The 49,754-nt window shown below is 71.1% G+C and carries 49 protein-coding genes, 3 tRNA genes and 2 pseudogenes; 27 read left to right on the forward strand and 27 right to left on the reverse strand.

Annotated features, from left to right (window positions below; genetic code table 11):
* Window positions 1–106: 106 nt before the first annotated feature.
* Window positions 107–1,939, reverse strand: coding sequence for a stealth family protein (locus AB0I73_RS28705; RefSeq protein WP_363042101.1), 1,833 nt, complete (start codon window positions 1,937–1,939; stop codon window positions 107–109).
* Between the two features lie 14 nt (window positions 1,940–1,953).
* Window positions 1,954–3,555: a stealth family protein gene (locus tag AB0I73_RS28710; protein ID WP_363042103.1), complete on the reverse strand. Its 1,602-nt coding sequence runs from the start codon at window positions 3,553–3,555 to the stop codon at window positions 1,954–1,956.
* Between the two features lie 384 nt (window positions 3,556–3,939).
* Here AB0I73_RS28710 and AB0I73_RS28715 point away from each other — a divergent pair, with 384 nt between their 5' ends.
* Entirely contained in the window at window positions 3,940–4,161 is a 222-nt protein-coding gene (locus AB0I73_RS28715; RefSeq protein WP_363042105.1) for a hypothetical protein, read from the forward strand.
* Between the two features lie 94 nt (window positions 4,162–4,255).
* Here AB0I73_RS28715 and AB0I73_RS28720 read toward each other — a convergent pair whose 3' ends face one another.
* The 3 genes from AB0I73_RS28720 to AB0I73_RS28730 form a co-directional block, all read right to left on the reverse strand.
* Window positions 4,256–6,184 (reverse strand): copper resistance protein CopC, encoded by a 1,929-nt coding sequence (locus AB0I73_RS28720; protein WP_363042107.1) that lies wholly within the window; start codon window positions 6,182–6,184, stop codon window positions 4,256–4,258.
* A 214-nt stretch (window positions 6,185–6,398) separates the two neighbouring features.
* Window positions 6,399–7,007, reverse strand: coding sequence for a GNAT family N-acetyltransferase (locus AB0I73_RS28725; protein WP_363042109.1), 609 nt, complete (start codon window positions 7,005–7,007; stop codon window positions 6,399–6,401).
* Window positions 7,000–9,141, reverse strand: coding sequence for a penicillin acylase family protein (locus AB0I73_RS28730; RefSeq protein ID WP_363042111.1), 2,142 nt, complete (start codon window positions 9,139–9,141; stop codon window positions 7,000–7,002). The genes AB0I73_RS28725 and AB0I73_RS28730 overlap by 8 nt, the downstream gene beginning before the upstream one ends.
* A 316-nt stretch (window positions 9,142–9,457) precedes the next feature.
* Between AB0I73_RS28730 and AB0I73_RS28735 the strand changes: the two genes are divergently transcribed.
* Both AB0I73_RS28735 and AB0I73_RS28740 read left to right on the forward strand, forming a co-directional pair.
* The gene (locus AB0I73_RS28735) at window positions 9,458–9,754 is read left to right on the forward strand and encodes a type II toxin-antitoxin system VapB family antitoxin (protein WP_202275276.1); all 297 of its coding nucleotides are present in this window, start codon (window positions 9,458–9,460) and stop codon (window positions 9,752–9,754) included.
* Between the two features lie 256 nt (window positions 9,755–10,010).
* A complete protein-coding gene (locus AB0I73_RS28740) occupies window positions 10,011–10,637 on the forward strand; it encodes a LytR C-terminal domain-containing protein (protein ID WP_363042178.1) in 627 nt (208 codons plus the stop codon).
* Window positions 10,638–10,752: 115 nt separating this feature from the next.
* On the opposite strand, the gene upp is transcribed toward AB0I73_RS28740, so the two are convergent.
* Window positions 10,753–11,388 (reverse strand): uracil phosphoribosyltransferase, encoded by a 636-nt coding sequence (gene upp, locus AB0I73_RS28745; protein WP_109376467.1) that lies wholly within the window; start codon window positions 11,386–11,388, stop codon window positions 10,753–10,755.
* A gap of 341 nt (window positions 11,389–11,729) precedes the next feature.
* Here upp and AB0I73_RS28750 point away from each other — a divergent pair, with 341 nt between their 5' ends.
* From AB0I73_RS28750 to AB0I73_RS28785, 8 genes are all read left to right on the forward strand, one after another.
* Window positions 11,730–11,918, forward strand: a complete 189-nt coding sequence (locus tag AB0I73_RS28750; RefSeq protein ID WP_109376468.1) for a hypothetical protein — start codon at window positions 11,730–11,732, stop codon at window positions 11,916–11,918.
* A 359-nt stretch (window positions 11,919–12,277) separates the two neighbouring features.
* Complete coding sequence (locus AB0I73_RS28755; RefSeq protein ID WP_363042113.1) at window positions 12,278–12,817, forward strand: hypothetical protein; 540 nt, start codon at window positions 12,278–12,280, stop codon at window positions 12,815–12,817.
* 50 nt (window positions 12,818–12,867) lie between these two features.
* On the forward strand, window positions 12,868–13,299 hold the full coding sequence (gene tadA, locus AB0I73_RS28760; RefSeq protein WP_109376666.1) for a tRNA adenosine(34) deaminase TadA: 432 nt from the start codon (window positions 12,868–12,870) through the stop codon (window positions 13,297–13,299).
* A 45-nt stretch (window positions 13,300–13,344) separates the two neighbouring features.
* Window positions 13,345–13,429: transfer RNA gene (locus AB0I73_RS28765), tRNA-Ser, on the forward strand.
* Between the two features lie 104 nt (window positions 13,430–13,533).
* Window positions 13,534–13,710 carry a hypothetical protein gene (locus tag AB0I73_RS28770; protein WP_363042115.1) on the forward strand — a complete coding sequence of 59 codons (177 nt, stop codon included), beginning with the start codon at window positions 13,534–13,536 and terminating at the stop codon, window positions 13,708–13,710.
* On the forward strand, window positions 13,710–14,003 hold the full coding sequence (locus AB0I73_RS28775) for a Dabb family protein (RefSeq protein WP_109376471.1): 294 nt from the start codon (window positions 13,710–13,712) through the stop codon (window positions 14,001–14,003). The genes AB0I73_RS28770 and AB0I73_RS28775 overlap by 1 nt, the downstream gene beginning before the upstream one ends.
* A 164-nt stretch (window positions 14,004–14,167) precedes the next feature.
* Window positions 14,168–15,160, forward strand: a complete 993-nt coding sequence (locus AB0I73_RS28780; protein WP_363042180.1) for an RNA polymerase sigma factor SigF — start codon at window positions 14,168–14,170, stop codon at window positions 15,158–15,160.
* A 245-nt stretch (window positions 15,161–15,405) separates the two neighbouring features.
* Window positions 15,406–16,308 (forward strand): RNA polymerase sigma factor SigF, encoded by a 903-nt coding sequence (locus AB0I73_RS28785; RefSeq protein ID WP_363042117.1) that lies wholly within the window; start codon window positions 15,406–15,408, stop codon window positions 16,306–16,308.
* A 151-nt stretch (window positions 16,309–16,459) separates the two neighbouring features.
* On the opposite strand, the gene AB0I73_RS28790 is transcribed toward AB0I73_RS28785, so the two are convergent.
* A complete protein-coding gene (locus AB0I73_RS28790; protein WP_109376474.1) occupies window positions 16,460–16,657 on the reverse strand; it encodes a hypothetical protein in 198 nt (65 codons plus the stop codon).
* A gap of 260 nt (window positions 16,658–16,917) precedes the next feature.
* Between AB0I73_RS28790 and AB0I73_RS28795 the strand changes: the two genes are divergently transcribed.
* Genes AB0I73_RS28795 through AB0I73_RS28805 form a run of 3 tightly spaced genes read left to right on the forward strand, consistent with a single transcriptional unit; the run spans window position 16,918 to window position 19,680 of the window.
* A complete protein-coding gene (locus AB0I73_RS28795) occupies window positions 16,918–17,412 on the forward strand; it encodes a MarR family transcriptional regulator (protein WP_363042119.1) in 495 nt (164 codons plus the stop codon).
* 33 nt (window positions 17,413–17,445) lie between these two features.
* On the forward strand, window positions 17,446–19,173 hold the full coding sequence (locus AB0I73_RS28800; protein WP_363042121.1) for an MDR family MFS transporter: 1,728 nt from the start codon (window positions 17,446–17,448) through the stop codon (window positions 19,171–19,173).
* A gap of 9 nt (window positions 19,174–19,182) precedes the next feature.
* Window positions 19,183–19,680: a PPOX class F420-dependent oxidoreductase gene (locus AB0I73_RS28805; RefSeq protein WP_363042123.1), complete on the forward strand. Its 498-nt coding sequence runs from the start codon at window positions 19,183–19,185 to the stop codon at window positions 19,678–19,680.
* Window positions 19,681–19,711: 31 nt separating this feature from the next.
* Here AB0I73_RS28805 and AB0I73_RS28810 read toward each other — a convergent pair.
* The 4 genes and pseudogenes from AB0I73_RS28810 to AB0I73_RS28825 all read right to left on the reverse strand — a co-directional run.
* A pseudogene (locus tag AB0I73_RS28810) lies at window positions 19,712–20,119 on the reverse strand (TetR/AcrR family transcriptional regulator C-terminal domain-containing protein); the annotation flags it as partial.
* A 130-nt stretch (window positions 20,120–20,249) separates the two neighbouring features.
* The gene (locus AB0I73_RS28815) at window positions 20,250–20,990 is read right to left on the reverse strand and encodes a response regulator transcription factor (RefSeq protein ID WP_363042125.1); all 741 of its coding nucleotides are present in this window, start codon (window positions 20,988–20,990) and stop codon (window positions 20,250–20,252) included.
* Between the two features lie 97 nt (window positions 20,991–21,087).
* Window positions 21,088–22,050 (reverse strand): amidohydrolase family protein, encoded by a 963-nt coding sequence (locus AB0I73_RS28820; RefSeq protein WP_363042127.1) that lies wholly within the window; start codon window positions 22,048–22,050, stop codon window positions 21,088–21,090.
* 122 nt (window positions 22,051–22,172) lie between these two features.
* Entirely contained in the window at window positions 22,173–23,078 is a 906-nt protein-coding gene (locus tag AB0I73_RS28825) for a DUF2797 domain-containing protein (protein ID WP_363042129.1), read from the reverse strand.
* A 147-nt stretch (window positions 23,079–23,225) separates the two neighbouring features.
* Here AB0I73_RS28825 and AB0I73_RS28830 point away from each other — a divergent pair, with 147 nt between their 5' ends.
* From AB0I73_RS28830 to AB0I73_RS28850, 5 genes are all read left to right on the forward strand, one after another.
* Entirely contained in the window at window positions 23,226–23,657 is a 432-nt protein-coding gene (locus AB0I73_RS28830) for a hypothetical protein (RefSeq protein WP_363042131.1), read from the forward strand.
* A gap of 47 nt (window positions 23,658–23,704) precedes the next feature.
* A complete protein-coding gene (locus tag AB0I73_RS28835; protein ID WP_363042133.1) occupies window positions 23,705–24,256 on the forward strand; it encodes a potassium channel family protein in 552 nt (183 codons plus the stop codon).
* Window positions 24,257–24,755: 499 nt separating this feature from the next.
* On the forward strand, window positions 24,756–24,902 hold the full coding sequence (locus tag AB0I73_RS28840; protein WP_363042135.1) for a hypothetical protein: 147 nt from the start codon (window positions 24,756–24,758) through the stop codon (window positions 24,900–24,902).
* A gap of 107 nt (window positions 24,903–25,009) precedes the next feature.
* Entirely contained in the window at window positions 25,010–25,816 is an 807-nt protein-coding gene (locus tag AB0I73_RS28845; RefSeq protein WP_363042137.1) for a ribonuclease BN, read from the forward strand.
* A 586-nt stretch (window positions 25,817–26,402) separates the two neighbouring features.
* Window positions 26,403–28,154, forward strand: coding sequence for an alpha/beta-hydrolase family protein (locus AB0I73_RS28850; protein ID WP_363042138.1), 1,752 nt, complete (start codon window positions 26,403–26,405; stop codon window positions 28,152–28,154).
* 43 nt (window positions 28,155–28,197) lie between these two features.
* Here the strand turns inward: AB0I73_RS28850 and AB0I73_RS28855 are convergent, their stop codons facing one another.
* A complete protein-coding gene (locus tag AB0I73_RS28855) occupies window positions 28,198–28,932 on the reverse strand; it encodes a CPBP family intramembrane glutamic endopeptidase (protein WP_363042140.1) in 735 nt (244 codons plus the stop codon).
* A gap of 591 nt (window positions 28,933–29,523) precedes the next feature.
* Between AB0I73_RS28855 and AB0I73_RS28860 the strand changes: the two genes are divergently transcribed.
* Window positions 29,524–29,877: a carboxymuconolactone decarboxylase family protein gene (locus AB0I73_RS28860; RefSeq protein ID WP_363042142.1), complete on the forward strand. Its 354-nt coding sequence runs from the start codon at window positions 29,524–29,526 to the stop codon at window positions 29,875–29,877.
* Between the two features lie 162 nt (window positions 29,878–30,039).
* On the opposite strand, the gene AB0I73_RS28865 is transcribed toward AB0I73_RS28860, so the two are convergent.
* Window positions 30,040–30,115: transfer RNA gene (locus AB0I73_RS28865), tRNA-Arg, on the reverse strand.
* A 189-nt stretch (window positions 30,116–30,304) separates the two neighbouring features.
* Window positions 30,305–30,395 (reverse strand) — tRNA-Ser (locus AB0I73_RS28870).
* 408 nt (window positions 30,396–30,803) lie between these two features.
* Here AB0I73_RS28870 and AB0I73_RS28875 point away from each other — a divergent pair.
* Window positions 30,804–35,384 (forward strand): PAS domain-containing protein, encoded by a 4,581-nt coding sequence (locus AB0I73_RS28875; protein WP_363042144.1) that lies wholly within the window; start codon window positions 30,804–30,806, stop codon window positions 35,382–35,384.
* Between the two features lie 102 nt (window positions 35,385–35,486).
* On the opposite strand, the gene AB0I73_RS28880 is transcribed toward AB0I73_RS28875, so the two are convergent.
* The 3 genes from AB0I73_RS28880 to AB0I73_RS28890 form a co-directional block, all read right to left on the reverse strand.
* Window positions 35,487–37,127, reverse strand: coding sequence for a long-chain fatty acid--CoA ligase (locus AB0I73_RS28880; protein WP_363042182.1), 1,641 nt, complete (start codon window positions 37,125–37,127; stop codon window positions 35,487–35,489).
* A 136-nt stretch (window positions 37,128–37,263) separates the two neighbouring features.
* Window positions 37,264–37,824 carry a SigE family RNA polymerase sigma factor gene (locus AB0I73_RS28885; protein ID WP_363042146.1) on the reverse strand — a complete coding sequence of 187 codons (561 nt, stop codon included), beginning with the start codon at window positions 37,822–37,824 and terminating at the stop codon, window positions 37,264–37,266.
* 265 nt (window positions 37,825–38,089) lie between these two features.
* Entirely contained in the window at window positions 38,090–38,413 is a 324-nt protein-coding gene (locus tag AB0I73_RS28890; protein WP_363042148.1) for a hypothetical protein, read from the reverse strand.
* Between the two features lie 358 nt (window positions 38,414–38,771).
* Between AB0I73_RS28890 and AB0I73_RS28895 the strand changes: the two genes are divergently transcribed.
* Both AB0I73_RS28895 and AB0I73_RS28900 read left to right on the forward strand, forming a co-directional pair.
* On the forward strand, window positions 38,772–39,653 hold the full coding sequence (locus AB0I73_RS28895; RefSeq protein WP_363042150.1) for a bifunctional DNA primase/polymerase: 882 nt from the start codon (window positions 38,772–38,774) through the stop codon (window positions 39,651–39,653).
* A gap of 168 nt (window positions 39,654–39,821) precedes the next feature.
* The gene (locus AB0I73_RS28900) at window positions 39,822–40,400 is read left to right on the forward strand and encodes a DinB family protein (protein WP_363042152.1); all 579 of its coding nucleotides are present in this window, start codon (window positions 39,822–39,824) and stop codon (window positions 40,398–40,400) included.
* Window positions 40,401–40,436: 36 nt separating this feature from the next.
* Here AB0I73_RS28900 and AB0I73_RS28905 read toward each other — a convergent pair whose 3' ends face one another.
* The 3 genes from AB0I73_RS28905 to AB0I73_RS28915 form a co-directional block, all read right to left on the reverse strand.
* Window positions 40,437–40,811 carry a transcriptional regulator gene (locus AB0I73_RS28905; RefSeq protein ID WP_363042154.1) on the reverse strand — a complete coding sequence of 125 codons (375 nt, stop codon included), beginning with the start codon at window positions 40,809–40,811 and terminating at the stop codon, window positions 40,437–40,439.
* On the reverse strand, window positions 40,808–41,599 hold the full coding sequence (locus AB0I73_RS28910; RefSeq protein ID WP_363042156.1) for a hypothetical protein: 792 nt from the start codon (window positions 41,597–41,599) through the stop codon (window positions 40,808–40,810). Before AB0I73_RS28910 ends, AB0I73_RS28905 begins: the two co-directional genes overlap by 4 nt.
* Window positions 41,600–42,162: 563 nt before the next feature.
* Complete coding sequence (locus AB0I73_RS28915; RefSeq protein ID WP_363042158.1) at window positions 42,163–42,450, reverse strand: hypothetical protein; 288 nt, start codon at window positions 42,448–42,450, stop codon at window positions 42,163–42,165.
* Between the two features lie 241 nt (window positions 42,451–42,691).
* On the opposite strand from AB0I73_RS28915, the gene AB0I73_RS28920 reads away from it, so the two are divergent.
* Entirely contained in the window at window positions 42,692–43,114 is a 423-nt protein-coding gene (locus AB0I73_RS28920; RefSeq protein WP_363042160.1) for a DUF6083 domain-containing protein, read from the forward strand.
* Between the two features lie 233 nt (window positions 43,115–43,347).
* On the opposite strand, the gene AB0I73_RS28925 is transcribed toward AB0I73_RS28920, so the two are convergent.
* The gene (locus AB0I73_RS28925) at window positions 43,348–44,331 is read right to left on the reverse strand and encodes an EamA family transporter (RefSeq protein WP_363042162.1); all 984 of its coding nucleotides are present in this window, start codon (window positions 44,329–44,331) and stop codon (window positions 43,348–43,350) included.
* A gap of 40 nt (window positions 44,332–44,371) precedes the next feature.
* On the opposite strand from AB0I73_RS28925, the gene AB0I73_RS28930 reads away from it, so the two are divergent.
* Entirely contained in the window at window positions 44,372–44,896 is a 525-nt protein-coding gene (locus AB0I73_RS28930) for a MarR family transcriptional regulator (RefSeq protein WP_363042164.1), read from the forward strand.
* 39 nt (window positions 44,897–44,935) lie between these two features.
* On the opposite strand, the pseudogene AB0I73_RS28935 reads toward AB0I73_RS28930, so the two are convergent.
* Window positions 44,936–45,073, reverse strand: a pseudogene (locus AB0I73_RS28935) (site-specific integrase); the annotation flags it as partial.
* Window positions 45,074–45,221: 148 nt separating this feature from the next.
* Between AB0I73_RS28935 and AB0I73_RS28940 the strand changes: the two are divergent.
* The gene (locus AB0I73_RS28940) at window positions 45,222–45,425 is read left to right on the forward strand and encodes a hypothetical protein (RefSeq protein WP_363042166.1); all 204 of its coding nucleotides are present in this window, start codon (window positions 45,222–45,224) and stop codon (window positions 45,423–45,425) included.
* 96 nt (window positions 45,426–45,521) lie between these two features.
* Here AB0I73_RS28940 and AB0I73_RS28945 read toward each other — a convergent pair whose 3' ends face one another.
* The 3 genes from AB0I73_RS28945 to AB0I73_RS28955 all read right to left on the reverse strand — a co-directional run bounded on the left by AB0I73_RS28945 (window position 45,522) and on the right by AB0I73_RS28955 (window position 48,035).
* Window positions 45,522–45,761, reverse strand: coding sequence for a hypothetical protein (locus AB0I73_RS28945; RefSeq protein ID WP_363042184.1), 240 nt, complete (start codon window positions 45,759–45,761; stop codon window positions 45,522–45,524).
* A gap of 145 nt (window positions 45,762–45,906) precedes the next feature.
* Entirely contained in the window at window positions 45,907–47,394 is a 1,488-nt protein-coding gene (locus tag AB0I73_RS28950) for a penicillin-binding protein 2 (protein ID WP_363042168.1), read from the reverse strand.
* Between the two features lie 122 nt (window positions 47,395–47,516).
* Complete coding sequence (locus AB0I73_RS28955) at window positions 47,517–48,035, reverse strand: GNAT family N-acetyltransferase (RefSeq protein ID WP_363042170.1); 519 nt, start codon at window positions 48,033–48,035, stop codon at window positions 47,517–47,519.
* A 40-nt stretch (window positions 48,036–48,075) separates the two neighbouring features.
* Here AB0I73_RS28955 and AB0I73_RS28960 point away from each other — a divergent pair, with 40 nt between their 5' ends.
* The gene (locus AB0I73_RS28960; RefSeq protein WP_363042172.1) at window positions 48,076–48,642 is read left to right on the forward strand and encodes an alpha/beta hydrolase; all 567 of its coding nucleotides are present in this window, start codon (window positions 48,076–48,078) and stop codon (window positions 48,640–48,642) included.
* A 78-nt stretch (window positions 48,643–48,720) separates the two neighbouring features.
* Here AB0I73_RS28960 and AB0I73_RS28965 read toward each other — a convergent pair whose 3' ends face one another.
* A complete protein-coding gene (locus tag AB0I73_RS28965) occupies window positions 48,721–48,984 on the reverse strand; it encodes a hypothetical protein (protein ID WP_363042174.1) in 264 nt (87 codons plus the stop codon).
* A gap of 322 nt (window positions 48,985–49,306) precedes the next feature.
* Window positions 49,307–49,754 (reverse strand): hypothetical protein (locus tag AB0I73_RS28970; RefSeq protein ID WP_363042176.1); only part of this gene is annotated, 448 nt, incomplete at its 5' end.

The following is a 49,754-nucleotide window of genomic DNA, read 5'->3' on the forward strand; positions in this document are numbered from 1 at the left end:
CGCCAGTGCCTCACCGGGCACGATGTCGAAGGGCCCCACCGTTCGCGGTGGGGCCCTTCGACGTGTTCCGGCCCTCCCTGCGGGTGCCTCGCCCCGCCCGTGCCCGTCAGTCGCGCAGCCGGGCCCCTTCCCGCGCCGGCTGCGGCAGGAGACTCGCCGTGAGCGGCGCGACCGGGCGCGGGGTGGTCCGGGCCGCTCTTTCGAAGCGGCTCGGGAACGGGTACTTCCGCTCCAGGAAGTCGCGGAGGGCGGTCCGGGCCGCCGCCCTGTCCGCCGGGGCGGTGTCCACGTCGTTGAGGCAGAAGAAGTCGATGTCCTCACCGGCCGCGAGGCGGGCCAGGCGCCGCCTCATGTCCGGTGCGCCCAGTTGCACGTAGCGGAAGCGGTAGTCGGCCGGGACGGCCCGGCCGGTGGCGATCGCCCAGTGGTGGTGGAGCGTGGACGCCGGGGCGACGTCGGAGGTGGAGCGGAAGCGCGAGTAGGAGGTCCGCTCGAGCTCCTCGATTCCGAGGCTCTCCATCTCCCGCAGGACCGACAGCAGCTGGGGATGCGGGGTGTGCAGCGACTTGTGGGTGATGTGCCTGCCGTGGAAGCGCCTGATCACCTCGCGGGTGTTCTTGCCCGCGGAGTTCGGGGCCGGCTCCAGTGCGTGCGGGGCACCGACGCCGAGCTTCAGCGGGGACAGCGGGATCCGGGCGATGCCGTTGCCGTGGAAGAAGTGCTCGGCCCGTACCGGGCGGTTGATGAAGACGTCGTCGTTGAAGTAGAGGTAGTGCTCCGACAGACCCGGGATGTGATGCAGCCGGCTCTCTATCGCGTGCGAGTTGAAGACGGGAAGCGCGTCGGCCGGGAGGATGTCCCGGTGGTCGACCACGGTCAGCCCCTCCGCGTCCGGGTCCAGCCAGGCGGGGATCTGGGAGTCGGTCACGAGGTAGACGTGCCGGACGAACCCGGCGTACATCCGCAGCGAGCGCAGCGAGTACTTCAGCTCGTCGTGGCTGGTGTAGCGGGAGGCGCCGGTCTCGCGCGGAGCGATGGCGCCGTCGGAGAGCGCCTGGTGGGCGTGGCGCTTCGCGGCCATCGCCGGGTCGTCCCCGTCGACCCAGGTGTACACGGCGTCGACGGGGAAGCGCACCTCGTCGATGCCCGGCTCGGCGAACGGGGCGAACGTCGGCACGCTGCGGTGGCGGCACGCCACCTCGGCGGGCCGCTGCGCCGCCACCGGGAGCACCTCCGACACGGGGTTGCGGCGCGGGGCGACGAGTGCCGGGCCGAAGACGTCCGGCAACCGGCTGCCGGGCACGGTGAGCCAGGAGGGGTCCGTGCCCGGGGCGGCGAGGTCCCGGCCGTGGCACCAGAACTCGATGTCGCACCCCGTTTCGAGGCCGGTGAGCACCTGCCCTCCCGGGCCGAGGCGCACCGTGCCGGTGCGGAGCACCGGGGCCCGCCTCAGCGCCCGCGGCAGCTTCCCGTCGGCCCACAGCGCCGCCTTCGTCACGGCGCCGTCCGGTCCGACGGTGCCGACGTACCCGGCGGTGCCTGCGAAGCGCTGAGCGGCCTGCGAGAGGATCACTCCGCGGTACGTCTCCTCGACGCCGATGACCTGTCGCGTCGCACCGTCCCCGTGGTCGGCGGGGACCAGGAAGTACGGGACGCCGAGCCCCTCCAGCAGGGCGCACACCCGCTCGAGGTCGGCTTCGGCGGCGTCCGCGGCGGTGTAGTCGGCGACCGTGCGGCCGTACAGCCGCACCGGTCCGAAGGTGACCCGGCGCAACCCGGGGACGGTGGCCCGCAGGCGCCGCCGGGAGCGCGCCGCGCGCAGCGCCCAGAGCCGGGTCGACGGCCAGAGCCTCAGGCGCACCAGCGAGCCCTGGGCGGCCCGCACGCCCCCGAGCGCTCCGAGGCGGTGCCGGATGTCCGTGCTGTCCGTGCCGCGCATGCTCCCGGCCCCCGTCACTTCTGCTTCTCGAAGGGGCTCGCGAAGGGGAAGTAGTGCTCCAGGAACTCGTTCATCCGGACACCGACCTGCTCCCGCTCCTCGGGCGGCACGTCGACGTCGTTGAGGCAGAAGAAGTCGAAGCGGCGGTTGCGGCGCAGATCGGCCAGGCGTCGTTCGGCGTCCGGGCGGCTGATGTTCACGTACCGGAAGCTGTACTTGCCCGGCACGCCGCGGCCGGTCATCAGCGCGTACTGGTAGAGCAGCGGAGCCGTCACGGCGATGTCCTGCGGCGAGCGGAAGCGGGACGCCGTGGTGCGGCGGATGTCCTCCGGGAAGAGCTCCTCGAGCGCCTCCAGCGTCCTGCGCTGCTGCGGCAGCGGGGTGTGCATGAAGTTGTTCGTCGTCATCCGCCCGAACTTCTCCAGCAGCAGCCGGCGGACGTTCTTGCTCGCGGAGTTGGTGGCCGTCTCCTCGGCGTGCGGCTTGCCGACGCCTATCTTGAGCGGGGACACCGGGATCTTCATCAGACCGCTGCCGTGGAAGAACTGTGCCGCGGTGACCCGGCGACCGACGAACACGTCGTCGTTGAAGTACAGGTAGTGCTCCGACAGGCCCGGGATGTGGTGCAGCCGCGTCTCGATCGCGTGTGAGTTGAACACCGGCAGGACGCCCTGCGGGAAGATGTCGCGGTGGTCGACGACCGTGATCCCCGGGGCCCGGTCGTCGAGCCAGTGCGGCTTCTGGCCGTCGGTCACGATGTAGACGTGCCGGACGAAGTCGGCGTACATCGCGAGCGAGCGCAGCGAGTACTTCAGCTCGTCGTGGCTGGTGTAGCGGGAGGCGTTGGTCTCCTTGTCCAGGATCTCGGCGATGCCGCGCTCCTGGTACCGGGCCCGCTTGGCGCGCATCTCCGGCTCCTCGCCGTCCACCCAGGTGTAGACGACGTCGACGGGGAAGGTCACGTCGTTCACGGTCGGCAGGGTGAGCGGGACGAAGCTCGGCAGCTCCCGGTCGCCGACCCGCACCGTGGCCGGCTTCTGCTCGGACGCCGGCAGTACGTCCGTGATGCCGTTGTTCCGCGGTGCGACGAGGGACTCGGCGAAGATGTCCTCGGACGCCTGCGGCTGCACCTTGGCCAGTCGGCGCGGCCCGTCGTCGGAGGCGAGGAGCTGCGCCCCGTCCTCCCAGAACTCGATGTCGCAGGCGAGTTCCGGCCCGGCGAGCAGCTGGCCCGAGGGCCCCAGGTGGTTCTCCCCGACCCGCAGTATGGGGGCCGTGCGCAAGGCGGTCGGCAGTACGCCGTCCATGAAGAGTGCGGGGTGCTTGAGTTTCGCGCCGGGCAGCGGTCTGCCGATGAACACCGCCTTCCCCGCGTTCCGCGCCTCGAGGGCGGTGAGGAGACGCTCCCGGTCGACGGCGTTCACGCCGACCGTGTGGCGCGTACGCGAGGCCGGTACCAGGAAGTAGGGGATGCCTTCCTGCTCCAGCGCGGCGACGACCAGGTCGAGGTTGGCGGCGGCCGCGTCGGCGGCGCTGAACCGCGTCACGACCCGTCCGTAGAGCTGCTGGCCGCGCACCGCCACCGGGCGGAGCACCGGGTCCGTGGTCGCTGCCATGCGGCGCCGCCGCATGGTGCGCAGCTGCCACACCCTTTCGGCGGCTTTCCGCTCGACTCGTGGTCGCATCCGCCGGGCAAAGGAACGCACGGTCACGTTCTGAGCTCCTCTACATGAAGCCTTATGAACCCTTGAGCATCTCTGCGCTAACCAGACAGATACATGCGACGAAAGGTTGTAGAAGAGTTCCCCAGGAGTTCACAAATGGCCGAATGCGCGCACAACTGACCCACAGTCGGGCATCGGAGGGAGCCGTTGCCCGATGGGGCGGTCACAAGGCGCCGGGCGCATACGGACACGTGCGACCGCCCGGCTCACCGGATGCGCGCGCCTTCGACGATCACGCCCTGGGCCCCACGGGCACCCGGGCCCATACTGGTGGCGATGACGAAGCCAGCTGCACCGAAGCGCATTCTGCCCACCAGCCCCTTCAAGGCCCCGGTCGCGCCGCCCCCCGAGCACTTCGCGGTGGGCGACCAGGTCACACACGACATGTACGGTCTCGGCCGCGTGATCGGCGTCGAGGACGGAATCGCGGCACTCGTGGATTTCGGTTCGGCGCGGGAGCGGATCCTGAGCCCGTACGCCAAGATGAGCAAGCTCTGACCGGCTCCCCGGGCCGAAGCCCGGGGGCTCCCGGCCTCCTCGCCGGTGCCGTGCGGGTCCGTTCCCGCACCGGTGCGGCCCCGGTGAGGGCGTCTCAGGGGTCGATGCGGATGGGGTGGGACTCGGTCACCTGGTCCACGTCCGAGACCCTGACGGTCGCCTTCATCGTCCAGGTGCCGGGAAGGGGGAGGGTGAGATCGCTGGTGGCCCAGTAGCCGCCGCGGTCGGTCAGGCCCGCGTCGATGGGACCGACGTCCTTCTCCTCGAGGGTGAAGGACAGGCGGAGCTCCGGGATCGAGTCCAGGGCGCCGTTGGGGGCGAACGCCACCGCCTGGATGCCGTTCTCCCCGACCCGGCCCGGGTCCAGGGTGATCTGCACGCTGCCCCTCCCGCCGGGGGTGCCGATGGCGTAGGGGATGGTGACCACCGTCGCCGCGGGCAGTCCGGCGACCGGGGCGCTCTCGGCCGCATCCGCCGCCTCGGCCTCGGCACGGGCCGGGAGGGTGCTGGTCAGCACCGACGTGACCAGCAGCACCACGGCCGCCACGACCGCTTCCGCCAGGACGGAGACGCGCAGACCTCGCCGATGGCGGTCGGGAGCGGACGCCTCGGGGGCGGGGGCGTCCGGCTCGGGTGACGTCCGGGCGTCGGGGGGCAGGTGTGCGGGAGGCGCGGGGGGTGTCTTGCCCGGGGCGGAGGCGGTCACAAGTTCCGGGACCCGTTGCCGCGTCGCCGTCTCCGCAACAGCAACCGCTGCCGGTGCCGGTGCCGGTGCCGGTGCCTCCACCGTCTCCTCGTCCGCCGCTTCCGTCGCCGTCTCTGTCGTCGGCGCCGCGGCCGTCGCCAGGCGGGTGGTCCAGCGGCGGGACAGGGCCGCCGCCAGGAGCAGTACGGCCGTCATCACGAGCTTGGCGGTCAGGACCCTCCCGTACGCCGAGTCCCCGAGCGCCGTCCAGGAGCCGAGGCCCCGCCAGGACTGGTAGACGCCGGTGACGACCAGCACCGTCACGGAGAGGAAGGCGAGGCGGGAGAAGCGGATGACCGTGGCGACGGGCAGCGGGACCTCGGCGCGGAACAGGGTGGTGAGCAGGGCCACGAGGCCGCCGAGCCAGCAGGCCATCGCCAGCAGGTGCAGCACGGACGACGTCATCGCCAGCGGGACCTGGATGCCGGCCGAGGCGTGCTCGGCGGCCGCCCAGGTCAACGCCAGCGCGACGGCCAGGACGCCGCCCACGGCGAGCTGGGCGGGCGGTGTCCGGTCGCCGACGTCCGGCTCACGGCGGCGGGTGAGGCGGGGCAGCCACAGGAGGACGGCCGCCGTGAGCACCAACAGCGCCACCCGGGCCAGCATGGCGAGGCCCGGCCGCCCGGTGAGGATGCCGGTGAAGGCCGAGAGGTCGAACGCCGTCGTGGGTGCCGTGCCCTTCTCGTACGGGGCCCGCAGGACGAGGAGGACCAAAGTGGCCGTCAGCAGCGTCCACCAGCCCGTGACCAGCGGCATCCGCAGCGGGGCGGTGTCCGGCGGGCGGCACAGGGCCGCGAACGCCACCGTGCCGATGAGCAGGGCGGCGGCGACGTACGCGAGGTAGCGGCCGGTGTTGTAGAGGCTCGAGGTGACCGGGTGCTCCGTCGGGGCCTCGGGTGCGGCGGGCGCGGAGGGCGAGGGCTTGCCGATGGAGAACGTGAAGGCACCGGAGACGGGGTGGCTGTCCGCGGAGACCACCCGCCAGGCGACCGTGTAGGTGCCGTCGTCGAGCCCGTCGGGCAGGTCGACACGCGCGGTGTCGGACCTGCCGTCGGCGTGCCGCGGCTCGCCCAGCTTCACCCGGTGGTTGTCGGGGCTGTAGACGCGGAACGAGTCGTCCAGCAGGGCGACGGACTCCGTGAAGGTCAGGGTGACGTGCTGCGGGGCGGACTTGACGACGCTTCCGTCCTCGGGGACGGCTTCGCGAACGGCCGCGTGCGCACTCGCCGGTCCGGCGCTGCCGAGGAGGAGCAGGACCAGCACGGTGCCCAGCAGCACCAGCCCTTGAAGTCGCCGGGTTCCGCGGCCCGTTCCTGCGCCGCGTCCGCCATCGCCCACCGCCCGGCCGCCCCGTCGCTGCACCTTTTTTCCCGCCTTTCGGCAATCCGGCAATCCGGCTTCAGGCTGAGTACGGACGGGAGGCGCAAAACACTCACCCCCCGGGGAAACCACGGCTTCCCCGGGGGGAACCACGGCGGCACGGGCAAGGCCGTCACCTGCCGAAGGCCGCCTCCCGGGTGAGGAAGGCGAGGCGGGCCCTCTTCTCCGGCAGGTACACGTCCGGCAGGTCGATCTCGGGCAGGACGACCGCGGGGCCGGCCGTGAAGCCCTGCCGCAGGAAGCGGGCGACGGCCTTCTCGTTGGCCACGTCCGGGTCGACCACCACGCGCTCGCGGTCCGGGCCCAGCAGCACGAACGTGACGACGCCGGCGATCAGCGCGGCCGTCCACCCGGGGCGCGCGCCGCCCGGTGCGGCGGGCGCGAGCAGCAGATGGAGGCCGATGTCGCCGGGTTCGACGGGGTAGCACTCACCGACCCGATCGGCCTCCGGTTCGTAGGTCTGGAACAGGGCGGCCGGCTCACCGTCCTTGACGAGGAGGTACGCGTGGTGGGTGTCGAGCGTGTCCATGTGGGCGTAGATCTCGGCCACTTGCCGCTCGGTGAGGCCGTTCATGCCCCAGAAGACGGCGCGTTCCCCGCTCACCCAGCGGTGCAGCAGGGGCGCGTCGGCCGACGGGTCGAGCGGCAGGACGCGCAGGCAGCCGAAACCGTCGACCACCTGCTCGTGGACGGCCGCGCGGGAGTCGTACGGGTCAGACATCGGTCTCCTTCCGCAACCGCGCCCAGTCGGTGACGACCGGGACGAGATCTCCCTTGAGCCACAGGGCCAGTTGGTCTCGGTGATGGGGCGATTCGGGGACGCCCGAGGCGCCGAGCGGCACCACCCAGCGGCTGTCCTCACGGCGGGCCAGGTCCCAGACGTACCGGGCGGCCGGGCCGCGTGCCGCGAGGTCGGTGAGGCCGGGCACGGAGGAGGTGCACAGCACGCAGTCGTGGTCGCCCGACAGACCGGGTTCGTCGTACGGCGTCGTGGGCGGCAACGCCCGCCAGGGCGCCGACCGGTGGGTGTCGCCCCAGGTGCCGGCGGGCGGCCGGGCGGCCACCTCCTCCAGTGCCGCGCGGACCGCGGCCGGGCGGTCGATGCCGTACAACTCCTCTGCGGTGAGGAGGTGTTCGAGCGCGAAGCCGATGCGTGGGAGCAGCGCCAGCCAGGGCTGGAAAACCTCCGGCCAGGCCGGGGACGTGGTCAGTGCGGCGAACGCGGGGTGCTCCGCGAGCCGCCGTACGACCGCGCCGCGCACCGCGGCGAAGACAGCCGCGTCGGCGCTGTCCGCGTCCATGCGCCGGTCCCAGCGCAGCAGCCGGTCGCGCAGACCGGCCGCCGGACCGGTCAGGCCCTCGAGGGCGGCGAGGTGGTCCAGCAGGGCGGTGGCGGAGGCGAGATGGGTGTCCATGTGGAGGGCGGGCATGTCGGCCGCGGACCAGTGCTCCTTCCGCGCGAGCAGGGCGGCGATGCGGTCGGCGCGGTGCGGCGGTGCGAACTCGACCCCGAGGGGGGAGGCCGGGCCGCGCTGGTTCGCCATCACGGCGACACCGTCGGTCAGCCCGGCGCGCGGTGGCTCGTGCCATCCCTGCCAGTCGTGGCCGGGCTCCCACGCGGGCACCGGACGGATCCCGTTGGCCTCGGCCCGGACCGGCACCCGGCCGGCCACCCGGTGCAGCGTGCCGCCTTCGGTGTCGGCGGCCTGGATCACGTTGACGGGCTCGGCCCACAGGTCGACGGCCCGGTCCACGTCGGCGACCCGACGGGCCCGCAGCAACGGCAACAGGGCGCCGAAGCCCAGGTCCCCGGTGACGCGCGGCGGGTAGCGCAGGGCGAGAGCGACCGGGGGCACGCCGGGCTCGGGCACGCCGTCGTCGAGGCCCTCGGGGCCACCGATGACCACCGGCCCGCGGTCGGTCTCGATCACCTCGACCCCGACCGGTTCCTCGCCGGCGACCTCGATGGTCTCGGTGTGCCGGGCGGCCCGCCGCCAGACCCCGTCCGGACCGAGCGCCTCCACTCCAGCGCCGGTACGCCGGAGTTGCTCCCGGTAGAGGTCCTGGTAGTCGGCCATGGCGTTGGTGATCGCCCAGGCGACCGTGCCGGTGTGACCGAAGTGGGCGATGCCGGGGACACCGGGCACGGCGAGGCCGACGACGTCGAACTCCGGGCAGGAGAGGTGGATCTGCTGGTAGACGCCGGGGTCCTCGATGAAGCGGTGCGGGTCCCCCGCGATGACGGCCCGGCCGGTCACCGTCCGCTCCCCGGCGACCAGCCAGCCGTTGCTGCCGGAGCTGTTGGGGCCGTCGGCGGCGAACAGTCCGACGGCGTCCGCGCCGAGGTGCGCGGCGGCCCGCTCGCGCCAGAGCTTCGCGGGGAAGCCGGCGAACAGGATGTGCGTGGCGATCCAGACCGCGAGCGGTGTCCAGGGCTCCCAGCGGCCGGGCGTGAGGGCGGTGCGGGCGAACTCGGGGGCAGTGGCGGAAGTCAGCCCTTCGTTGACGCCCGCCACGTACGCCCGTAGCCAGTGCGCCGTCTCTGCATCCCGTCGTCCCCGTCGTCCCCGTCGTCCCCGTCGTCCTCGTCGTCCTCGTCGTTCCCGTCGTTCCAGCTCGGCGAAGCAGCGGCGGGCCGTGTCGGCCAGGCGGGCGCGGCGGGCGAAGCGGTCCCAGGGGAGGGCCTCGGGACCGAGGAAGGACGCCGAGGTGCCCTGCGCCCTGTGCCGCTCGACCTCCAACTGCCAGGCCCGGTCGAGGGCGGTGACCCGGCCCTGGAGACGGGCGAGTCCGACCGCGTCGTCCGCGCGCAGATGCGGAATTCCCCAGTCGTCCCGGAAGATCTCACCGGCCACTGTGCCCCCATTCCTTTAGGTTAGGCTCCCCTAAGTAAGCCGTGGGCGGAATCGTACGCGAAGGGTGAGTACGCGACGGGGCGGGGTCGGCAGGGCCACGGAGTCCGCGCAGGCGACCGCGGAGCGGTCACGGCGTCAGCCGCGTGTCCTGCCCCAGGCGATGGGCCGCTCGGGAGGGCGTCCACGGGAGGAATGCGTCGGCAATCCGGCCACACCCACCCCCTTTGACGGAAATCGACCCCGACTCACCCGGACTTGCCCACGTGTCCGAGCCGTGAGGCTGCGCCCGGAACGTCTTGACCGGTAGGCTTTCCGTGTGATCTTCAAGCGCATCGGAAACGGCCGGCCGTACCCCGACCACGGCCGGGAAAGCACCCGGCAGTGGGCGGACGTCGCGCCGCGCCCGGTCCGCCTCGATCAGCTCGTCACGACGAAGCAGCAACTCGACCTCGAGACCCTCCTCGCCGAGGACTCGACCTTCTACGGCGACCTCTTCGCGCACGTCGTGAAGTGGCAGGGCGATCTCTATCTGGAGGACGGCCTGCACCGCGCGGTGCGGGCGGCGCTCCAGCAGCGCCAGGTGCTGCACGCCCGCGTCCTCGAGCTGAGCTGACCCTCCCCGGACTCCGTCCGGGGGGACCCCAGCCGCCGGCCCGTTCACGCGGGACCGACCCCGGTCCAGGAGCCCTCGGCGTGCCGCCGGGCACCTTCGGCTTCCCCGGTCGCCCCGCCCGCGGCCCCGGACGACACCTGACCGAGCCCGCTTTGGCCCTTTCGGGTTGGACTGCGTGGCATCCAATGATCATCTAGTAGGCATTACCGTCGGAGCGCACTACGCTGCGCCCATGAGCATGCTGACTCCTCCCGGCATGGGCGGCCAGTACCGGATCCGGGGTGACAGGTACCCGCGGATGCGCCGACCCCGTCGCCGCGGCAGGCTCGTCGCCCTGGCCACCGCGTCCCTCGCGGTGCTCGGCGTGGCCGGCTGGGGCACGCTGCAGCTCTTCGACGTCTTCACCGGCGACAAGAACCCCGCCTCCGCGGTCGGCGTCAAGGCGGGCTGTGCCCCCAAGGCGAGCCCCACGCCGAGCCCCGGTCCCGCCCGCAGCGCCGCGCTCCCCGAACCCGGCCGGATCACGGTCAACGTCCTCAACGCCACGACCCGCGGCGGCCTGGCCCGGAAGACCGCCGACGAGCTGGAGAAGCGCGGCTTCAAGATCGGCGACGTCGGCAACGCGACCGAGGAGTACGACAAGAAGGTCAAGGGCGCCGGTGTGCTGCTCGGGCCCACGTCCGCGCTCAAGTCCTCGCTGCCGGTGCTCGGCGCTCAGCTCGCCGACGCCGAACGCCGTACCGAGGCCTCCCGCAAGGGCGGCGAGCTCGACCTCATCATCGGCGACGGCTTCACCCGGCTGACGGCGAAAGCGGACGCCGACCGGGCCCTGACCGCACTGACCGCCCCCAAGCCGGCGCCCACCGCGAAGAAGGGCTGCTGAAGCCGCGGCGGCCGCACGGGAGCACCGGCCCCCGGGCGGCCGCGCGACAGGGACCCACGCGCGCACCGGACGAGGGTCCACGCGCACTACCGGGCTGCGGCTCGGCCCTGTTCGGCTATTCGGCCGCCCCGTACATCCGGTCCCCCGCGTCGCCGAGGCCCGGCACGATGTAGCCGTGCTCGTTGAGGCGCTCGTCGACCGACGCGGTCACGACGGTCACCGGGGTGCCGGCCAGCTCGCGCTCCATGACCTCGACGCCCTCCGGCGCGGCCAGCAGCACCACGGCGGTCACGTCGTCCGCGCCCCGCTTGATCAGCTCCTGGATCGCGGCGACCAGCGTGCCGCCGGTGGCGAGCATCGGGTCCAGGACGTACACCTGGCGGCCGGACAGGTCCTCCGGCATCCGGGTGGCGTACGTCGCCGCCTGCAACGTCTCCTCGTCGCGGATCATGCCGAGGAAACCCACCTCGGCGGTCGGCAGCAGTCGGACCATGCCGTCCAGCATGCCGAGACCGGCCCGCAGGATCGGTACCACCAGCGGGCGCGGGTGGGACAGCTTGACACCCGTGGTCGGCTCCACCGGCGTCCGGATGTCGACCTGTTCGGTGCGCACGTCACGCGTGGCCTCGTAGGCGAGCAGGGTGACCAGCTCGTCGGCGAGGCGACGGAAGGTCGCGGAGTCGGTGCGCCGGTCGCGCAGCGTGGTGAGCTTGTGTGCGACCAGGGGGTGGTCGACGACGTGGAGACGCATGTCCCCAGATTAACCGGGCCGAGCTGGGCCCTGCTCCCCCGCGGGTGGCAAGCCCTTCGGCCCGCGACCACTCCTTCGCTGGCGTCAAACCGCCTGTCCGGGGGAAAGTGGGAGGGACGGACTGGGGTGATGAAGCAATGCCTGAACGGGATTCCCGAGACGAGCCGTCGACACGCGGGACATCCGGAGCACGCGGTATACGCGGTATGCGCGAAATGCGTGACATACGTGACATGCGCGGAATATCCGGAGCGCCCGGAGCACGCGCAAGACGCGGCGCACCCGGCACGCCCGGCACTGCCGACGAGTCCGACACATCGGAGGCGTCCTACGCATCCGGTGTGTCCGGCGTACCCGGTATGACCGGCCCGCCCGGGGCGGACGAGACGGAGGCCGAGCGGCGGCAGCGCCGTGCCCGGTTCCTGCGCGAACTCGCCGAGGCCAGGGAGCTGCGCAACCGGGTCCAGCCGCGCCGCGCCAAGGCGGCCCGGCTGCGGCACGCGATGCGCATGCGGACCTTCCGCTGGTAGGGCCTCGTGAGGGGGCCCCGCCAGGCCCCCCGGTGGGCGCGGCGCCGAAAGGGTGAGCCGGGTGCGGGAAGCTCACGGCGCATGCGGGTGTTTGCCGCAGTGGCCCTACGGGCTGGACGGGCAGAGCCGCGTACGATCCGCGTATGGCGAGGGCGAGCGCGCCGACGGGTCCCCTACGGGAACACCGGCGGCGTGGGTGCAAAACTGCCGGACACAGGGGACCGAAGACATCCCCTGACGGCCTTGTTTCTGCCACGATTCCGAGTGGGCGGGGGCGGGGCTCGAAGAGCACTCCCCGTCCGCAACCTCCGCCGGGGGGACCCCCGACCGGCACACCTAAGACCAGTGGGAGAGTCACGGTGTACTTCGCCGCACTGCTCGCGCGCACCGAAGACGGGTGGGAAGCGAGCGACACGGAACTCGACGATGTGGAGACCCTGTCGGATCTGGCCGACCTGGCCCGGGAGGCCGCACCCGACGAGGACACGGTGCTCGTACTGATCGAGCAGGAGGACGGCTGGTTCGGCGTCGTCCGCGTGGACGGCGAGGAGGACCCTCGTATCTACGTGTCCGACGCCGCGGCCGCCGCCCGCAGCAGTTACGGCGAGATCCTGCTCACCGACGAACTGCTCGGCCGGGAGCCCGGGGACGACGGCACCGACCTGGACGCCCTCGACCTCGACGGCACGGAGGACGGTGAACCGGACGACGACAGCGCCGACGAGGTCGTCGCGGGCGCCGGCTCCGGCGAGTCCGTGCCGCACGGGCCGGTCGGCGACGCCCGGGTCCTGGACGACCTGGGCGTGAGCGAGAAGGAACTGCGTTCGCTGTCCGGAGACGCGCTCGGCGAGATCGCCGAGGTCCTGGGCGCCTCGGAGGTCCTGGAGACCGTCCGCTGACCGGGAACACCCATCCGCCCGACCCGGTGCGCGACCCCTGGCGGGCCGCGATGCGGCTCGCCCTGGACGAGGCCGAACTGGCCGTCCGGGGCGGGGACGTGCCCGTCGGCGCGGTCGTGCTGGCCCCGGACGGCAGCACCGTGCTGGCTTCCGGGCACAACGAACGCGAGGCCGGTCCCGACCCCACGGCCCACGCGGAGCTGCTCGCCCTGAGGCGGGCCGCCGCGAAGCTGGGGGAATGGCGGCTGGCCGGCTGCACCCTCGTGGTGACGCTGGAACCGTGCACGATGTGCGCGGGCGCGATCCAGCAGTCGCGGGTGGACCGGGTCGTCTACGGCGCCCGGGACGAGAAGGCCGGCGCGGTCGGCTCCCTCTGGGACGTCGTCCGCGACCGGCGGCTCAACCACCGGCCGGAAGTCGTCGAGGGAGTGCTCGCCGAGGAGTGCGCCGACCTGCTCACGGCATTCTTCCGGAACCGCTGAATACCGATTTCAAACCATCGCGTCCCTTGCTGTAAGGTCTCCCTCGGTAGCGTGTCCGAGCGGCCGAAGGAGCTCGCCTCGAAAGCGAGTGTGGCGCAAGTCACCGTGGGTTCAAATCCCACCGCTACCGCTCCTCAAGGGCCTCGTCGTCAGACGGGGCCCTTCGTGCGATCATGGGCCCGCTCGGCACGTACGGGTGACGCCGGTGCACCACAGTGACAGGGGAGGGCCGCGATGGCGGTGAACGCGAAGAAGATCGCCGTTTTTGTCCTCGCGGTCTTCGCGTTGTATGTGATCATCACGGACCCCGACAAGGCGGGCGACTACGTCAAGATAGCGTTCGAGGGCATCTCCGACGCCGCGAACGCCGTCGGCGACTTCATGACCTGGCTCGCGAACGGAGGAGGCTGATGATCCGCCACCTGGTCCTCTTCAGGCTGAACGAGGGCGTCGAGCGCGACGATCCGCGCGTCGTGCGGGGCGTGGAGGCGTTCCGTTCGCTCGACGGCGAGATCCCGGAGATCCGCTCCTGGGAGTGCGCCTGGAACATCAGCGACCGGCCCATCGCCTACGACTTCGTCATCAACTCGGCGTTCGAGGACGCCGACGCGCTGCGCCGGTACGTGGAGCACCCCAGGCACCAGGCGGGCGTCGGGCTGTGGCGCGAGTTCGCCACGTGGGTGATCGCCGACTACGAGTTCTGAGCCTCCGCCCCGGAAGCCCTCCACCGTGACAGTGGAGGGCTTTTGCGCACCCTTGGGCATGAACCGTCACTCAACACGGAATATGCGGTGCTTGCACACACTGAGCATGTCTTGTGATGCTATGACCGCTTTTGACGGATGAGTCGACCGATGAAGAGGTGGCGTTGACCGTGTCGGCCAGTACTGCGCCGCCCCAGGACCAGGTGTCCGCCCTGACCCCGGCTCCGGCTCAGTCCCCGGACTCGACCACTCCGGACCCGACCCCGGCCCCGGCCTCGACCCCGGATCACCCCTCGACACAGCCCTCCGCACCCCCGCCCACGCCTCCGCCGACGCCCCTGCCGACAGCCGAACAGCCACCGGCCCCGAAGCCCGACCCGTCACCGGCCAAGCGCCGCGGCGCCGACACCCGGGCCCTGACCCAGGTGCTGTTCACCCAGTTCAAGGATCTCGAGCCGGGCACGCCGGAGCACACCCGGGTGCGCACGGCGCTCATCGAGGCCAACCTGCCGCTCGTGCGCTACGCCGCCGCCCGCTTCCGCTCCCGCAACGAGCCGATGGAGGACGTGGTCCAGGTCGGCACCATCGGGCTCATCAACGCCATCGACCGCTTCGACCCGGAGCGGGGCGTGCAGTTCCCGACGTTCGCGATGCCCACGGTGATCGGCGAGATCAAGCGGTACTTCCGCGACAACGTCCGCACCGTCCACGTACCGCGCCGGCTGCACGAGTTGTGGGTACAGGTCAACAGCGCCACCGAGGACCTCACGACCGCCTTCGGACGCTCCCCGACGACCGCCGAGATCGCCGAACGGCTGCGCATCAGCGAGGAGGACGTACTCTCCTGCATCGAGGCCGGGCGGTCGTACCACGCCGCCTCCCTCGAGGCCGCACAGGAGGGCGACGGGCTCCCCGGCCTGCTGGACCGGCTCGGTTACGAGGATCCGGCGCTGGACGGCGTCGAGCACCGCGACCTCGTCCGGCACCTGCTCGTCCAACTGCCCGAGCGGGAGCAGCGGATCCTGCTGCTGCGGTACTACAGCAACCTCACCCAGTCGCAGATCAGCGTGGAACTCGGCGTCTCGCAGATGCACGTGTCCCGGCTGCTCGCGCGCAGCTTTCAGCGGCTGCGGTCCGCGAACAGGATCGACGCGTAACCCGAAAGGGGCAATCGCTCACTAGTGCCCATCTTGGCGTTTCTGGGCTGAAACACCGCCAGTTCCCTTGTTTCCAGGGCTGATTCGTCACTCGGATGTCGACATGTCACTACAGCGCGTTGCCGACATGTGACATTCTGCGGGAAGCGCGTTTGCCGAGGCTCCGGCTCCGGTATTCAGGTGAGGGCTGCGTTCCTCGGACGGGAACGTTCGCCCCGACCGTCCCGCGACCCAAAGGGGGTGGCATGTCCGCAGACCAGGGCAGCTCGAAGGTGCTCACGCTCGCGGAGAGCGAGACAGCTCCCAATGCTCTCGACGCACTCGGCCCCATCGATGACGTCCCGGCCCTCGCGGCCGCGCCCGCTCCAGAGCTTCCGGACACGGCGGCCATCGACACCCGCACCCTGTCCCGCTCCCTGTTCCTGCGGCTCGCCGCACTCGACGAGGACAGCCCGGAGCGCGGCTACGTCCGGGACACCCTGATCGAACTCAACCTCCCGCTGGTGCGGTACGCCGCGGCGCGCTTCCGCTCGCGCAACGAGCCGATGGAGGACATCGTCCAGGTCGGCACCATCGGGCTGATCAAGGCGATCGACCGCTTCGACTGCGAACGGGGCGTGGAGTTCCCGACGTTCGCGATGCCGACGGTGGTCGGCGAGATCAAGCGGTTCTTCCGCGACACGTCGTGGTCGGTGCGGGTGCCGCGCCGACTGCAGGAGCTGCGCCTGGCGCTCACGAAGGCCGGCGACGAGCTCTCCCAGAAGCTCGACCGCTCCCCGACGGTTCCCGAACTCGCCGCGGTGCTGGGCGTGTCGGAGGAGGACGTCGTCGACGGACTCGCGGTCGGCAACGCGTACACGGCGTCCTCGCTGGACTCCCCGGCCCTCGAGGACGACGGCGGCGAGGGCTCCCTCGCGGACCGCCTCGGCTACGAGGACACGGCACTGGAGGGCGTGGAGTACCGGGAGTCGCTCAAGCCGCTGCTCGCCAAGCTGCCGCCCCGCGAGCGGCGGATCATCATGCTGCGGTTCTTCGCCAACATGACCCAGTCACAGATCGGCGAGGAGGTCGGCATCTCCCAGATGCACGTCTCCCGGCTGCTCACCCGGACCCTGGCCCAGCTGCGTGAGGGCCTCATCTCGGACTGAGCACGGCTGAGCCACCGGTCGGCGGAGCGTCGGCCACTGCCGCCGCTCCGCCCCGGGAACCCCGCCCCGGAACCTCAAGTCCCGGGACGCGGACCTCCGGCCGCCGGAACGCCCCTCGTGGGCGTGACGGCGGCCTTCGCGCGTCCGGTCGTCAGGCCAGTGCCAGCCAGGCCACCGCCGCGACGATCGCCACGGCGACGACGACACCGATGATCAGGCCGATACGCGGACCGCCACCGCTCGTCGCGGCGGCCTGCTGCCCCTGAGGGGCGTCGTCGACGAACGCGCGGAACATCTGAGTGCTGCCGGCGGGGTCGTGGTTGCCCTGGGGGGCCTGGGAGTTAGCCATGGCCCGAGACACTAGCGAATTGCCGACACGGGCCCCAAGTGGGGGCGTGCGTAACGCGCCTGACCGTCTCCACCCTCGGTCGGGCCGGCCCCGGGCACGGGACATCCGGCCCTGAGCACGCAACGCCGGGGGACTCACCTGCGGGTTTACGATTCGCAATACTTGCCTTTGCCAAGTTTTAAGACGCCCGAACCCCATTTTGCTTGTCTGTGGCAACCATCGACTTCTATCGTTGCCCTAAGCAACAAATGGGAGGTGTGATGGCCGAGCAGGCTCAGTACGAGGAGCTCGTCCGGCAGCTCAGCGCTTTCAGCGCGGTGAAGCGGGAGCTCCGCCGGAACATGCCGGCCGACTGTCACAGCGGCTCCGCCGCCGTGCTGACGGCACTCGGCCGCCACGGCGACATGCACATGAGCAGGCTCGCCGAGCTGCTCGTCCTCGACCTGTCGGTCACCAGCCGCCACGTCGCCCATCTGGCCGAACGCGGGTGGATCGAGCGCTCCCCCGACCCGGCCGACAAGCGCTCCCGCATCCTGCGCGTCACCCCGGCGGGCCACGCCCGGCTCGACGAGCTGTTCCGGTGGACCACGCACCTGCTCGCCGAGCGCCTGGACGACTGGTCCGACGAGGAGATCGGGCAGCTCACCCAGCTCATGGCCCGGCTCAGGGACAGCTTCGGCGACTGCCGTCCCATGCCCCGCGCGACGCCGCCGCCCAGCCCCGCGGAGAGCACGCACACGCCCGCACACGCTTGAGAGCGCCCGCACACACTTAAGAGAAGGAAGCCCATGGCAACGACCACACCGACCGGTGTGCGAGCTCATGCCAAGCACGGGGGAGGCTCCACGAACAGCACTGCCCCGATGACCCACCGGCAGATCCTGGAGGCACTGTCGGGCCTGCTGCTCGGCATGTTCGCCGCGATCCTGTCCTCCACCATCGTCTCCAACGCCCTGCCCGAGATCATCACCGACCTCGGCGGCGGTCAGAGCGCCTACACCTGGGTTGTGACGGCCGCACTGCTGTCGATGACGGCGTCCACCCCCCTGTGGGGCAAGCTCGCCGACCTGGTCAGCAAGAAGGTGCTGGTCCAACTGGCCCTGATCGTCTTCCTCCTGGGCTCCGTGTTCGCCGGCATGGCGCAGAACTCCGGCATGCTGATCGGGGCCAGGGTCGTCCAGGGGCTGGGCGCCGGCGGGCTGACCGCGCTGGCCCAGATCATCATGGCCGCGATGATCTCCCCCCGGGAACGCGGCCGTTACTCCGGCTACCTGGGCGCGACCTTCGCGGTCGCGACCGTGGGCGGCCCGCTGGTCGGCGGCGTGATCACCGACACCCCCTGGCTCGGCTGGCGCTGGTGCCTGTACGTCGGTGTGCCGTTCGCGCTGATCGCCCTGGTCGTCCTGCAGAAGACGCTGCACCTGCCGGAGACCAGGCGCAAGGTGAAGGTCGACTGGGCCGGCGCCTTCTTCATCACCGCGGCCGTCAGCCTGCTGCTGATCTGGGTCACCTTCGCGGACGACAGGTTCGCCTGGCTGTCCTGGCAGACGTACGCGATGGTCGGGGGCGCGCTCCTGCTCACCCTGGTCTTCCTCTTCACCGAGACGAAGGCATCCGAGCCGATCATCCCGCTGCGGCTGTTCCGCAACAGCACCATCACGCTGGCCTCGGTCGCCTCGTTGTTCGTCGGTATCGCGATGTTCGCCGGCACCATCTTCTTCAGTCAGTACTTCCAGCTGGCGCGGAACGAGTCCCCGACCATGTCGGGCGTCCTGACCATCCCGATGATCGCCGGCCTGTTCGTGTCGTCGACCGTCTCCGGTCTGATCATCACCCGGACCGGCAGGTGGAAGGCCTGGCTGGTCTCCGGCGGTGCGCTGCTGACCGCCGGCCTGGGGCTGCTGAGCACCATGCGCTACGACACCCCGTACTGGCACATCGGCGTCTTCATGGCGCTCATGGGCCTCGGCGTCGGCATGATGATGCAGAACCTGGTGCTGTGCACCCAGAACCAGGTCGCCCCGAGCGACCTCGGGGCCGCCAGTTCGGTCATCACCTTCTTCCGGTCGCTCGGCGGCGCGGTGGGCGTCTCGGTGCTCGGCTCCGTGATGACGACCCGGATCAGCCACTACGCCGAGGACACCATCGGCACGCTGAGCCCGCAGGAGCAGGCCGGTGCCGCCAAGGCGCTCGGCTCCGGTGAACTGCCGGACATGGACCTGCTGCCCGCGGGCATCCGCACCTGGCTGGAGAGCGCCTACGGACACGGCATCGCCGACATCTTCCTGTACGTCGCCCCGGTCGCGTTCCTCGCCTTCCTGGTGACCCTGTTCATCAAGGAGGTCCCGCTGCGGACCACGGGCGCGCTGACCCAGGCCGCCGAGGCAGGGGTCGACGCCCGGGTACCGGCGACGGTCGCGACGGCGACGGCGACGGCGGCCGTCGCGACGGGGACAGCCACGGTCGAGGCCTCCGGGCCGGAGTCGCGCCGTTCTCCGGACGCCGAGTCCACCTAGGCTGCCCCCATGGCACCGAACATCGCGACGAACACCCGTGTATCGCTCGACGAGTTGCTGGACTTCGTACGACCCCGGCACCGCGCGGTCCTGCTGACCCGGCGGGCCGACGGCAGCCCCCAGGGCTCCCCGCTGACCTGTGGGGTCGACGACTCGGGCCGGATCGTGGTCTCCACCTACCCGGAACGCGCCAAGACGCGCAACGCCAAGAGGGACAGCCGGGTGAGCCTGATCGTCCTCAGCGACGAGTGGAACGGGCCCTGGGTGCAGATCGACGGCACGGCCGAGGTCGTGGACCTGCCCGAGTCGGTGGAGCCGCTGGTGGAGTACTACCGGAACATCGCCGGGGAACACCCCGACTGGGACGAGTACCGGGCGGCCATGGTCAAGCAGGGCAAGTCGGTCATCCGGATCACCCCGGAGCGGTGGGGACCGGTGGCGACGGGCGGGTTCCCGGCTCGGCTGGTCGAAGGGGGACAGGAAGAGCAGGAAGAGCAGGGGAAGTAAGCAGAAGGGGCAGGGGAGAGCGCGGGGCGGGTCAGCCCCTGCTCCGGGCCACCATCGCGTCGATACCCGCCACCAGCAGGTCCAGGGCGAAGGCGAAGTCCCGCTCCATCGTCTCCTCGACCGTGTCGCCGCCCCGGGCCTCCATGACCTTCGTCGACTCCTCGACGACCCCGGCGGCACCCGGCCACCGCGCCACCTCGGTCATGGCGTGCCGGTGGTACTCGTCGGGGGTCATCCCGGTCGCGGTGACCCGGGCGTGGAAGTGGCTCTCGATCGTGCCGTATCCGTACACGAACTGGAAGACTGCCGAGATGGCACCGGTGATGCCGGGTGCCGGCAGCCCCGTCCTGCGGATGACCTGCTGCACGGCCCCGGAGAACGACAGCGCTCGGGGCCCGATGTCGAGGAACCTCCCGGCCAGCGGCGACAGCCAGGGGTGACCACGACACGAATGGGGTCACGGTGCCGAGCGCCTCACACACCACCGCGGTCAGTGCACGGGAACGACTGCACGGAAACGACGACGGGCCGCGTCCGCAGGGTGCGCGGGCACGGTCCTCGCCGTTCGTTCACGAGACCGCGGGCCTGATCATGTATCCGGCGCCGCGCCGGGTGTGGATCATCGGCTCCCGACCGGCGTCGATCTTCCGGCGCAGGTACGAGATGTACAGCTCGACGACGTTGGCCTTTCCACCGAAGTCGTAGGACCAGACCCGGTCGAGGATCTGCGCCTTGCTGAGCACGCGCCGCGGGTTGCGCATCAGGAAGCGCAGCAGTTCGAACTCGGTGGCGGTGAGGTGGATGTGCTCCCCGCCCCGGGTGACGTCGTGGCTGTCCTCGTCGAGGGTGAGGTCGCCGACGACCAGCACGGACTCCGGCCGGCGGTCGGCCGCACCGGAGCGCCGGATCAGCCCGCGCAGCCGCGCGACGACCTCCTCCAGGCCGAACGGCTTGGTCACGCAGTCGTCGCCGCCCGCGGTCAGGCCCGCGACACGGTCCCCGACGGCGTCCTTGGCGGTGAGGAAGAGGACGGGGACGTCCGGCTGCTCGCGGCGCAGTCGCCCGAGAGTGGACAGCCCGCCCATGTCCGGAAGCGTCATGTCCAGAATGACAACGTCGGGCCGGAACTCGCGCGCGGCACGGACGGCGCCCTGACCGTCCCCCGCGCTGCGGATCTGCCAGCCCTCGTAGCGCAGGGCCGTGGACAGCAGTTCGGTGATCGACTGCTCGTCGTCCACCACCAGCACCCGGACGGGACTCCCGTCCGGCCTCAGCAGTTCGGCGCGCCCCTGGGGCGAGGTCGTGGTCATGCTCCACACCGTCGCGGGGGCCTCTGAGAGCGCCCTTTCGGAAGTCTGTGTTTTCCCTGAGAAACGCCCCGGCTCCCGTCCCTGGGGGTCCGGACCCTCAGGAGGCCGACGGTCCCCCGCTCTCACCCAGGCCGAAGAGACGGGCACCGTTGTCGTGGCACACCGCCCGCAGCCAGGCCTGCCCGAGCCCGAGCCGCTCCAGGGCGTGGAGCTGGTGGACGTACGGATACGGGATGTTGGGGAAATCCGTGCCGAGCAGGATCCGGTCGCCGAGGTCGGCCAGCCGGGGCAGGGCCCGCCGGGGGAACGGCACCATGCGCTCGGTGAAGTCGGTGAACGCCATGGTGGTGTCCAGCCGCACCTCCTCGTAGCGCGCGGCGAGGTCGAGGAAGTCCTCGTACTCGGGCATCCCGAGGTGCGCCACGATCAGCCGCAGCCGGGGGTGCCGGGCCAGTACCCGCGCGATCGGCTCGGGTCCGGTGTGCTTTCCGGGCGCCGGCCCGGAACCGCAGTGGATCACCACCGGGACGCCCGCCTCGGCGAGCACGCCCCAGGCCCCGTCCAGCAACGGGTCGGCCGGGTCGTACGCCCCCACCTGCACGTGCGCCTTGAAGACCCGTGCGCCCGCTTCGACGGCCTCCCGGACCTGCTCCTCGGCCCCGGGCTCGGGGAAGAGCGTGGAGGTGTGCAGGCAGTCCGGCGTACGGCGGGCGAAGTCGACCGCCCAGCCGTTCAGCCACCGCGCCATGCCGGGCTTGTGCGGATAGAGCATGGCCGTGAAGGCGCGGACTCCGAACTCCCGCAGCAGCCCGGCCCGTTCGCCCTCCTCCTGCCGGTAGGTGATCGGCCACTCGACCCCGCCGGTCAGCGGCCCGAGCGCGTCGAAGTAGGCCCACACCTTGCGCAGCACCCGCTCCGGCATGAAGTGCGTGTGCACATCGACGAGTCCGGGAAGCCCGAGCCCCTCCCAGAACCGCCGCACCTCGGCGGTTTCCGCCACGGATTCCGAAGCCGGTGTCCGTTCCGGCGCTGCTGCCGGTGCCGTGGGGTGATCACTCATGCTGCCACGATCACCCCTGACCGCACCCCGGGTCCACTCCCGTGCAAGGGAAAGAACCGGAGACCGAACAGCACCGAACGGTCCGGCCGGGCCCGCAGACCCGGTACGAAGCCGGGCCGGGATCAGAACAGCCCGTCCTGCACCCCCGCCCCCTCACCGGTCCCCTTCAGCGCCCTCACCGGCAGGTCGAACCCCCGCCCCGCGCCCGGCACCAGCCCCCACCCGGCCAGCAACCGCGTGTCCAGCACCACGGCCCCGCTCCCGCCGAGGCTCCGGCTCCCACCTCCCGTCGCCAGATGCAGATCCGGCCCGGCGACGGCCACCAGCTCCCCGCTCGCCGCACCCCCGGCGACCAGCTCGCTCACCTCCCCCGCGGCGGCCGGCACCCCGGCCAGCCCGAACACCCGCACATGATCGACGGGCCGGAAGGGCGCACGGTCGAGCGACTCGGGCCACCCGGTCAGGGCGAGGGCCCGCGCATGCAGCTCCGCGAGCTCCGCCGCCCGCTCCGCCTCCGTGTCCGGAAGCACCGCACGCACCGCCCGCTTGTCGGCGTACGGAATCCGGTCGGGCACGCGGAGCGCGGCACGCAACAGCTCCTCGGCGCGCCGAGCCGCCATCAGCGGCCCGATCCCCAGCCAGCTGAAGCAGACAGCTCCCTGCTCCAGCAGCCGCGCCGATCCCCGCTCCACCGCGGTGATCCCGACCTTGGCCATCCCCGGCCCGAACCACGCCAGGTATACGCGGTACGGCCGGGGATCGTCCGCGAGGGTGTCGGCGGCCACGGAACGCGCCCGGTCCAGCCGTGCACACTCCTCGCAGCGCGCCCCCGTGCTCCGCCCCGGCACCACCGCGCCGAGCGGGCACGCATGGCCCCGCGCCCCCACGCATGTCCGCACGCCCCCTTCCTCGACCCCGAAGGCCACCCGCTTCCCCCAGGTCAGCGCGGTGCGCCGACCGCCCTCCCACTCCAGCACGGGACCGTCCGCCGACCAGCGCAGTCCCGAGCACTTCCATGTCCGTGCCATCTCTCACGAGAGTAGGGCCACCCACTGAAATCGACTGCCATCGACGGCGGCAGGCGCCTCACCGCCCACCGAGGTGCCGCCCGCCCGGCCCGGTGCAAACCTGGAGGAGAAGCCGTACCGCTCGGGGACGACCGAAAGGGCGAACACATGGCCAGCAACGTCGGCGGAACGCAACACCGGACCGAATGGGCACCGCGGAGCACCTGGGCGATGGGCTGGACCGCGGCCGCGGCGGTGCTGATGGCCTTCGGCGGGATCATGGCGATCTTCGAGGGGATCTCCGCCATCGCCAAGGACGACATCTTCGTCACCACCCCCAACTTCACCTACGCGTTCAGCCTGACCGGCTGGGGCTGGATCCACCTGATCCTCGGCGCCCTCGCACTGGCCGCAGGCCTCGCCCTGTTCACCGGGGCGACCTGGGCCCGCGTCACGGGTGTCGTACTGGCCGGACTGGGCATGATCTCCAACTTCGTGTGGCTGCCCTACGCGCCGATCTGGTCGATCACCCTCATGATCATCTACGGTTTCGTCATCTGGGCCCTGTGCGCACCGCGCGGCGAGCCGAGCCGCACCTAGAACACCGGACACCGGAACCCTTCCCCTCTGCCGACCCCGGCACCCCCATGGGCAGCGGCCGCAAGCCCTTCACGCCCCGACCCCCCCTGTGGCGCTGGCTCGTCCAGACGGTCGGCGCGACCCTCATGGTCGTCGCCTACTTCCTGCTCCCCCTCGACGGCCTGGGCCCCCAGCGCCCCGCCCTGAGCTGGACCTTCTTCGTCCTGGCCCTGGCGCTCATAGCCGCCCTGCTGCTCCAGCAGATCGTCCATGTCCTCCTCAACCATCCGCACGCCCGGCCCGGACTGGTCATCCCCCTGCTGATGTGCCTGGCCATCCTGGTCTTCGCGACGGCCTACCAGGCCCTGGCCCGACAGCCCGGCGAGATGATCGGCCTCAGCACCCGCCTGGACGCCCTCTACTTCACGCTGGTCACCCTCGCCACCATCGGCTACGGCGACATCACCCCGCACGGCCAGACGGCCCGCCTGGCCGCCATCCTCCAGATCCTCTACACCTTCATCTTCCTCACCGCGGCGGCCACAGCCCTGAGCCGCCAACTCCGCACGGTGTTCCTGCACCGCGGAACCGACCGCCATCACCACGACCCCGGAGCCTGAACCGACGGTGCACGGACAACGCAAAAACCCCGTTGGACATCCAGCGGGGCTCTCACACCGTGCACTCGGCAGGAGGCGAACCCGCAGCCTTCTGATCCGTAGGATCGGGCAGCACGCCATGAGGACGGCTCACGGCCCTGGGCTTCGATCGCTGACCTCCGTGATCACGCGCGTCTGTGTGCTGCGGTTGCCGTCAGAGCTGCCGGCGCATCAACCTCACCGGTCCCGGACGCCGGGCTGAACAGAGCTCTCCTGTGAGTTGCGACTTCTCCCACCAGTTCAAGGCGGCTCCACCACCCTCTGGGGATGAGCCGCACGCAAGCGATGCGGCTGCACGTGCGGCTGCGGTGCTGTGCTGTGCGGGAATGCACGGGGGTGGGGCCGGTCCGCCCGGGAGGCGTACCGCCGCAGCGAGCCGCCGAGTCCTGTGACGGCCGGGGCGATCACCGCTGCGGCCCGGGTCCCCGTGGTCGGTCCGGGCACCAGGATGGTGCCGGCGATGGCTGTCCCGAAGGAGGAGCCGAGGTTCGACACGCTGCGGGACAGCCCCGAGACCTCCCCTTACCTCCCCTTGCTGCTCTTCTGGAAAGCTCGACTGCACAACGGTGACCGACGGGGCCGGCATGACGCCCGGTCCGACTCCTAGGTGAAGGCCCGCTGGGCGAGCTGCAGCGCTTCCGCTTGCCCCGGTAGGTGCGTTCGCCCCTCCCCCCTGCCGCGACACGGCCGGTCGACCGAGGTTCACTTCATTGCATGGGCGACGGCAGTAACGCACCCCACCGGCGAAGGCATACCCATCGGTGGCGCGCAGATCAGCAGTGGCGGGCCGCCGGCAACCGTTTCGAGGAGAGCGGGGCGGGTCGGCTGTGGGGCCGGCTCTCGGCGGTCGACTTCTTCGGGCACTCCTTCCAACTGGCCTCGCTCGCGCTCCTGTGCTTCTTTCCTTTTCTGATCATCATCACCGCGGCGGCAGGCAGCGGGGCCGCCATGGTCGTCGTCAGCTGGCTGGGGCTGAATCAGCAGGCGGCACAGGCCGTGGCATCCCTGTTCGTCCCTGCGACGACGTCGTACACCCTCACCGTGACGAGCGCCGTCCTGCTGCTGCTCGGAGCCATGGCCGTGGCCGGCACCCTCCAGAGCTGGTACCGGATACTGTTCAACGTCCGTGGAGGCGGGTGGCGGAACACCGCGGCCCAGCTCACCTGGCTCGCAGGGCTCCTCGCCTACTCCGCCGTGCAGGCCGCACTCGGCAGGGCGTCCGGCGGGTGGCTCCTGACCAGCCTGACCGGCTTCCTCTGGGCGGTCGTCTTCTGGTGGGGAAGCATGTACATCCTGCTCGTCGGTACGGTGACATGGCGCGCCCTGTTCCCCCCGGCCCTGGTCACCAGCGTCTGCTGGACCGGCCTCGGGGTGTTCTCCGCCCGCTACTTCTCAGCGACGATCGTGGCGAACGAACAGAAGTTCGGCCCCATCGGCGTCGTCATGGTCCTCCTGTCGTGGCTGGTGGCAGTCGGCGTGGTCATCCACCTGGGGGCCATCGTGGGCCGCATGCTGCGTTGATCCCCCCACCGCACGACCTGCCCTCTCACAGAAACGCGGCATCACGAGACGCCTGTCCGGGCCGGCCCGGGGCCGTGGGGGCGCTCAACGACGACCAACGCCGACCAACACCGACCACCAACGACGGCCAAGCCGCAGGTCGCAGCGCTGCTCGAGGGCACGGCCCCAGGTCAGAGACCCGGCCCCTCGCCTCTTCGGCCACTGATCGTGCTCGACGGCGTCGACCCGCCCGTGGAGTAATCCGATCTCCTGACGACGACTCCCCAGAGGGGGAGAAAACCGGGCTACGGCCGTCCGGCTGACGTCGCGGAGCCTTGGCACCACCAGAACCCGACATTGAGTCGTCCCGGAAAAGCCTCGCACGGCTCGGGTGAGCTTGTACCGGCCGACGGGCCCCGGTCGCTCAGCACTTCGGGAAGCCACTCACGACTGGGAAGAGATCGTTCCGGCTGGGGAACGAGATGCGCGGAAGCCGGGCCGCACCGGAACACCTGTCGTTCGCGGAAATCACCCGCGTCGGGCGAGGCCTCGGCAGACCGGACAGAACTGTGCTGAACCCAGCATGACGTCCTGGGAGGGAGCGCACATGTCCGGAACACAGGGGCCACAGGAGCATCCGAACGGGGCCGGAGCGCCCGCCGCGAGTGAGGCCGGAGCGGGCCTGACCGCAGGGGGCGGTACCCCAGGAGGGCCGGCGCAGCCCGCGCGGCACCGGAAGCTGCTGTACGCCACCCTTCCCGGGAGCTGGGGCGCCGTGGTGCTGGGGTGTCTGTCCTTCACGCCTTCGCTGCTCCCGCGCGGGGGTCTGCTCCAGGGGGTGATCTGCGGAATCACGGCGGCCATCGGCTACGGGCTCGGCGTACTGGCCGCATGCGTGTGGCGCGCCTTCGCGGACCGGGAGCCCCGGCCCGCGCGACGCTGGGCCTGGCCCGCCTTCTTCATCGGCGCGCCGATCCTTTTCGGTGTCTTCTTCGGGTTCGGGCAGTACTGGCAGTACGAGATCCGCCGGCTGATGGGGGTGACGGACTACAGCGTTCCGCTCGCCGTCGCGTCGCCCTTCGTCGCGGTGCTGGTCTTCTGCCTCCTCCTGCTGACCGGGCGTGGCATTCGCGGGATTTATCGCCGGCTCTCGGACTTGCTCAAGCGCTGGGTCGGGGCACGGGCCGCTCGGGCGGTCGGTTGGATCCTGGTCACCGGGCTCGCCTATCTGATCGTCACCAGTCTTCTCCTCGACGGATTCGTCGCCCTGGCCAATCAGGCTTTCTCGGTGCGCAACACGACGACCCAGGAAGGGGTGCACCAGCCGGCCACGAGCCTGCGCTCGGGAGGGCCGGGCTCGCTGGTTCCGTGGGACTCCCTGGGCCTGCAGGGACGCGGCTTCACCGGAATGGGCCCCTCGCCGTCGGACATCACAGGCTTCACCCACCGTCCCGCGGTGGAACCGATCCGCGCCTACGCCGGACTGGCGTCGTCGGACAGCACCGAGTCCCGTGCCTCGCTGGCGGTCGCCGACTTGAAACGCGCGGGCGGATTCCAGCGCAAGAACCTGCTCGTGATGACGACCACGGGCAGCGGCTGGGTCGACCCCGCCGCGGTGGACTCTTTCGAGTACCTCGCCGGCGGCGACTCGGCGACCGTGGCCATCCAGTACTCCTACCTGCCGTCGTGGATCTCCTACCTCGTGGACCAATCGAAGGCACGGGCGGCGGGTCGTGACCTGTTCGACGCCGTCTACGACGCCTGGGTGCAGCTGCCGCAGAGCCGGCGCCCCCGCCTGTTCGTCGCCGGGGAGAGCCTGGGATCGTTCGGCAGCGAGGCCGCCTTCAGCGGAGAAGCCGACCTGCGCATCCGCACCGCCGGCACCCTGTTCGCCGGGCCACCCAATTTCAACACTCTGTTCCGGCAGTTCAGCGACCAGCGTGATCCCGGCAGCCCAGAGATCCAACCGGTCTACCGAGACGGCCGGACCGTACGCTTCACAACCAACCCGGCCACGGGCATCCCCCCGGCGGACCGGCCTTGGGACGGCACCCGGGTCCTCTACCTGATGCACCCCTCCGACCCGATCGTCTGGTGGAGCCCCCGTCTCATCTTCAACGCACCGGACTGGCTCACCGAGCAGCACGGAAAGGACGTGCTCAAGGGCATGCTCTGGCTCCCCTTCGTGACCTTCTGGCAGGTCACCGCCGACCTTCCGTTCTCCACCGGCGTCCCGGACGGCCACGGCCACAAATACACCGCCGAATACGTGGACGCCTGGAACGCCGTCATGCGGCCCGCCGACATCACCGCCCAGGACCTCGCCCATCTGAAAGAGGTCATCGCCGCCGAGGGCTGACCCCACGCACCCGAGCCCCCGGCAGGGGTCAGGCACACCCTTCTCACCGCAACAGGAATCCGACCAGGTAGCCCAGAGCGTTGACGGCCCAGTGCAGGCCCATCGGCGCCAGCAGACTGCCACTGCGCCGACGCAGTTCGCAGAAGATCACACCCGCGGCCGCCGTGAACAGGACCGCTCCCGCGTCCGCGACGACGGAGCCGAGTGCGGAGTGGCCGAAGACCGGGATCAGCCGGGGCTTCGCCGCCACCAGGCCCAGCGACGGCAGGACGTGCCACAACCCGAACAACGCACTGGACACGAGGGTCGCCCAGACGACGCCACGCGCACGATCCACCAACCCGTACAGAACTCCCCGGAACGCGACCTCCTCCAGCAGGACCGTACCCACCGGGACGGTGATCACCATGCGGAGTGCCACCTGGCCGCCCGTGAACCCGCTGTAGCGCTGGTCGGCGAAAAGGCCGCGGGTGCTCGGAAGCAGCGCCGCAGCCAGGTAGACGACGCAGACCAGCCCGATCAGCGCCAGCGCCCAGCGCGCACCACGCCCCAGCGCGGACGGGTCCAGTCCCGCGTCCGCCCAAGTGCCGCCGGCCCGGAAGAGCACCCCCAGCAGCAGCGCGCTGACCAGTACCGCGGTCAGCAGACGGAACGACGGCGCCCAGCGGTTGTCGATCACGTTCGTGAGCGCGAGCACAGCGATCACCATGCCCACGCCCGCGCCGGAGCCGATCGAGCGCCCGGGGAAGGCCCACCGAGGGCCGGAGGCGACCACCACGCGCCTGCTGCTGTCAGGTCCCGACGTGGCGCAGCCCGGTCCACCGGTCCACGGAGTTCCCGCTGCGCGAGACATGACCGAGGACAGGCTGCGTGATCAAGCAGAGGTTCTCCATGTCCATGATGCACTCCGAGATCCCGCCACCCGAGGGATCGGGGACGGCCCAGGGCAGTTGCCACCATCCTGCGGCGGGGAGTCATTGCCCGCCATCCGGGCCACCAGCTGCCACGGCTGGTGCACGGCTCTCACAGGTGTTCGCATGCTGCGACGGAAGCGGTGGCCAGAGCTGAGCGATCCGGCAGGCGGCGCCGCGGAACCGACGCCCCGGACGGCCGCTGGAGTGATCACCGCCGGGGAGACGTCACCGTGACGCTCCCGCTCTCTGCCACGGACGCTTCCACGATCGGGAAAACGGACAGCCGGTGCATGACGGCAGTCCCCACGAGGTCAGCACGTTCGGTCCCTTGTCCGGCTCGGCGCGCGCCATCACCTGAGGGTGCCCACGCTTGAGCAGCAACTGCCGGGCAGGGGGACTTCCGAGTCAAGCGGATGGCGGTTCCCCTCCCCACGGAACCAGAAGGCGGCCCCACCATGGCTACTGCATCCGAGACTCCCGCAGTCGACACGATCGCCGCCATGACGATCGACTCCGTCGAGCGCTGCCACATGGACGAGCGAACGCTCATCCTTGCCCGCCTCGCCGCACTCGTGGCCATGGACGCACCGGTGATCTCCTACCTGGCCCACGTCAACCCCGCGATCAAAGCCGACCTCACGGTCGAGCAATTGCAGGACCTCCTCGTCGCCATCGCTCCCGTGGTAGGGACAGCACGCGTCATGTCGGCGGGCCACATCACGCAGGCGTTCGGTGTCACGCTCGCCCTGGCCGAGAGCGAAGCCGAAGCCATGGCCCAGGCCGAAGCCGAGAGCCGTAACGCCTCCTGAGACAAACCCGACGCGCCGCTGTTCCCATCGAGAGCCCGAGGCACGGTCCCGGAAGACGCTCTCCGCATCGCCGAGAGTCATGTCCGGCGTCTGGAAGAACTGACGTAACAACCGGCACCACAACACCAGAGGCCCCGGATCTCTCCGGGGCCTCTGGTGTTGTGGTGCACTCGGCAGGATTCGAACCTGCAACCTTCTGATCCGTAGTCAGATGCTCTATCCGTTAAGCTACGAGTGCCTGTGTCTTCAGTTTTCTCGCCGCTCCCGGGCCCGCTGGGCTCGCTCGCGGCGACAGGAAGAACATTACATGACCGCCGCCGTCATGTGAAATCCGTTCGGCTCACCCCTTGTGACCTGCGAAAACAAGGACAGAGAGCCGGGAATGCAACGAAGCCCCGGTCGGGTGGACCGGGGCTTCGAAACGGTGCGGAGGCGGAGGGATTTGAACCCTCGATGGGCTTTAAGACCCAAACCGCATTAGCAGTGCGGCGCCATAGACCGGACTAGGCGACGCCTCCGTGCACAACCCTCCGCGCGCGAGCGCGGATCAAGTGGTGCGTGCCGATGATGACACAGTCATGCGTGCCGTCACCAATCGCCCCCCACGGTACTAGGCAGGGTGGCCACAGAGCAAAGCTCTTCCGACCGGCGAGTGGCGGGCGCGTCGCCGGCGCGGTGGGGCCCGGATCGGCACACCGGGGAAAGGCGTAGAGGTCCCGCAACGGTTCGGGCGGCGTCGGTGCAGGCCGGTGCCGGTGCGCGGCAATGCGAGCGTCACATCCCCGTCACGTTACGTGCGACCTCGGTCTCATCCGGCATCGCGAGCGCAATCCCAACCCTTAGACTCCCTCGGGTGACACGTTGCGGGCCGGTTGGCAAGATGGCCCGCGCGGTCGGCACGTAGCGGAACAGGGAGGAAGCGTCTCGTGAGCAGCAGGCCATCCCGAGGCACTGCTCGCCTCGCAGCCATACTGGACGCGCTTCCCGACGCCTTGGTGCTGGTCAACGCCAACGGGACGGTCGTCAACGCCAACACCATCGCCCTCGAGGCGTTCGAGACGCCGGGCACGGCGCTGGTGGGGCGCGGGCTGCTCGACCTGCTGCCGCAGTTCGACTCCAAGCTCATCCCCGGTTCCATGCGCCGGCCGGACCACATCGACCCGCGGGCCCGTACCAAGCCGACGCGCATGGTCGCCCGGCGGACCGACGGGACCGAGTTCCCGGTCGAAGTCACCAGTGCGAATCTGGAGACCGGTCAACAGGCCTACGACAATTACGGCTACACCGGCGACGAACTGCTGATGCTCGTCGTACGCGATCTGTCCGGCACCGTCGACACCGAGGCCGAGCTGGCGCGTTCGCAGCGGCAGACCGAGATGATCCTGCGGGCCGCCGCGGAGGGCGTCGTCGGGACGGACACCGACGGACGGATCGTCCTGGTCAACCCGGCCGCCGCCCAGATACTGGGGCACCGGGCCAGTGACCTCGGCGGGCGCGAGCTGCACACCCTCGTCCTCCACTCGCGCGCCGACGGCTCGCCCTTCCCGTACGACGAGTCCCCGCTCGCGGACACCCTGCGCTCCGGGCGCAAGCACCGGGTGCGCGGGCAGGTGCTGTACTCCAAGAGCGGCGACAAGGTGCCGGTCGACCTGACGACCGCGCCGGTGCGCGACGGCGACCAGCTCGTCGGCGCCGTCATGACCTTCACCGACCGGCGGCCCTACGACGCGGTCGTCAAGGAGAAGGAGGAGGCCGAGCGGCAGCACGCCGAGGAGCTGGAGCGGCTCGCCGAGGAGCACGCCTCCGAACTCACCGCCCTGCGCCAGAAGCACGTCGGCGAGCTGGAGGAACTGCGCGAGGCGCACACCGAGGAACTCGCCGCGAACGAGGAGCGGTACGCCGCGCTCGGCGAGCGGGAGAAGGACCGCTACGAGGCCCTCTCCGGTCGGCACGAACAGCTCCTCACCCTGCTCGGGCAGTCGCTCAGGAGTCCGCTGGAGGAACTGCGCCGCGAACTGACCGCGCTCGCCTCGGACGACGCCGGCCAGCTGTGGCCCGAGGCCAACCAGGTGCTCCACCATCTGTCGGCCGGCTACTCCCGGATCACCACCCTCATCGACAACGTCCTCGGCTACCAGCGGCTCGACGCCGGGACGGAGGGGATCACCCGTACGAAGGTGATGCTCGACGCCGTCGTCGCCGCCGGTGTCGACGGGGCCGTGGAGCTCATCGGGCCGGGCCGGGTGCAGTTCGCCGTGCACACGCCGCCCATCGAGGCCGAGGTCGACTCACGGCTGCTCGCCACCGCCCTCGCGCACCTCGTCGCGGACGTCGCGGGCGTCGACGCCACCGGCAACACTCGCGTGGCGGCGGGCGGTTACCTGGACAACACGGTCGTGGTCGCGGCGGCGCAGCGCGGTGAGGTCGTACGCCTCGAGGTGCGCGGGCCGTACAGCGGCGGCGATCCGGTCCACGAGCCGATCGTGCGCGGGATCGTACGGGCGCACGGAGGCGTGCTGCAGACGCACGAGGTGCCGGGGATGAGCGGCAGCGCGTTCGTCCTCGAGGTGCCCATCGGGGGCGGAGCCGGTGCCGTCGCCGCGGGTCAGGGGCAGCTCGCGCTGACTTCCGGGGGGCCTGCGGAGGTTCCGGAGGAAGCGCCGGTGCCGGTGTCGGTGTCGGTGCCCTCTCAGGGACCGGGACCTGGATCGGCGTCGGCGGAGGCCTCGGTCGAGGAGGCCGGTTCGGCCCCGAGCGGTCAGCGGGGTTCCGGTGGCGGGCGGCGGCGGGCCCGGCGGGCCTCGGTGGACGCGTTCCTGGAGAGCGGGGTGCCGGGGGCCGAGGACGGCTCCGGCTCCGGTGCGGAGGCCGCGGCGACCCCCACCGGTCGGCGCAGGCGCCGGGCGGCGGCCGCGGCGGAGCCCGCGCAGCTTCCGGCTCAGGCGTCCGGTGAGGGCGCGGTGGCGGTGTCCGGTGGGACCGGACGGCGTCGTGGGCGACCGGCCGAGGGCGCGGAGGCCGCTGCCGCCGTACCGGGTGCGAGTGTGGCCGGCGCGGTCGGTGGGGCTGTCGTCACGGCCGCCGAGTCCGCGGCGGGGTCCGCCGCCTCGAACACTGGGTTGGGCGGGACCGTACCGCCGCAGGGAGTGCCCGTCCCCTCCGGAGGGCTGCGCGCCGGACAGGCCTCCGGTGAGCAGCACGCCCTGCCGCCCGCGTTGCCCGCTGCGGGTAGTGCGGACGGAACGGCACAGGCCGCCCAGGGCCAGGAGCAGGAGCAGGAGCAGGAGCAGGAAGAACAGCCTCAGTCGACCGGGCGGCGTCGGCGGGCGCTGGCGGCGGCCACCGAGCGGGCGGCGGCGCAGGAGGCCGCGCCCCGTACGGTGTTCGCGCTGCCGCCCGCCGAAGCGGACCAGGGGGAGCAAACCGGGGTGGTCGAGGGGCCGCAGGGGGGCCCGGTGCCGGTGCCACTTCCCGGACCGGCCGCTTCCGGTGACGCCCTGGTCGACGGGCGCCATGACGCCGTCCCGCACGACCAGGCCGACGACCACACCCCGCCGCAGCCACATCCCACCAACGCCCCGACGGGCCGACGCCGGCGCGCCGTCGCCCAGCCGGCCGAGCAGGGCGCGGGCCTTGCGCCGGTGCCGGCACAGGCTCCGGCGCCGGTCCCGGCGCCGGCTCAACCGGTGGCGCCCGTGCAGGCTGCCCCGATTCCCCCGCAGGGCATGCCCGTACCGCCGCAGGGCGCGGCCCTTCCGTCGGCCGTTCCGCCCCAGGGCGAACCTGTGCACGGTCGGGGCACCGCCGTCCCCGGGCAGATGCCTCAGGTGCAGGCACCGGCACAGACACAAGCGGTACAGCCACCGGCACCGGCACCGGCACCGGCACCCCACGATCAGCCCCAGGTGGCTTCCGGCGGTCAGCCGATGCCCCAGCCCGCCGCGCCGGTCCCGGCACAGCCCGCCGCCCCGGCCGCGGAGCAGCCCGCTTCCGTCGCCCAGCCACTGCCCGCCGAGGCCGCGCCGGGTCAGGGAACTCCGCCCGACGGCACCCCGGCCGCGCAGCCGCCGTGGCCCGCCGCCGGTGCCCCCGCCCCTCCGCAGGGTGCCCCCGTGCCGCCGAGCGGTGTGGCGGCGCCCGCACCGGCCACCCCGCTGCCTCCCGAGGCAGCACCCGCACCCGCACCCGTGCCCGTGCAGCGGGCTGCTCAGCCTCAGCCTCAGCCGCTACCGGTGGAGGCGCCGGCACCGACGGCACCGGTGGACCCGAACTCGACGCAGGGGCGTGCGTTCAGCGTGCGCACCCTGGGGCAGGGCGTGCCGTTCACCCGACAGGCCGTCCAGGTCCAGCAGCCGCTGCCGGCGGCCACGCCTCCCCCGCACCAGCCGGGCGGCTCGGGCCGTCGCCGCAAGCTCGGCACGCGTACCGACCCGGCCGCGGACCACGAACAGGGCGCGCGCCCGCACGCGACGGCCGACTCCGCCCCCGCCCAGCGGCAGGCGCAGGCAGCACCCCAGGCACCCGCGCGCGCACAGGCGCAGCCCCAGCAGCCCCAGGCGCAACCCCCGTTGCCCCCGCAGTCGCCGTCGCCGTCGCAGCCGCAGCACTCGCCCGCCGGGCAGCCACTCCTCGCGCCGACGACCGAGGGCACGGGACGCTCGTACGCGATAGGGGCGCCGGACGCGGACGCGGCCGAGGGCCCCGAGCCGCTGGACGGGCCGGGCGGGGCCGTCGAGGTGGCGGACCCCCCGCGTCCGCAGCCGATGGACGACGAACTGCCGCCGGAGCCGTTGGACAACCCGCGTCGGCTGCTGGTGTGGCCCGCGCCGGACGTCGCCACGCAGCAGGCGCTGAGCGACCGCGGCTACCGGCCGGTGATCGTGAACTCGCGCGAGGAGGTCGACGCACAGATCGCGGCGTTCCCCGCCGCGCTGTTCGTGGACCCGCTGACCGGGCCGATCACCCGGACGGCGCTCCAGTCACTGCGGAAGGCCGCGGTGGCCGCCGAGGTTCCGGTGCTCGTCACGGCCGGACTGGGGCAGGCGTCGCGCGATGCCGCCTACGGCGCCGACCCCGCCGTACTGCTGAAGGCCCTCGCGCCGCGCGACAGCGAGCAGCATCCGCCGCGGGTGCTGCTGATCGAGGAGCACGCGGAGATCGCGCTGGCGCTGACCGCGACGCTGGAGCGGCGCGGTATGCAGGTCGCGCGGGCCGCGGGCGACGCGGACGCGGTGACGCTGGCGGGGCAGTTCCGGCCGAACCTGGTGGTGATGGACCTGATGCAGGTGCGTCGGCAGCAGACCGGGTCCGCCGGGATCATCGACTGGCTGCGGGCGAACGGGCAGCTCAACCGCACCCCGCTCGTCGTCTACACCGCCGCCGTCGGCCAGGCCGACCTGCCGCGGCTGGCCTCCGGCGAGACGGTGCTGTTCCTCGCGGAGCGGTCCACGAGCGACGAGGTGCAGGACAGGATCGTCGACCTGCTCGCCCGTATCGGCACCAACTGAGCGACGGCGCAAGCCGGGTGGGGACGGACCGGGGTTCGTCCCCACCCGGCGCGGCTGTGGTGCGTAACGGCGTCAGGCGTCAGGGGTCGGGGGCGTCGAGCGTCAGAGCCGGGTGACGTCCAGCGTGCCCTCGGCGTACTGCCTGCGCAGCACCTTCTTGTCGAACTTGCCGACGCTCGTCTTCGGCACCGACTCGATCACCGTCCAGCGTTCGGGCAGCTGCCACTTGGCGACGCCCCCGTCGGCGAGGAAGGCGCGCAGGGTGGTGAAGTCGGCGGTGGACCCCTCCTTGAGGACGACCGTGGCCAGCGGGCGCTCCCCCCACTTGTCGTCCGGGACGGCGACGACGGCGGCCTCCGCGACATCGGGGTGGGACATCAGCACGTTCTCCAGCTCGACGGAGGAGATCCACTCGCCGCCGGACTTGATGACGTCCTTGGCCCGGTCGGTCAGGGTGAGGAAGCCGTCGCGGCTGATGGTGCCGACGTCCCCCGTCTTCAGCCAGCCGTCCTCGCTGAACTTGTCGGCGGGGCGCAGCGGTTCGGCGTCGGCGCCGTTGTAGTAGGCGCCGGCGATCCAGGGGCCGCGCACCTCCAGCTCGCCCGCGGACTCGCCGTCCCAGGGGAGCCGTTCGCCGCCGGGGCCGGTGAGCCGGGCCTCGACACCGGCCGGGAAACGCCCCTGGGTCAGGCGGTAGCCGAACTCCGCCTCGGTGCCCACGGCGTCGGCCGGCGGACGGGCGATGGTGCCGAGCGGGGAGGTCTCCGTCATGCCCCAGGCGTGGCAGACCCGCATGCCCAGCTCGTCGAAGGCCTCCATCAGCGAGGGCGGGCAGGCCGAGCCGCCGATGGTGACCTGGGTGAGGGAGGAGACGTCCCGGGGCTTGGCCAGCAGCTCGGCCAGCAGGCCCTGCCAGATGGTGGGGACGGCGGCGGCGTGCGTCGGCCGCTCCCCCTCGATCATCTCGGCGAGCGGGGCGGGCTGCAGGAAGCGGTCCGGCATCAGCATGTTGACGCCGGTCATGAAGGTGGCGTGCGGCAGGCCCCAGGCGTTGACGTGGAACTGGGGCACCACGACCAGGGAGGTGTCCCGGTCGGTCAGGCCCATCGACTGGGCCATGTTGACCTGCATCGAGTGCAGGTAGATCGAACGGTGGCTGTAGACCACGCCCTTGGGGTCCCCGGTGGTGCCCGAGGTGTAGCACATGGCGGCGGCGGCGCGTTCGTCCAGCTCCGGCCAGTCGTAGGCGACGGGCTTTCCGGCGATCAGGTCCTCGTACTCGTGCACCTGGGCGTCGGCGTCCGCCAGCGCGGAACGGTCTCCGGGCCCGGTCACGACGACGTGCTGAACGGTCTTCAGGTGCGGCAGCAGCGGAGCGAGCAGCGGGATCAGCGAACCGTTGACGATGATCACCCGGTCTGCGGCGTGGTTGACGATCCACGCGAGCTGCTCGGCCGGAAGGCGGAGGTTCAGGGTGTGGAGCACCGCGCCCATGCCGGGGATGGCGAAGTACGCCTCCACGTGCTCGGCGTTGTTCCACATGAGCGTGGCCACCCGGTCGTCGCCGGTCACCCCGAGGTCCTCACGCAGGGCGTGGGCCAGCTGGGCCGAGCGGGCGCCGATCTCCGCGTAGGAGCGGCGCTGCGGGTCGCCCTCGCCGGTCCAGGTGGTCACCTGTGACGTGCCGTGGATCGTCGACCCGTGGGTCAGGATCCTTGAGATCAGCAGCGGTACGTCCTGCATGGTGCTGAGCACGGCGTCCTCCTGGGCGACATTGCCTACGCGGCGGTAACGGTCGTGCTGATTCTGCGCACATACCGCTCGGTATGTCACTAGGTGGACGGATGATCGATCACGTTCCGCGGAACTTCGTTCCCGGTCAGGACCGGACGAGCCCCAGCTCGGCATCGTCCCGCAACTTCCCGAGCGCCCGCGAAACGGCCGATTTCACCGTGCCCACCGATACACCGAGCACCTCGGCCGTCTGGACCTCGCTGAGGTCCTCGTAGTACCGCAGGACGACCATGGCGCGCTGTCGCGCGGGCAGCCGCATGATCGCCCGCCACATCGCGTCGCGCAGCGCCTGCTGCTCGGCCGGGTCGTCGCCGCCGGGGACCGGGTCCGGCTCGGGCAGCTCCTCGCAGGCGAACTCGTCCACCTTGCGCTTGCGCCACTGCGACGTCCGCGTGTTCAGCAGCGCCCGGCGCACATAGCCGTCGAGCGCGCGATGGTCCTCGATACGCTCCCAGGCGACGTACGTCTTGGCGAGCGCGGTCTGCAGCAGGTCCTCCGCGTCGCTCGGGTTCCCGGTCAAGGACCGGGCGGTACGCAGGAGCACCGGCTGCCGGGCCCTCATGTACGACGAGAACGACGGGTACGGGAGGGTCTGCTTCGCCGGAGCAGCGGCGTTCGAAGCGCTGGTGCAGACGGGTCTGGTCATGACTCAACGCTATGAGCGGGGCACGTCCGGCAAATCGGCCGCAGGTCCCGAAGCCGCGTCCCCCTCAGGTTGTAGGGGTGGGGCCTGCCGCACCTCCTGAAGGTGGACGAGCGGGGGAGACCCGTGCGGGTTCCTCCTTGGGGGAAGCACCGCGGAAACCCGAAAACGCCTGCGCGACGGTACCGGAGTACCGCCGAGCAGACGCCTCGCACCCCACGGATCGCACCCCACACGGCGTCAGAGGGCCGTCGGCCCTCTCACCTCCTCACCACAGCGGGGTGAAGTTGACCACCACGTTGTCGTTGCCCTGGACGACGGACGTGAACGCGGAGCCGTTGACCTGGGCGGTGTTGCTCTGGTTCGAGGCACCGAAACCGACGGCCTGCTGTTGCGTGGTGGCCGCGTTGCCGAAGTTGTCGCCGCCGACGCCACTGCCGAGCACTCCCGCCTCGGCGCTTGTGGCCGTGGCGTTCGATCCGTCGTCCGCGAGAGCGCCGGTGTCCGCCACCGCGACGCCGGCGAAGAGGGCCGCCGCGAGCGGAAGAGCGGAGACGGCGGCGATGACTCGGGCGGTACGGATGCTTGCCATGTTGTGTTCCCTCCAGAACCAAGGACGCACCGGCTCATGAGCGTGCGTGTGTGATGTACGGCTGCCACCGGGGGAGTCGGCCGACCACCCCGGCACTGTGCACGACGTCGCGAGATCAGGATTGCCCACCGAATCCCGGTGAACCACCTCGGAAGCCGTCATTAGCACGCAAGCGTGAGCACAAGTCGATAAACCTCCCTCTTCCCCCTGAGTCACCTCTCCGCCCGACACGCCCGGCTCCGCGCCAACCCCCGCAAGGGAGGAAGCGTTTCGGCACTTTTTCCGCAAACCCTGTGAACCCCGGCGCGTCGCACCCGCCCCTCTTCCCCTTCTCGAACGCGCGTACGAAAATAGGTCTATGGCCACCACCGACCGGCAGGCCACCACGCTGGCCCTCGCGCACGCTCTGTCAGCCGCCGAACGCGGACTGGCCGTCATCCCGCTGTCCCGGACCAAACTCCCCGCCCTGCGCTCCCCGCACCGCGCCGAACCTGTCCCCCGTCCCGGCCGGACCACGCCCTGTCACGGCGAGTGCGGCCGCTTCGGGCACGGTGTGCACGACGCCTCCACCGACCCCGCCCGCATCCGCGCGCTCTTCGCCGCCGCGCCCAGGGCCACCGGCTACGGCATCGCCTGCGGACTGCCCCCGCACCACCTCATCGGTGTCGACCTCGACACCAAGAGCGGTACGGACCCCTCCGCCGCCCTGCGCGAACTGGCCCTGCGTCACCTGTTCACGGTCCCCACCACGGTGACCGTCCTGACCCCCAGCGGCGGCCGTCACCTGTGGCTCAGCAGTCCGCCGGACGTCGTCGTCCCCAACTCCGCGAGCCGCCTCGCCCCCGGCATCGACATCCGCGGCGCCGGGGGCTATCTCGTCGGTCCCGGCTCCCGCACGGACCACGGCACCTACACGACCGCCCCGGGAACCGCTCGCTCAGCCCCCGCCGCCTGCCCGCCCGCCCTCCTGCGGCTTCTCCTGCCACCGCCCCGCGCCCACCACCCCACGCCCCCGTCGGCCGGCGGTCACGGTCGGGGACTCGTCCAGTTCGTCCTCGCGGCGCACGAGGGCCAGCGCAACACCCGGCTGTTCTGGGCGGCCTGCCGCGCCTACGAGGACGGCATCGGCCCCGCCCTGGTGAACCCCTTGGTCGACGCGGCCCTCACCACGGGCTTGTCCGAACGCGAGGCCCGCGCGACCATCGCGTCAGCGGCCCGCACGACGGGCCACCACCCCTGACCCACAACCCGGGATCCACCAGCCGTCCCCTCCCCCGCGCCCCACGAAAACCGAAGGCCCCGGACACACCACCGCCCTGGAGTGCCGACCACGTCACTCGCCCGCGCCGCCCCCGCTTCCGGCCGCTTCGCTTCCGGCCGTACGCCCCACACACCTGGAAAGCCCCGAATGAGCACCCCGACCCCCGACCCGGCCTCCACGATTTCCGCTGCCCCCACCGCCCCGGTCCCCCTCTCCCGAACAGAACTACTGCGCTGGCAGTTCGAACTGACCTGGTCCCTGTTCGAGTACCACCTGGAGCGGCTGGAGCCGGACGACTTCCTGTGGGAGCCCACCGCCCACTGCTGGACGATGCGCCGTGCCGCCGACGGCGCCTGGATCCCGGACTGGGCGGAGACCGAGCCCGACCCCGTACCCGTCCCGACCATCGCCTGGGTCAGCTGGCACATCGGCTGGTGGTGGAGCGTGACCCTGGACCACGCGCACGGGCGTCGGCCCCGGGAGCGGACCGAGATCACCTGGCCGGGAGAGGGGCCGGCGACCGTCCAGTGGCTGCGCGACCTGCGGACGGAATGGCTCGCGACGCTGGACGGCCTCACCGACACCGACCTGGACGCCACGGCACCGTTCCCCTGGCCGAGCGACCCGGCGTACACCGTGGCCCACACGGCCGCCTGGGTGAACACCGAACTCCTCAAGAACGCCACGGAGATCGGCCAACTCCGCCTCCTGCGGGCGGCGTCATGACCCCACTGGCCCGGGGGCCGAACTCCTGAGACAGCGTCACGCCTCGGGCGTACCGGGAGCCGGGCGGGTGCTCTCCAGCCGGAGGACGAGTGCGCGCAGGGCACGAAGTTCGGCGTCCAGCGCCTGCGCGCCTTCACGGGTGAGGGCGATCCACGTTCGGGGACGCCGACCGACGTAGCCCTTGTCCACGGTGATCAGATCCGACTCCTCCAGCACCTTCAGGTGCCGGGAGAGGTTTCCGTCCGTGACGGCCAGTTGCTTCTTCAGGAAGCCGAACTCGACTCGGTCTGCTTCTTTGGCGATGGTGAGGATGCCGAGTCGCACCCGCTGATGGACGGTGTCGTCCAGCGACTGCGTCGGATGGAGGCCTTCCCGGCCGTCCCACGCCTCCGCCGAATCCTCGACACTCATGAGACAACCGTATCCGCATCGGCACGACCGGGCCCGGCTCGATGCCGTGCCACCGTCCTCTCGGCCAGGCCGGCGAGAAGCAGGATCGAGGCCAGCAGGAGCGCCTTGGCCTGCGGTCCGTCGGTCCAGCCGGGGTGGGCGGGGTGCTGCCAGGGGAGCCATCCCGTGCCCCAGGAGGCACCGAGGTAGCCGGTGAGCAGCAGGGCGTGCGCAGCGCCGGCGGCTACGGCGATCCAGCTGCGTTCGACCACCCCGAGGGCGACGAGCCCGATACCGACCAGGTACCACGGGGAGGCGTAGCTGTTCTGCAGCAGGTCGACCTCCAGCGGCTGGCTCCAGCCGGACAGCCCGAACAGCATGGCCGTCAGTGCGGTCGTGATCACGGCGGTGACCATGGCGGTCGTGCAGATCCACACGCCGCGGCGGGGGACGACGCCCCGGGCCTCGCCACGCAGGCGGTACCAGCGGGCGAAGGCGAACCACGCCAGGGGGAGGAGCGCGAACCACACGCCCCAGGCCACGAAACGCAGGACGGCGCCGTCGAACTCGCCCTCCAGACAAGGGGTGCCCGGTTCGTGGACGACGCACAGGCCGGTCAACTCGGCGTAGGCGAAGGCCGGATAGGACCCGACGTTGCGGCCATGGGCCCCGAAGTTGAAGGCGTACCGGGCGACCGGAGCGGCCACCAGCGCGAGGAGGCCGAAGCCGAGGAGGGAGACCCACGAGCCGTTCATCTGTGCGCGGGTCCTGGCCCGCAGGCCTTCCGTGGCCGCCAACAGGGCGGCCACATGCGCCCCTGGTTCAGTCCCCTCGCCGCTCAGTGACGGTTTCCCCACGATGTCCCCCTTGTGGTCGCACTCCGGCGTGCCGGAAAGCGGACGGTCGGTCGGCCGCCCGCATCTTAACTTTGCATTGCAAAGTAGCTGGCAGTCAAGAGTAACTGCCCGTCAGGTGCGAGGCCGTCGGCAGGGGCGGACGGTGCACAGCACATCGGCGCAGCTGCCGTCGTCCTCGTGTCCGTCGAGTCGGATACCCGCCGCCTCGACCACCCGGTCGCCGCGGCCGGCGACCCACGTCCCGTGCGGGGCCCGGAGATCGTGTGGGGTCACGTCGGTCGCCCCGGCCACCGAGACCGTGGGACCGAAGTGCGCCTTGCACCACCGGTTGCAGCACGGCGGTTCGCCGCCGGGCATGACGAGAAACCCGAAAGGGCCCGCATGTGCGGGCCCTTTTCGCGAGGGCGGGTGCACACCCTGTGGGAGCGCACCCGCCCTCACCGAGGTCGCGCTGGACGCGATCCGCGGGATCCGGGAAGTCGCCGCCACCTGACGCCGCTCACCGACCGGTGGCGTCAGACGCGTTCCGCCTCGGTCGTCTCCTCGGTGGCCGCGGCCCGGGCACGGCGACGGCCCAGCAAGGCGCTTCCCGCGATCACCAGGCCGATGGCGACGATCTTGGCGGCCTGGTAGTAGCCGGTTGCCGACTCCCCCGGAGTGCCGGGCAGCCGGAAAAAGACCCACGCTGCCGCGAGACCGCCGATGACGATCAGTGCGACCGCTCCCCACGTCCCGATCCCCGCCCACCAGGGCCCCAGGTCGTGACCCCGCTCGTCGTCATGCTCAACTTCCTTGCCGGTCAAGGTGGTTCCCCCTGTGCGCGTGGTGAAGGTCGCGAGGAAAGACGCGGGCCCGGTGCGGGCGGTTGCCCGACCGGACGTTCCCTGCCGAGCGCCCTGCGCGGGAAGCTGGGGCGGTCGGTGCACCGCGGTGAGCGTGAGGTCGGTCCGAAGAGGCCGAATCGTGACCTGTCAGCGCCTTGTGTGTCCGCCCACACTCGTATGCATGGGGGCATCCCGGGGCAACAGGTGCGCTTCATGCCAAATGTGCGGTAAGGGTGATCCAACCGTACGGGGGCGCGGACAGATCAGTCTCCTGGTCGAGCTCTGCGAGTCCTGTTGGCAGCGGCTGGCCAACGACATCGCCGAGGAGGAAGGCGCCACGACCGCACCGCCGCCTGGCCCCGACCCCGACGACGTGACGTGGATCGAGGCACCGACCTGCCCTGACTGCGGCGCCGAAGTCCGCGTGTACCCGACCGACTACGACCGATGGATCAGTCTTGCCGTCAGAGAACGGCCCGCCAAGGACGTGCCACCGCGGTATCGCCGGCGGCTGGTCCCGACAGCCGGCGGCCTCGTCGCGGTCCGTGTTCGGGGGATCGAGCCGCCCCTCGGTGATCCGGTGGTTCCGGATCACCGCATGCTCTGTCTCCCCGACGAGGACGACCCTCGGGGGGTGGTCTGACGCGTGCCCCTCTCCTGCCCGATCGAGCGGCCGCGGACGGGGAACCACGGGGAGCACCGGGCAGCCCCGGTAGCCGGACACGAGAACGGCCTCGATCGAACATCCAGGTCAGGGGCCGTTCTCACTGTTCATCCGGCGGAAGCGGCGGAAGCGGCGGGATGGGGGGCCTGACACAAGTTCGTGAGGTGATCACCGTCCGTGAGGTCAGCGGTGTGCGGCGGGATGGCGGGACTTCACTCGCCCTCGTACACATCCGGGCCGGCGCCCTGCCCACGTTTCCGGTCCTCATGGGGGAGCGCGTACAGAGGACGCTCGCGCGGGACGCTCGTCGGATACGGACGGGGAGGTGCCTGACTGCTGTCGCGTCGGCCCGCGCGCCCGGGTTGGCCCAGGACGACTCCGGCCAGGACCAGGACCAGTCCGCACAGTTGCTGAACGGTCAGCACCTCGCCGGCGATCGCCGTGCCGAGCAGTACGCCTGTCACGGGGTTGAGCAGTCCGATCATTCCGACTGTGCCCGCGGGCAGGTGCCGCAGCCCGGTGAACCATGCGGCGAAGGCCAGTGCGGTGGCGACCAGGGCGACATAGCCGAACGCGAGGGAGGTCTGTGTGGAGAGCGTGGGCGGAGGGCCCTCCACGACTGCGGCGACCGGGAGCAGCAACAGACCTCCGGCGGCGAGTTGCCAGGCGGTCGAGGCGAGCACATCGACACCGGCGCTCCACCGTTTGGCCAGGACGTGCCCGAAGGACGACATCAGCATGGCGGCGACCGAGGCGAGGACTCCCGGCACACTCACCCCTTCCACCCCTGTGAGCAGCATGAGACCGACTCCGCCGAGTCCGAGCGCGGCGCCGACCAGGTGGGCGGTCCGGGGCCGCTCGGACACCAGGGGCCAGGCGATGAGCATCATCGTCAGCGGGGCCACCGCCATGACGGTCGAGGCGACGCTCGTCGGAAGCAGTTGGGAGGCGGTATAGACGAGGACGAAGAACACGCTCATGTTGAGCAGCCCGAGCACAGCGGACCGCCACCACCACGCGCCGCGCGGCCGCTGCCTGCACAAGGCGAGCAGGACGAGGCCGGCGGGCAGGGCCCGCAGGGCGGCCCCGTAGAGCGGGCGGTCGGCCGGCAGGAACTCGTGGGTGACGAAGTAGTTGGCCCCCCAGGCCACCGGCGCGACCGCGGTCAGTGCCACCCAACGCATATTGGCTTCCATGGAAGCCAATATAGCTTCCCGGGAAGCTATCATGGGGTGCATGGAGCATGGTGAACCACTGGACCGCGTTGCCCGCATCCAGGCCGACTGGCGCCGGGAGCGCCCCGACGTCGACGTCGACCCGCAGGGTGTGATCGGCCGACTGCACCGCCTGGCCGACCTGCTCACCGAGGAGCTCTGCCTCGTCTACGGCCGTTACGGCCTCAGCGAGGGAGAGTTCGACGTCCTGTGCGCACTGCGCCGCGCCGGGGAGCCCTACGAGCGGGCGCCCGGCGAGCTCGCCGCGCACACCATGGTCACCACCGGCGCGATGACGAAGAGGATCGACCGCCTGGAGCGAGCCGGACTCGTCACCCGCCGCCGTTCCCACGACGACCAGCGCGGCCGGATCGTCGCCCTCACCAGACCCGGACGCGAACTGATCGACCGAGCGTTCACCGACCACATGCGCAACGAACGCCGCCTGCTGGATCTGCTGACGCCCACCGAGGCCGAGTCACTCGAAACGCTGCTCACCGCCTGGCTCTCCCGCATGGAACATCCGCGCGCTCCCGGCAGCGAGTGACCCGCCGCCCGTCCGGGCCGCGACCGGGGCTCTGCCGAAACCGGCGCGCACCACCGTGTCCCGGAGGGTGGCGCCCGAGCGGGTCGACAGGGGTGCCCGGTGTACCGGAGGTCGTAGAAACGGAAGCCGTCCGGGAGACGGACGACCGCGCACCCGACGCCACTTCCGCCCGAACGAGGGCCCGGAGAGCCACACATGATGAGGCACAACCCGCTCCTGGTGGGCCTTGAAGCTGGTGGGCCTTGAAGCTGCTGGGCCCTCCGCGCTCGGTCTCTTCACGTGCCGCCTTCTGGGATGATCATCCTGCACGGGAAGGGAGCGGTGCGTGCCTCAGGACCAGGAACGACTCCCCGCGGAAAGCCCCGGCTGGATGGTGCTGTGCATCGTCTGGTCCGGGTGGTCGGCCGTCAGTACGACCAGTCCGCTGTGGGTCCGCTTCGGCTGCCTGGTGTTCTTCGTCGCCTTCGTCGGACTCCTGCTGCGTCATGTGGTCAAACGCCGCCAGAGCGGCAGGTCCCGCCCCTCGTGACATCCGCCTCTGACATCGACGTCGGCGCACAGCGGCGCATCAGGCAGACCTCGGGAGCCCCGGTGATCCGACTCCGCACCTCGTTTCGACAGCGCCTCAGAGCCCGGAAGTGAACCCGGAGACCGCGCCCTGTGTGATGAGTCGGACGAACCGCTTGTACTTGTAGCAGCACAGGGCGGCGGCGAGGCCGAGGAAGGCCGGGTAGGTGCGGAATCGGCGTTCGTAGGAGGACGCGGTATCGGGCCGCTCGATCGCCCCACCCCGGCCCTGGTCCGCCTGGGGCGGAGCAGTTACGGCCTGCCGACCGGCGCACCGCACGGAGTTCGTGGTCCGCACGGGGTCCACCGGCGGACCTCCCGGCGCCTTGGGTCCGCCACGTCGCTGGACGGAAGCCCCAGCTCCTCCCCCACCGGCGAGCACCCCGGTGACTCACTTCCCCGGACAGGGCACCGCCGTCCCCTGCTCCGTATCCGGTCCGGCTTCACTGCTGCAGAACCGCCTTCATGACGCTGCGGGCAATGGGTGCTCCGAGACCGCCGCCGGAGATGTCCGCGCGCGAGATGTCCATGTCGGTCGGATCGATGAAGACGGCCACGGCGACCGAGGACCCGTCCTGCTTCTTGCCGTAGGAGACGAACCATCCGTACGGCACCTGGTCGGCCACGTCGACACCGCGTTGCGCGGTACCGGTCTTGCCGCCGACCGTGATGCCGTCGATCTGGGCACGGTGGGCGCTGCCCTCCTTGGCGGTGAACTCCATCATCTGTTGAACCTTCTGCGCGGTCTCGGCGGAGACCGCCTCGCTCATCACCGCGGGTCGGGTCTTCTCCAGGGTGCTGAGGTCCGGGCCGCGGACCTCGTCGACGATGTAGGGCTGCATCAGCTTTCCGTCGTTGGCCAGCGCGGCGGTGACCATGGCCATCTGCATCGGCGTGCTGGTGAGGCTGCCCTGTCCCATACCGGTGAGCGCGGTACCGGGCGCGTCGAGGTTCTCGGGGTAGAGGCTCTTGGTGGCGAGCAGGTCGCCGAAGTCGTCGGAGTAGACGTCCTCGTTGAAGCCGAACTTCTCGGCCGTCTCCCGCAGCTTGTCCTGTCCCAGTGCGGACGCGGCGTCCAGGAAGACGTTGTTGCACGAGTACTGCATGGCGGTCTTCATCGACGCCTTGCTGCAGACCGCGTCGCCGGCCTCGCTGCCGATCCTGTTGCTGGACTGCGGCAGGGGGTACGGGGAGACGGCGTCCGTACGGGCGTCGATGTCGGTGACGATCCCGTGCTCCAGGGCGGCGGCCGCGGTGAGGATCTTGAAGGTGGAACCCGGCGGATAGGTCTCCCGCAGCGCGCGGTTGGCCAGCGGCTTGCGCTTGTCCTTGTCGAGGGCCACGAACCGGTCGGACTCCTTGAACGTGCCGCCCGCGAACCGCGACGGATCGTAGGAGGGCGCCGAGACCAGGGCCAGCACCTTGCCCGTCCGGGGGTCCAGCGCGACCACGGCCCCCCTTGCGCCCTTCAGGTCGGTCAGCCCGTCGTAAGCGGCCTTCTGTGCCTTCGGGTCGATGGTGGTGACCACCGAGCCGGGCCGCTGGCCCTCGCCGCTGATGACATCGGCGAACTGCTGGAAGGCCAGGCGGTCGTCCTTTCCGGTCAGGATGCCGTCGTACGTCTTCTCCAGCAGCGTCATGCCCTGCGCCTGGGACGCGTATCCCGTCACCGGCGCGTACATCGGCCCGTCGGCGTAGGTGCGCTTGTACTTGAGGTCGGTGCCTTGTACCTCGGTGGAACCGGTGACGGCCCGGCCCCCGACGACGATGTCTCCGCGTGGGGTGGCGAACTGCGCGATCTGCACCCGCCGGTTCTTCTGGTCGGAGGCGAGCTCCGGGGCTCGCACGTACTGCAGCCAATTCGCGCGGAGCAGCAGGCTGAGCACCAGCAACCCGCAGAAGACCGCCACGGCCCTCAGAGGCTTGTTCACCGACGTCCTCCGTCGAGGCTCGGCCGGATGGATATGGGGATGTGTCGTCGCGGCATACGCACACCCTAGACACACCTGAGAGTGGCCGATGATCAATAGTCAAGACCTGGGGAGCGGCGAAGTCATCGCCCGAGGCTCCGCTGCCATCGGAGCTCGCCTCCGTGCCATTCTTCGGTGGGTGTGAGCCCGACGGCGGTGGCGACGGCGGCGGAGGCCCGGTGGTCGGGGTGGATGTGGGCGATGACGGTGTGCACCGGCTGCCGGCCGAGCCAGGCGACGAGTCCCCGGGCCGCTTCGCCCGCGATGCCCCTTCCCTGCCACGGGGTCCCCACCACCCAGGCGATCTCCGCGATGGGGCCATGGCCGGAGGGGCCGACCGTCGCCTGGACGGTGCCCGTCAGGCAGGACGCGTCACGGAGCCGGATCACCCAGTTCAGCCAGGAGACGGCCGGATCGGGAGAGCCTGCTGTCATGCGCTGGTAGCGCGAGCGCAGGGTGTGCGGGGTGTCCGGAGTGCCGCCGGTGAAGGTGTGCAGGGCCGGGTCGGAGAGCACCGCGGCCATCTCCTCGGCGTGCTCGACGCGCAGCGGCAGCAGGTCCAGCCTGCTGGTGCCGATCGCCCGGGCTGCGAGGGCGCTCACGCCGCGACCGCCTCGGGGCGTTCGACGAGCCGGTTGCGGCATGCTCGAGGTAGGCCGATTCCCTGGGGGCTCCGCCGTGACATGGCCTGAACGCGTGGTGGTGCGAGACGGCGTCCGGCATGTCTGCCGGGACCGGAGCGGGCCGGGACAGTCCCTCGTGTTGCTGCACGGCCTGGCCGGTCACGCGGGTGAATGGGACGTATTGGCACGGCGCTTGAGCTCCAGACATCGGGTCGTCGCGGTCGACCATCGCGGACACGGCGCCGGCGAGCGCCACCCGCGGGACGTCTCCCGCGCCGCCTACGTCGCCGACGTCATCGCCATTGTCGATCAGCCGGCGCTGCGGCGCCCCGTCCTGGTCGGCCAGTCGCCGGGCGGGCACACCGCCTGCTCACCACCGCCGCGCATCCCGGGCTCGTCCACGCACTCGTGCTCGTCGAGGCCGGCCCCGGCGGTCCACACCCGACCGGCCCCCGACCGACTTCCCAGGTCAGGGGCCGTTCTCACTGCTCTCAGAGCGGAGGCGGTGGGATTTGAACCCACGGTGACATCGCTGCCACGACGGTTTTCAAGACCGGCCAACAATCGCGCCCGACTAGGCCCGTGACCTGGACGTTTTCAATCAGCGCGAGACTAGCTAGTGGCGTCCTGGCCAGAGGATGGCCAGGACTCAACGGCACGCGCATCACCAGAAGGACGGGAGAATCATCAACAGGACCAGGAGGACGGGCGAGATCAGCATCATCGCCACATGCGTGAGCAGGGACCGCGTCATACCCAACACGGCGAAGAACACCAGCCCGACCGCCAGCCACCCGACGTACAGTTCGCCGGCAGTGTGCCAGGCGGCCGTTTCCTCTGCACGGGTAGTCGGCTCAGCGCCGACTACTCCAACAGCCACCAGAAGCAGTACACCGCACATCAGCAGATCGCCGACCCCGACAGCCACAGAGATCGTCCTGTCCGCTAGTCGTGCCTGCGCCCACGGGCGTATCGCGCTCATGAGTCCGGGAGCCTATCCGCTCTCGTAGTGGCCCCCTCGGTGCGGCCAGCCGTCCGACTCACCGCCCCGCCACTCGATTACCGAGGACCGGACGACGTCCATCTCAAGGGCCCTGCCAGTGAACCAACAAGGCCCTTGGACTGCGTTCCTCAGTGCCGGCGGAACCGCGGATCGGTCCCGGCCGCGTTACTCGAGTACGTCACCGGCGCCCGCCGTACGTCTCCGGGATGACGTACGGCAACGAGCACCAGGAGCACGACGGCCTCGTTCAGCCGGTCACGTCGCCGGTGAACTCGGGGAAGTCCTGGCCCGAGTAGTCCGCCACGCGTTGCACCCTGACGACGATGCGCTTGCCGTATTCCGTCTTCAGGGACCAGTCGTCGGTGAAATAGGCCCCCGTCCCCTGAGCCAGCTGGCCCTCCAGGGGCTTGGACCCGCTCTCGAACGTCGTGTGCAGCGCCTCGCCGCCGGTCGTCGCGCCGTCCACGAGGAGCGTCACCCCGTGCAGGTCAACGGGCTTCTGGCCCTCGTTGGACACGTGCAGCAACACGCGGAAGTCGGTGTGCCCCGCCCGCGGTGCCTCGTCGTAGTAGGTGGACACCCGGGCGTAGATGACGGAGACATTCAGACCGTCCGGCCAGGTGTACCCCTGATTGAAAGTCAGGTGCGCCGAGGGTGCCGTGCTCGTCGCGGCTGTCGGCGGCTGCGAGGGTTTC

The organism is Streptomyces sp. NPDC050388 (assembly GCF_040655635.1).
Classification (GTDB): Bacteria; Actinomycetota; Actinomycetes; order Streptomycetales; family Streptomycetaceae; genus Streptomyces.

Excerpts from the sequence above, each read along its gene's own strand:
- AB0I73_RS28705 (WP_363042101.1), bottom strand. The coding sequence starts at position 1,939 with ATGCGCGGCACGGACAGCACGGACATCCGGCACCGCCTCGGAGCGCTC.
- AB0I73_RS28710 (WP_363042103.1), bottom strand. The coding sequence starts at position 3,555 with ATGGCAGCGACCACGGACCCGGTGCTCCGCCCGGTGGCGGTGCGCGGC.
- AB0I73_RS28715 (WP_363042105.1), top strand. The coding sequence starts at position 3,940 with ATGACGAAGCCAGCTGCACCGAAGCGCATTCTGCCCACCAGCCCCTTC.
- AB0I73_RS28725 (WP_363042109.1), bottom strand. The coding sequence starts at position 7,007 with ATGTCTGACCCGTACGACTCCCGCGCGGCCGTCCACGAGCAGGTGGTC.
- AB0I73_RS28740 (WP_363042178.1), top strand. The coding sequence starts at position 10,011 with ATGGGCGGCCAGTACCGGATCCGGGGTGACAGGTACCCGCGGATGCGC.
- upp (WP_109376467.1), bottom strand. The coding sequence starts at position 11,388 with ATGCGTCTCCACGTCGTCGACCACCCCCTGGTCGCACACAAGCTCACC.
- tadA (WP_109376666.1), top strand. The coding sequence starts at position 12,868 with ATGCGGCTCGCCCTGGACGAGGCCGAACTGGCCGTCCGGGGCGGGGAC.
- AB0I73_RS28770 (WP_363042115.1), top strand. The coding sequence starts at position 13,534 with ATGGCGGTGAACGCGAAGAAGATCGCCGTTTTTGTCCTCGCGGTCTTC.
- AB0I73_RS28775 (WP_109376471.1), top strand. The coding sequence starts at position 13,710 with ATGATCCGCCACCTGGTCCTCTTCAGGCTGAACGAGGGCGTCGAGCGC.
- AB0I73_RS28785 (WP_363042117.1), top strand. The coding sequence starts at position 15,406 with ATGTCCGCAGACCAGGGCAGCTCGAAGGTGCTCACGCTCGCGGAGAGC.
- AB0I73_RS28790 (WP_109376474.1), bottom strand. The coding sequence starts at position 16,657 with ATGGCTAACTCCCAGGCCCCCCAGGGCAACCACGACCCCGCCGGCAGC.
- AB0I73_RS28795 (WP_363042119.1), top strand. The coding sequence starts at position 16,918 with ATGGCCGAGCAGGCTCAGTACGAGGAGCTCGTCCGGCAGCTCAGCGCT.
- AB0I73_RS28800 (WP_363042121.1), top strand. The coding sequence starts at position 17,446 with ATGGCAACGACCACACCGACCGGTGTGCGAGCTCATGCCAAGCACGGG.
- AB0I73_RS28805 (WP_363042123.1), top strand. The coding sequence starts at position 19,183 with ATGGCACCGAACATCGCGACGAACACCCGTGTATCGCTCGACGAGTTG.
- AB0I73_RS28815 (WP_363042125.1), bottom strand. The coding sequence starts at position 20,990 with ATGACCACGACCTCGCCCCAGGGGCGCGCCGAACTGCTGAGGCCGGAC.
- AB0I73_RS28820 (WP_363042127.1), bottom strand. The coding sequence starts at position 22,050 with ATGAGTGATCACCCCACGGCACCGGCAGCAGCGCCGGAACGGACACCG.
- AB0I73_RS28825 (WP_363042129.1), bottom strand. The coding sequence starts at position 23,078 with ATGGCACGGACATGGAAGTGCTCGGGACTGCGCTGGTCGGCGGACGGT.
- AB0I73_RS28830 (WP_363042131.1), top strand. The coding sequence starts at position 23,226 with ATGGCCAGCAACGTCGGCGGAACGCAACACCGGACCGAATGGGCACCG.
- AB0I73_RS28835 (WP_363042133.1), top strand. The coding sequence starts at position 23,705 with ATGGGCAGCGGCCGCAAGCCCTTCACGCCCCGACCCCCCCTGTGGCGC.
- AB0I73_RS28840 (WP_363042135.1), top strand. The coding sequence starts at position 24,756 with ATGGCTGTCCCGAAGGAGGAGCCGAGGTTCGACACGCTGCGGGACAGC.
- AB0I73_RS28845 (WP_363042137.1), top strand. The coding sequence starts at position 25,010 with ATGGGCGACGGCAGTAACGCACCCCACCGGCGAAGGCATACCCATCGG.
- AB0I73_RS28850 (WP_363042138.1), top strand. The coding sequence starts at position 26,403 with ATGTCCGGAACACAGGGGCCACAGGAGCATCCGAACGGGGCCGGAGCG.
- AB0I73_RS28860 (WP_363042142.1), top strand. The coding sequence starts at position 29,524 with ATGGCTACTGCATCCGAGACTCCCGCAGTCGACACGATCGCCGCCATG.
- AB0I73_RS28880 (WP_363042182.1), bottom strand. The coding sequence starts at position 37,127 with ATGCAGGACGTACCGCTGCTGATCTCAAGGATCCTGACCCACGGGTCG.
- AB0I73_RS28885 (WP_363042146.1), bottom strand. The coding sequence starts at position 37,824 with ATGACCAGACCCGTCTGCACCAGCGCTTCGAACGCCGCTGCTCCGGCG.
- AB0I73_RS28890 (WP_363042148.1), bottom strand. The coding sequence starts at position 38,413 with ATGGCAAGCATCCGTACCGCCCGAGTCATCGCCGCCGTCTCCGCTCTT.
- AB0I73_RS28895 (WP_363042150.1), top strand. The coding sequence starts at position 38,772 with ATGGCCACCACCGACCGGCAGGCCACCACGCTGGCCCTCGCGCACGCT.
- AB0I73_RS28900 (WP_363042152.1), top strand. The coding sequence starts at position 39,822 with ATGAGCACCCCGACCCCCGACCCGGCCTCCACGATTTCCGCTGCCCCC.
- AB0I73_RS28905 (WP_363042154.1), bottom strand. The coding sequence starts at position 40,811 with ATGAGTGTCGAGGATTCGGCGGAGGCGTGGGACGGCCGGGAAGGCCTC.
- AB0I73_RS28920 (WP_363042160.1), top strand. The coding sequence starts at position 42,692 with ATGTGCGGTAAGGGTGATCCAACCGTACGGGGGCGCGGACAGATCAGT.
- AB0I73_RS28925 (WP_363042162.1), bottom strand. The coding sequence starts at position 44,331 with ATGGAAGCCAATATGCGTTGGGTGGCACTGACCGCGGTCGCGCCGGTG.
- AB0I73_RS28930 (WP_363042164.1), top strand. The coding sequence starts at position 44,372 with ATGGAGCATGGTGAACCACTGGACCGCGTTGCCCGCATCCAGGCCGAC.
- AB0I73_RS28960 (WP_363042172.1), top strand. The coding sequence starts at position 48,076 with ATGCTCGAGGTAGGCCGATTCCCTGGGGGCTCCGCCGTGACATGGCCT.